Annotated in this window: 57 protein-coding genes; 43 read left to right on the forward strand and 14 right to left on the reverse strand. The window is 70.7% G+C overall.

What is annotated here, in order from left to right:
* From ALA01S_RS13905 to ALA01S_RS13925, 5 genes are all read left to right on the forward strand, one after another.
* Positions 1-3205: response regulator (locus tag ALA01S_RS13905; RefSeq protein ID WP_218011471.1), on the forward strand; the 3205-nt coding region annotated here is incomplete at its 5' end.
* A gap of 15 nt (positions 3206-3220) precedes the next feature.
* Positions 3221-4243, forward strand: a complete 1023-nt coding sequence (locus ALA01S_RS13910; protein WP_066337374.1) for a GGDEF domain-containing protein — start codon at positions 3221-3223, stop codon at positions 4241-4243.
* 366 nt (positions 4244-4609) lie between these two features.
* Positions 4610-6070, forward strand: a complete 1461-nt coding sequence (locus ALA01S_RS13915; protein WP_066337377.1) for an efflux transporter outer membrane subunit — start codon at positions 4610-4612, stop codon at positions 6068-6070.
* On the forward strand, positions 6067-7257 hold the full coding sequence (locus tag ALA01S_RS13920; protein WP_066337379.1) for an efflux RND transporter periplasmic adaptor subunit: 1191 nt from the start codon (positions 6067-6069) through the stop codon (positions 7255-7257). Before ALA01S_RS13915 ends, ALA01S_RS13920 begins: the two co-directional genes overlap by 4 nt.
* Entirely contained in the window at positions 7254-10358 is a 3105-nt protein-coding gene (locus ALA01S_RS13925) for an efflux RND transporter permease subunit (RefSeq protein ID WP_066337381.1), read from the forward strand. The genes ALA01S_RS13920 and ALA01S_RS13925 overlap by 4 nt, the downstream gene beginning before the upstream one ends.
* Before the next feature lie 26 nt (positions 10359-10384).
* On the opposite strand, the gene ALA01S_RS13930 is transcribed toward ALA01S_RS13925, so the two are convergent.
* Positions 10385-11035: a cysteine hydrolase family protein gene (locus tag ALA01S_RS13930; protein ID WP_066337382.1), complete on the reverse strand. Its 651-nt coding sequence runs from the start codon at positions 11033-11035 to the stop codon at positions 10385-10387.
* A 122-nt stretch (positions 11036-11157) separates the two neighbouring features.
* Here ALA01S_RS13930 and ALA01S_RS13935 point away from each other — a divergent pair, with 122 nt between their 5' ends.
* Positions 11158-12126, forward strand: coding sequence for a GlxA family transcriptional regulator (locus tag ALA01S_RS13935; RefSeq protein ID WP_066337385.1), 969 nt, complete (start codon positions 11158-11160; stop codon positions 12124-12126).
* 21 nt (positions 12127-12147) lie between these two features.
* Here ALA01S_RS13935 and ALA01S_RS13940 read toward each other — a convergent pair whose 3' ends face one another.
* Entirely contained in the window at positions 12148-13683 is a 1536-nt protein-coding gene (locus tag ALA01S_RS13940) for a cryptochrome/photolyase family protein (RefSeq protein WP_066337387.1), read from the reverse strand.
* Positions 13684-13718: 35 nt separating this feature from the next.
* Here ALA01S_RS13940 and ALA01S_RS13945 point away from each other — a divergent pair, with 35 nt between their 5' ends.
* From ALA01S_RS13945 to ALA01S_RS13975, 7 genes are all read left to right on the forward strand, one after another.
* On the forward strand, positions 13719-14297 hold the full coding sequence (locus ALA01S_RS13945; RefSeq protein ID WP_066337389.1) for a YqgE/AlgH family protein: 579 nt from the start codon (positions 13719-13721) through the stop codon (positions 14295-14297).
* A 76-nt stretch (positions 14298-14373) separates the two neighbouring features.
* A complete protein-coding gene (gene ruvX, locus ALA01S_RS13950) occupies positions 14374-14778 on the forward strand; it encodes a Holliday junction resolvase RuvX (RefSeq protein WP_066337390.1) in 405 nt (134 codons plus the stop codon).
* Positions 14775-15287, forward strand: a complete 513-nt coding sequence (gene pyrR, locus ALA01S_RS13955) for a bifunctional pyr operon transcriptional regulator/uracil phosphoribosyltransferase PyrR (protein WP_066337391.1) — start codon at positions 14775-14777, stop codon at positions 15285-15287. Before ruvX ends, pyrR begins: the two co-directional genes overlap by 4 nt.
* Positions 15287-16249: an aspartate carbamoyltransferase catalytic subunit gene (locus tag ALA01S_RS13960; RefSeq protein ID WP_066337392.1), complete on the forward strand. Its 963-nt coding sequence runs from the start codon at positions 15287-15289 to the stop codon at positions 16247-16249. The genes pyrR and ALA01S_RS13960 overlap by 1 nt, the downstream gene beginning before the upstream one ends.
* A 22-nt stretch (positions 16250-16271) precedes the next feature.
* Positions 16272-17579: a dihydroorotase gene (locus ALA01S_RS13965; protein WP_066337394.1), complete on the forward strand. Its 1308-nt coding sequence runs from the start codon at positions 16272-16274 to the stop codon at positions 17577-17579.
* Between the two features lie 25 nt (positions 17580-17604).
* Complete coding sequence (locus ALA01S_RS13970; RefSeq protein ID WP_174548625.1) at positions 17605-18408, forward strand: lysophospholipid acyltransferase family protein; 804 nt, start codon at positions 17605-17607, stop codon at positions 18406-18408.
* A gap of 63 nt (positions 18409-18471) precedes the next feature.
* Entirely contained in the window at positions 18472-19365 is an 894-nt protein-coding gene (locus tag ALA01S_RS13975; protein WP_066337395.1) for a ribose-phosphate diphosphokinase, read from the forward strand.
* A 96-nt stretch (positions 19366-19461) separates the two neighbouring features.
* Here ALA01S_RS13975 and gpmA read toward each other — a convergent pair whose 3' ends face one another.
* On the reverse strand, positions 19462-20205 hold the full coding sequence (gene gpmA, locus ALA01S_RS13980; protein WP_066337398.1) for a 2,3-diphosphoglycerate-dependent phosphoglycerate mutase: 744 nt from the start codon (positions 20203-20205) through the stop codon (positions 19462-19464).
* A gap of 133 nt (positions 20206-20338) precedes the next feature.
* On the opposite strand from gpmA, the gene ALA01S_RS13985 reads away from it, so the two are divergent.
* From ALA01S_RS13985 to ALA01S_RS14000, 4 genes are all read left to right on the forward strand, one after another.
* Positions 20339-20752 carry a rhodanese-like domain-containing protein gene (locus ALA01S_RS13985; RefSeq protein WP_066337463.1) on the forward strand — a complete coding sequence of 138 codons (414 nt, stop codon included), beginning with the start codon at positions 20339-20341 and terminating at the stop codon, positions 20750-20752.
* Between the two features lie 187 nt (positions 20753-20939).
* Entirely contained in the window at positions 20940-21197 is a 258-nt protein-coding gene (gene grxC, locus ALA01S_RS13990; RefSeq protein ID WP_066337400.1) for a glutaredoxin 3, read from the forward strand.
* 99 nt (positions 21198-21296) lie between these two features.
* Positions 21297-21752 (forward strand): protein-export chaperone SecB, encoded by a 456-nt coding sequence (gene secB, locus ALA01S_RS13995; protein WP_066337403.1) that lies wholly within the window; start codon positions 21297-21299, stop codon positions 21750-21752.
* 22 nt (positions 21753-21774) lie between these two features.
* The gene (locus ALA01S_RS14000) at positions 21775-22761 is read left to right on the forward strand and encodes an NAD(P)H-dependent glycerol-3-phosphate dehydrogenase (RefSeq protein ID WP_066337465.1); all 987 of its coding nucleotides are present in this window, start codon (positions 21775-21777) and stop codon (positions 22759-22761) included.
* 81 nt (positions 22762-22842) lie between these two features.
* Here the strand turns inward: ALA01S_RS14000 and trmL are convergent, their stop codons facing one another.
* Both trmL and ALA01S_RS14010 read right to left on the reverse strand, forming a co-directional pair.
* A complete protein-coding gene (gene trmL / locus ALA01S_RS14005) occupies positions 22843-23313 on the reverse strand; it encodes a tRNA (uridine(34)/cytosine(34)/5-carboxymethylaminomethyluridine(34)-2'-O)-methyltransferase TrmL (RefSeq protein WP_066337404.1) in 471 nt (156 codons plus the stop codon).
* Between the two features lie 40 nt (positions 23314-23353).
* Complete coding sequence (locus tag ALA01S_RS14010; RefSeq protein WP_066337405.1) at positions 23354-24091, reverse strand: ComF family protein; 738 nt, start codon at positions 24089-24091, stop codon at positions 23354-23356.
* 27 nt (positions 24092-24118) lie between these two features.
* Here ALA01S_RS14010 and ALA01S_RS14015 point away from each other — a divergent pair, with 27 nt between their 5' ends.
* The 8 genes from ALA01S_RS14015 (at position 24119) to ALA01S_RS14045 (ending at position 30550) form a co-directional block, all read left to right on the forward strand.
* Positions 24119-25027 carry a methyltransferase domain-containing protein gene (locus ALA01S_RS14015; protein ID WP_084267547.1) on the forward strand — a complete coding sequence of 303 codons (909 nt, stop codon included), beginning with the start codon at positions 24119-24121 and terminating at the stop codon, positions 25025-25027.
* Between the two features lie 189 nt (positions 25028-25216).
* A complete protein-coding gene (locus ALA01S_RS14020) occupies positions 25217-25786 on the forward strand; it encodes a DUF2244 domain-containing protein (RefSeq protein ID WP_066337406.1) in 570 nt (189 codons plus the stop codon).
* A gap of 5 nt (positions 25787-25791) precedes the next feature.
* The gene (gene coxB, locus ALA01S_RS14025) at positions 25792-26961 is read left to right on the forward strand and encodes a cytochrome c oxidase subunit II (RefSeq protein WP_066337407.1); all 1170 of its coding nucleotides are present in this window, start codon (positions 25792-25794) and stop codon (positions 26959-26961) included.
* Between the two features lie 29 nt (positions 26962-26990).
* On the forward strand, positions 26991-28607 hold the full coding sequence (ctaD, locus tag ALA01S_RS14030) for a cytochrome c oxidase subunit I (protein WP_066337408.1): 1617 nt from the start codon (positions 26991-26993) through the stop codon (positions 28605-28607).
* Positions 28608-28626: 19 nt separating this feature from the next.
* Positions 28627-28761, forward strand: a complete 135-nt coding sequence (locus tag ALA01S_RS34415) for a cytochrome oxidase small assembly protein (RefSeq protein ID WP_373862993.1) — start codon at positions 28627-28629, stop codon at positions 28759-28761.
* A 27-nt stretch (positions 28762-28788) separates the two neighbouring features.
* A complete protein-coding gene (locus ALA01S_RS14035; protein ID WP_066337410.1) occupies positions 28789-29385 on the forward strand; it encodes a cytochrome c oxidase assembly protein in 597 nt (198 codons plus the stop codon).
* Complete coding sequence (locus tag ALA01S_RS14040; protein WP_066337411.1) at positions 29382-29627, forward strand: DUF2970 domain-containing protein; 246 nt, start codon at positions 29382-29384, stop codon at positions 29625-29627. The genes ALA01S_RS14035 and ALA01S_RS14040 overlap by 4 nt, the downstream gene beginning before the upstream one ends.
* Before the next feature lie 38 nt (positions 29628-29665).
* Positions 29666-30550 (forward strand): cytochrome c oxidase subunit 3, encoded by an 885-nt coding sequence (locus ALA01S_RS14045; protein ID WP_066337412.1) that lies wholly within the window; start codon positions 29666-29668, stop codon positions 30548-30550.
* A 58-nt stretch (positions 30551-30608) separates the two neighbouring features.
* Here the strand turns inward: ALA01S_RS14045 and ALA01S_RS14050 are convergent, their stop codons facing one another.
* Positions 30609-30842, reverse strand: coding sequence for a twin transmembrane helix small protein (locus tag ALA01S_RS14050; protein WP_066337415.1), 234 nt, complete (start codon positions 30840-30842; stop codon positions 30609-30611).
* A 42-nt stretch (positions 30843-30884) separates the two neighbouring features.
* Between ALA01S_RS14050 and ALA01S_RS14055 the strand changes: the two genes are divergently transcribed.
* Genes ALA01S_RS14055 through ALA01S_RS14075 form a run of 5 tightly spaced genes read left to right on the forward strand, consistent with a single transcriptional unit; the run spans position 30885 to position 35085 of the window.
* Positions 30885-31625 (forward strand): SURF1 family protein, encoded by a 741-nt coding sequence (locus ALA01S_RS14055; protein WP_066337416.1) that lies wholly within the window; start codon positions 30885-30887, stop codon positions 31623-31625.
* Positions 31582-32280: an SCO family protein gene (locus ALA01S_RS14060; protein WP_066337418.1), complete on the forward strand. Its 699-nt coding sequence runs from the start codon at positions 31582-31584 to the stop codon at positions 32278-32280. The genes ALA01S_RS14055 and ALA01S_RS14060 overlap by 44 nt, the downstream gene beginning before the upstream one ends.
* A gap of 8 nt (positions 32281-32288) precedes the next feature.
* A complete protein-coding gene (locus ALA01S_RS14065) occupies positions 32289-33461 on the forward strand; it encodes a COX15/CtaA family protein (protein WP_066337421.1) in 1173 nt (390 codons plus the stop codon).
* Positions 33458-34420, forward strand: coding sequence for a heme o synthase (gene cyoE / locus ALA01S_RS14070; protein WP_084267548.1), 963 nt, complete (start codon positions 33458-33460; stop codon positions 34418-34420). Before ALA01S_RS14065 ends, cyoE begins: the two co-directional genes overlap by 4 nt.
* Complete coding sequence (locus ALA01S_RS14075; protein WP_238455797.1) at positions 34417-35085, forward strand: SCO family protein; 669 nt, start codon at positions 34417-34419, stop codon at positions 35083-35085. Before cyoE ends, ALA01S_RS14075 begins: the two co-directional genes overlap by 4 nt.
* A 99-nt stretch (positions 35086-35184) precedes the next feature.
* On the opposite strand, the gene rpoH is transcribed toward ALA01S_RS14075, so the two are convergent.
* The 6 genes from rpoH to ALA01S_RS14105 all read right to left on the reverse strand — a co-directional run bounded on the left by rpoH (position 35185) and on the right by ALA01S_RS14105 (position 40360).
* A complete protein-coding gene (gene rpoH, locus ALA01S_RS14080; protein WP_066337425.1) occupies positions 35185-36114 on the reverse strand; it encodes an RNA polymerase sigma factor RpoH in 930 nt (309 codons plus the stop codon).
* A gap of 82 nt (positions 36115-36196) precedes the next feature.
* Entirely contained in the window at positions 36197-37147 is a 951-nt protein-coding gene (gene lepB, locus ALA01S_RS35330; RefSeq protein WP_066337427.1) for a signal peptidase I, read from the reverse strand.
* 89 nt (positions 37148-37236) lie between these two features.
* Positions 37237-37503: a hypothetical protein gene (locus ALA01S_RS14090; RefSeq protein WP_066337428.1), complete on the reverse strand. Its 267-nt coding sequence runs from the start codon at positions 37501-37503 to the stop codon at positions 37237-37239.
* Positions 37500-38102 (reverse strand): RNA polymerase sigma factor, encoded by a 603-nt coding sequence (locus tag ALA01S_RS14095; protein ID WP_169805921.1) that lies wholly within the window; start codon positions 38100-38102, stop codon positions 37500-37502. The genes ALA01S_RS14090 and ALA01S_RS14095 overlap by 4 nt, the downstream gene beginning before the upstream one ends.
* Positions 38103-38277: 175 nt before the next feature.
* Positions 38278-39372 (reverse strand): redox-regulated ATPase YchF, encoded by a 1095-nt coding sequence (gene ychF / locus ALA01S_RS14100; protein ID WP_066337430.1) that lies wholly within the window; start codon positions 39370-39372, stop codon positions 38278-38280.
* 142 nt (positions 39373-39514) lie between these two features.
* A complete protein-coding gene (locus tag ALA01S_RS14105) occupies positions 39515-40360 on the reverse strand; it encodes an MOSC domain-containing protein (RefSeq protein ID WP_066337432.1) in 846 nt (281 codons plus the stop codon).
* A gap of 94 nt (positions 40361-40454) precedes the next feature.
* Here ALA01S_RS14105 and ALA01S_RS14110 point away from each other — a divergent pair, with 94 nt between their 5' ends.
* From ALA01S_RS14110 to ALA01S_RS14145, 8 genes are all read left to right on the forward strand, one after another.
* Positions 40455-41567: an FAD-dependent monooxygenase gene (locus tag ALA01S_RS14110; protein WP_066337434.1), complete on the forward strand. Its 1113-nt coding sequence runs from the start codon at positions 40455-40457 to the stop codon at positions 41565-41567.
* 9 nt (positions 41568-41576) lie between these two features.
* Positions 41577-42335, forward strand: coding sequence for a DsbC family protein (locus ALA01S_RS14115; protein WP_066337435.1), 759 nt, complete (start codon positions 41577-41579; stop codon positions 42333-42335).
* A gap of 101 nt (positions 42336-42436) precedes the next feature.
* Positions 42437-42889, forward strand: a complete 453-nt coding sequence (locus ALA01S_RS14120; RefSeq protein ID WP_066337436.1) for a DUF3429 domain-containing protein — start codon at positions 42437-42439, stop codon at positions 42887-42889.
* A 77-nt stretch (positions 42890-42966) separates the two neighbouring features.
* Positions 42967-44718, forward strand: coding sequence for a M61 family metallopeptidase (locus ALA01S_RS14125; RefSeq protein WP_066337442.1), 1752 nt, complete (start codon positions 42967-42969; stop codon positions 44716-44718).
* 53 nt (positions 44719-44771) lie between these two features.
* The gene (locus tag ALA01S_RS14130) at positions 44772-46046 is read left to right on the forward strand and encodes a DUF3108 domain-containing protein (RefSeq protein ID WP_066337444.1); all 1275 of its coding nucleotides are present in this window, start codon (positions 44772-44774) and stop codon (positions 46044-46046) included.
* Positions 46047-46179: 133 nt separating this feature from the next.
* On the forward strand, positions 46180-46956 hold the full coding sequence (locus ALA01S_RS14135) for an enoyl-CoA hydratase (protein ID WP_238455800.1): 777 nt from the start codon (positions 46180-46182) through the stop codon (positions 46954-46956).
* Positions 46957-46993: 37 nt separating this feature from the next.
* Positions 46994-47389 (forward strand): PilZ domain-containing protein, encoded by a 396-nt coding sequence (locus tag ALA01S_RS14140; protein ID WP_066337447.1) that lies wholly within the window; start codon positions 46994-46996, stop codon positions 47387-47389.
* A gap of 210 nt (positions 47390-47599) precedes the next feature.
* Complete coding sequence (locus ALA01S_RS14145; RefSeq protein WP_066337449.1) at positions 47600-47953, forward strand: PilZ domain-containing protein; 354 nt, start codon at positions 47600-47602, stop codon at positions 47951-47953.
* A 115-nt stretch (positions 47954-48068) separates the two neighbouring features.
* Here the strand turns inward: ALA01S_RS14145 and ALA01S_RS14150 are convergent, their stop codons facing one another.
* Together ALA01S_RS14150 and lysS are read right to left on the reverse strand one after the other, a co-directional pair.
* Positions 48069-48635, reverse strand: a complete 567-nt coding sequence (locus ALA01S_RS14150; RefSeq protein WP_066337451.1) for a pyridoxamine 5'-phosphate oxidase family protein — start codon at positions 48633-48635, stop codon at positions 48069-48071.
* A gap of 197 nt (positions 48636-48832) precedes the next feature.
* Entirely contained in the window at positions 48833-50371 is a 1539-nt protein-coding gene (gene lysS / locus ALA01S_RS14155; protein ID WP_066337452.1) for a lysine--tRNA ligase, read from the reverse strand.
* A gap of 99 nt (positions 50372-50470) precedes the next feature.
* Between lysS and ALA01S_RS14160 the strand changes: the two genes are divergently transcribed.
* The 5 genes from ALA01S_RS14160 (at position 50471) to ALA01S_RS14180 (ending at position 55141) form a co-directional block, all read left to right on the forward strand.
* A complete protein-coding gene (locus ALA01S_RS14160) occupies positions 50471-51031 on the forward strand; it encodes a Uma2 family endonuclease (RefSeq protein WP_066337454.1) in 561 nt (186 codons plus the stop codon).
* A 72-nt stretch (positions 51032-51103) separates the two neighbouring features.
* Positions 51104-52360 carry an MATE family efflux transporter gene (locus ALA01S_RS14165; RefSeq protein ID WP_066337457.1) on the forward strand — a complete coding sequence of 419 codons (1257 nt, stop codon included), beginning with the start codon at positions 51104-51106 and terminating at the stop codon, positions 52358-52360.
* A gap of 35 nt (positions 52361-52395) precedes the next feature.
* Entirely contained in the window at positions 52396-52971 is a 576-nt protein-coding gene (locus ALA01S_RS14170; protein ID WP_373862994.1) for an acyltransferase, read from the forward strand.
* Positions 52968-54116, forward strand: a complete 1149-nt coding sequence (locus ALA01S_RS14175; RefSeq protein WP_238455798.1) for a glycosyltransferase — start codon at positions 52968-52970, stop codon at positions 54114-54116. The genes ALA01S_RS14170 and ALA01S_RS14175 overlap by 4 nt, the downstream gene beginning before the upstream one ends.
* The gene (locus tag ALA01S_RS14180) at positions 54113-55141 is read left to right on the forward strand and encodes a glycosyltransferase family 2 protein (RefSeq protein ID WP_066337459.1); all 1029 of its coding nucleotides are present in this window, start codon (positions 54113-54115) and stop codon (positions 55139-55141) included. The genes ALA01S_RS14175 and ALA01S_RS14180 overlap by 4 nt, the downstream gene beginning before the upstream one ends.
* The last annotated feature ends 320 nt before the right edge of the window (positions 55142-55461 follow it).

Here is a 55461-nt window from a genome sequence, read left to right on the forward strand (position 1 = left end):
GGCGGCGAGCCTGGAAGACGCCTCAGCCGAGGCAGCGCCGTTGCTTGACCTGGCTGACGCGGCCGAGCCCGCCGAGGTGGCCGGGTCGATTGCCGATCCGGCGCTTGATGCGCTGGCTTGGCCAGAAGCCGAGCCGCAACCGGCGGCGAGCCTGGAAGATGCCTCCGCCGAGGCAGCGCCGTTGCTTGACCTGGCTGACGCGGCCGAGCCCGCCGAGGCGGATGGTTCGATTGCCAATGCGGCGCTCGATGTGCTGGACTGGCCTGAAGCCGAGCAGCCGCCGGCGGCGAGCCTGGAAGACGCCTCTGCCGAGGCAGCGCCGTCGCTTGACCTGGCTGACGCGGCTGAGCCCGCCGAGGCGGATGGGTCGCTTGCCGATCCGGTGCTCGATGCGCGGAAGTGGCCTGAAGCCGAGCCGCAGCCGGCGGCGAGTTTGGACGACGCCTCCGCCGATGCGGCGCCGTTGCTTGACTTGGCTGATGTGGCCGAGCCCGCCGAGGCGGACGGGTCGCTTGCTGATCCGGCGCTTGATGCGCTGGCTTGGCCGGAAGCCGAGCCGCAGCCGGCGGCGAGCCTGGACGACGCCTCAGCCGAAGCGGCGCCTTTGCTTGATTTGGCTGACGCAGCCGAGCCCGCCGAGGCGGACGGGGCAATTGCCGATCCGTCGCTCGATGCGCTGGACTGGCCTGAAGCCGAGCAGCCGCCGGTGGCGAGCCTGGAAGACGCCTCGGCCGAGGCAGCGCCGTCGCTTGACCTGGCTGACGCGGCTGAGCCCGCCGAGGCGGACGGGTCGATGGCCGATCCGGCGTTCGATGCACAAGTCGATGCGCTGGTCTGGAGCGAGGACGAAACGCCCGCCGCGGTGCCGGCCGGCGAAAGTGCCGCGGCGGACGGCGGCGCGGAGGACACGCCCTGGGAGGTCGGCGAGGACGACCTGCAGGCGCTGGACATGGCGCTGTTCCCCGTATTCGAGGAAGAGGCGCTGGAGCTGCTGCCGCAGTTGTCGCAGGCCCTGCAGGCCTGGGCCCAGGACTGCGGCGGCGAGGAGCACGCCGCCGCGGGCATGCGCGCGCTGCACACCCTCAAGGGCGGCGCACGGCTGGCCGGTGCCATGCGGCTGGGCGACGCGGCCCACGCGCTGGAATGCGCCCTGGAAGACCTGGTGAGCAGCTCTGGCCTGCCGGAGCGCTCCCGCATCGAGGCCATGCAGGCACGTGCCGGCGTGCTCGGTGCCGCCTTCGAGCGGCTGCGTGCGGCCTGCGCGCAGCCGCCCAGGGACGAGGCGGCCGAGGTCCCCGTCCCACCGCCGGCGCCGGACCTGGCGGAAATGGATTCGGCCGGCATGTCCGACTGGGTTGACCTGGGCGACCTGGGTGAAGCGGGCGATTCAGCCGGTTCAGCAGGCTTGGGCGATGTGCCCGCCTTGGAGCGCGCCGTCCCGGACCAGGCCGATGGGGCCCCCGCGCCGCAGCTTTCCGCGCACACGCAGCCGCCTCAACCGCGCATCGACTGGTCGCGCTTTGCGGCGCAGCCGCCGGCACCGCCGCCCGCCGCCTCGGCAGCGCCCGCGGCGCCGGTCAGCCTGCGCGCGGCGGCGCTGGATCGCCTGGTGTCGCAGGCCGGCGAAGTGGGCATCACCCGCGCGCGGTTGGGCGCGCAGGTGCGGCAGCTCGGCGCCTCGCTGGTGGACCTGGACGAAAACCTCGCCCGACTGCGCAGCCAACTGCGCGAGGTCGAGTCGCAGGCCGACGCGCCGGCAGGGCTGTCGGAGCAGGACAGCCGCACCCGGCTGCAGGAGCTGGCGCGCATGATGGCCGAGTCGCTGGACGACCTGTCCACCGTCCAGCACGGCCTGCGCCAGGGCTTGCGGGGCACGGAGGACGAGCTGGTCGGCCTGGGCCGCGCGGCTGCAGAGCTGCAGGACGACTTGTTGGACGCACGGCGCCAGCCCTTCAACACCCTGGCCGGCCGGCTGCGCGACGCCGTGGCCCAGGCCGCGCACGCAGCGCAGCGCCAGGCGCGGCTGGACATCGAGGGCGGCGAGGCCGAAATGGACCGTGGCGTGCTGGAGCGCATCGCCCCGGTGCTGGAGCAGTGGCTGCGCCACGCTGCGTCTCAGGGCGTGGCGCCGCCGGCCGAAAACCGCATGCGGCTGAAACTCGCCCGCGAAGGTTCGCAAGTCACGGTGGAATGCGACAGCGGCGGGCTCGCGCCGCCGCCGCAGGCCCTGCGCACCGAAGTCGAAACCCTGGGCGGCCACGTCGCCATGGACGACGCGCCCGCGCAGGGCAGCCGCTTCACGCTGCACCTGCCCCTGAGCACGGCGGTGATGCCCGTGCTGCTGCTGCGCTGCGGCGAGGCCACCGTGGCCGTGCCCGCGGCGCAGGTCGAGGAGGTGCGGCAACTGGCGGTGCCTGAGGCACAGCAGGCCGCGCAGGCGGGCCGCTTGGGCGACGCCGACGCCCCGGTTTTTCATGCCTTGGAAACGCTGCTGCTGCAGCCCCCGGCGCCGCCGGCAAGTGACGACCAGCAGGCCACCGTGCTGCTGCTGCGCGCCGCGCAGGACGGGGAAACCCTGGCGCTGCAGGTGCGCGAGATCGTGGGCCGGCAGGACGCCCTGCTGCAGCCCCTGGGCCCGCAACTCTCCACGCTGCCCGGGCTGGCCGGCATGGCGCTGCTGCCCACGGGCCTGCCGCTGCCCGTCTACCAACCCGCGGTGCTGGCGCAGCGCCACGCCGCGCAGGCGGCCGGTGCCGGGCCCAGCCCCGTGGCGCCCGCGCCGCTGTGGGACGGTGGCACGGGCGCGGCAGGCCTCGCCGCCGCCGCGCCGCTGGTGCTGGTGGTGGACGACTCGCTCACCGTGCGCCGCGCCACGCAGCGGCTGCTGCAGCGCGAGGGCTACCGCGTGGCGTTGGCCAAGGACGGGCTGCAGGCGCTGCAGCAACTGCAGCAGGAGGCGCCGGCACTGGTGCTCACCGATTTGGAGATGCCGCACATGGACGGTTTTGAATTGCTGGCGCGGCTGCGAGAGGACGCGCGGTGGGCGGCGCTGCCCGTCATCGTCATCACCTCGCGGCTGGCCGCACGCCACCGCGAGCGCGCCGCCGGGCTCGGTGCACGGCATTACCTGGGCAAGCCTTACGCCCAGGACGAGATGTTGACGCTGGTGGCACGTTACAGTGTTCGCCCCTCCCTGCCGCACTGAAGCCGCCGTTTGCCCATGTCGTCACTGGTCGATCACCTGGTCGAACTCACCCGTTTCCGCGATCGCGACCAGGCCGACGCGCTGCTGATGGAAACGCTGGCCGACTTGATTCGGCCGCTTGCGCTGGCACTGCACCGCTGTGTGGGTGAGCCGCCGCAGGCGCGCTGGCTGTCGCGGCCCTGGCAGGGCCGCACGGCGCGCCATCAGGGCGCCCGCCGCCCGGACTTCGAGCAACTGCCGCCGCTGGACAGCCGCGCCGAGTGGCTGGCCTGCGTGCGCAGCGGGCAGCCGCAAACCCTGGCCGGGGAGCCCGTGCGGGAGCTCTTCCCCGTGGCCGCCGGTGCGCAGCCGGGCGCGGCCGGCGTGCTGGAGCTGCAGGTGGCGCAGCCGCTGTCCACCGAGTCGCGCGACACGGTGCAGGCCATCGTCAAGCTCTACGGCAACTTCCTGGCGCTGCTGGACTACGGCCAGCGCGACGCGCTCACGGGGCTGCTCAACCGCAAGACCTTCGACGACGCCTTCATGAACACGCTGATGGGTCCCGAGGCGCAGGCCATGGCCCAGGACACGCGCGCCTCGCGCAGCGATTGCCGCCACTGGCTGGCGGTGCTGGACGTGGACCATTTCAAGCGCATCAACGACCGCTTCGGCCACCTCCTGGGCGACGAGGTGCTGCTGCTGCTGGCGCGGCTGATGCGCTCGGTGCTGCGCTTTGACGACCAGATCTTCCGCTTCGGTGGCGAGGAGTTCGTGGTGCTGCTGTCCGCGGCCCAGGAGTCCGACGTGGCCGCGGTGCTGGAGCGGCTGCGCGCGCAGGTGGAGCAGTTCGACTTTCCTCAGGTGGGCCGCGTCACGGTGAGCCTGGGCTTCAGCGACGTGCGTGCGGGCGACCTGCCCACGGCCGCCTTCGACCGCGCCGACAAGGCCCTGTATCTCGCCAAGACCAGTGGCCGCAACCGTGTGTCCGGGCCCACGGCGCTGGCCGCGGCCGGCATCGCCGAACCCGAGGTGAAGTCCGGCGGCGTCGACCTGTTCTGAGGCGCCGCGGCCGCGCTCGGCCCACGCCGGCCGTGCGTTGAAGCGGCTTTGCCCGCCTTTTTGCCCTGAAGGGCCAGCGGCTTCGTTGTGGCCGGCGCCGCGCGCATGCCAAGCTTCGCCCGGCAGGGCCGGACGCTTGCGCCAGAAGTTTTGAAGGCGCGTCGCAGCGGCCTTGCGCAAGAAATACGCCTTCCGGCGCCAGCCTCGTCTGCACGGGAGGCTCACCTGCCGCAGGGCAAAAAAACCGCCTTGCCGCCTGCCCGCTTTCCATGGGCCGCGCCGTGTGCGAGCGGCGACGGCGCCCGCGGCGGCCCCGTTGGCCTGCTTACACTGCCGCGCTCAAAGAATTTTGCAGTTTGTAACGTGATGCGACCTGCCTTTCCGCTGTGCCTGGCCTTGCTGGCCGGTTGTGCCTCCACCACGCCGCCTCCGCCGCCGCCCGCGCCGCCGTCCTGGCAGGCGCCGCGTCCGCATGAGGGCGAGCCGCAGGCGCTTGCGCGCTGGTGGGATCGTTTCGACGATCCGCAGCTCGCCGCCCTGGTGGCGCGGGCGCAGGCCGACAACCCCACGCTGGCGCAGGCCGTGGCGCGCATCGCCCAAGCCCGCGCGCAGCTCACGGTGGCCGGCGCGGCGCTGTCGCCCACGCTGGACGGCAACCTCGCCGCCTCGCGGACCAGCAACAACTTCCCGCCGCCCACGCTGACCTACACGGCCGTGACCTCGCGGGTGGACGCAGCCTGGGAGCTGGACCTCTTCGGCGGCCGCCGTGCCGGCATCGCCGCGGCGCAGGCGCAGGCCGACGCCGCCGCCGCGCAGTGGCACGACGCGCGCGTGAGCCTGGCCGCCGAGGTGGCGCTGAACTACCTGTCGCTGCGCGCCTGCGAGGCGCAGGTGGCGCTGGACGCGCAGAACGTGGCCGCGGCAGGGCAGATCGCCGACCTCACGCGGCGCAAGGTGGAGGTGGGCTTCGAGTCGCCGGCCAACGGCGCGCTGGCGCAGGCCACGCTCTCCGACACGCGCGCCCGCGCGCAGGCCCAGCAGGCCGAGTGCGAGGTCGTGGTCAAGGCGCTGGTGGCGCTCACCGGGCTGGAAGAGCCGGCGCTGCGCGCGCAACTGGCCGCGCGCGCGGCGCAGTTGCCGCAGCCCGCGGGTTTCAGCATCGCGGCGCTGCCGGCGCAGGTGCTGGCGCAGCGGCCGGACCTGGCCGTGGCCGAGCAGCAGTTGCGCGCCGCCGCCGCCAGCGTGGACGTGGCCCAGGCCCAGCGCTGGCCCAAGCTGCTGCTCACCGGCGCCATCACCTTGGGCGCGGTGCGCATAGGCGGCGTGCAGGACAGCGGCGCCAATTGGGCGCTGGGCCCGGCGCTGACGCTGCCGCTGCTGGACGGCGGTCGCCGCCGCGCCGAAGTCGATGCCGCGCGCGCCCGCCTGGACGAGGCCCTGGCCGCCTGGCAGCAGCGCAGCCGTGCCGCGGTGCGCGAGGTCGAGGAAGCCCTGGTGCGGCTGGACGCGGCGGCGCGGCGTGAAGAGGACGCCCGCCTTGCCGCCGAGAACTGGCAGCGCTTCGTTGAGGCCACGCAGGCGCGCTGGGAGCTGGGCAACGCCAACCTCATCGAGCTGCAGGACGCGCGGCGCCAGCGCATCGCCGCCGAGGCCGCGCTGCTGGCCGTGCGCCGCGAGCGCGTGGCGGCCTGGGTCCAGCTCTACAAGGCCAGCGGCGGCGGCTGGGACGGCTCGCTCGCCGTGGGCGAGGAGGCCGGCGCGTCCCGCAACCTGGCCGCCACCGCCGCCGCGACCACGGCCCCCGAATCCAACCTGTCGAAACCATGAAGCTCAGTTCCCTGAATTCCACCGCGCTGGCCGCTGCGCTGGCGCTGGCCGGCCTGCTGTTGTCGGTGCCTCTCGTGCAGGCCCAGGCCCCGGCCAAGGGTGATGCCAAGGCCTCCGCGCCGCGCGCGGCGCTCACCGTCACCGTGACGCAGCCGCAGCCCGCGCAGTGGGCGCAGACGCTTTCGGCCAACGGCAACGTGGCCGCGTGGCAGGAAACCATCGTCGGCGCCGAGCTCGGCGGCGTGGCGCTGTCGCAGGTGCTGGTCAACGTGGGCGACGTGGTCAAGCGTGGCCAGCCCCTGGCGCGCATGGTGGACGACACCATCCGCGCCGACGTGGCCCAGGCCCAGGCCGCGCTGGCCGAGGCGCAGGCCGCGCTGGCCGAGGCCCAGGCCAACGCCGAGCGCGCGCGCGCCCTGCAGCAAAGCGGCGCTTTGAGCGCGCAGCAGATTTCGCAATACCTCACCGGCGAGCAGACCGCCGCCGCGCGCGTGCAGTCCGCCCGCGCCCAGCTGCAGGCGCAGGAGCTGCGGCTGCGCAAGACGCAGGTGCTCGCGCCGGACGACGGCGTGGTCAGCGCGCGCAACGCCGCCGTGGGCAGCGTGGCGCAGCCGGGGCTGGAACTGTTCCGCCTCATTCGCCAGGGCCGCCTGGAGTGGCGCGCCGAGGTGCCGGCCACCGAGCTGCCGCAGGTCAAGGCCGGCCAGGCGGTGACGCTGGTGACGCCGGCGGGCACGCGCGTGCCGGGCAAGGTGCGCCAGATCGCCCCCACCATCGACCCGCAGACGCGCAACGCCCTGGTCTACGTGGACCTGCAAAGCGCGCCGGGCTCCGACGTGCGCGCGGGCATGTTCGCCCGCGGCGATCTCACGCTGGCGCGCCGCGCGGTGCTCACGCTGCCGGCCTCGGCCGTGCTGCTGCGCGAGGGTTTCAGCTCCGTCATGGTGGTCGGCCCGGATTCCAAGATCACCCAGCTCAAAGTGGAAGCGGGCCAGCGCCAGGGCGACCGCGTGGAAGTGCGCGGCGTGAAGGCCGATGCGCGCGTGGTGGACCGCGGCGCGGCCTTCCTGGCCGACGGCGACACGGTGCAGGTGGTGGACGCGCCGCCGGCGGCGGCCGCCCCCGGCGCCTCGCGCCAGGCCGCGGCCGGCGCGGCGCAACCCCTTGATGCGAAGGCGGCGCGATGAACGTCTCGGCCTGGTCCATACGCAACCCGATCCCGGCGCTGATGCTCTTCTTCCTGCTCACGGTGGCAGGGCTGATGAGCTTTCGCGCCATGAAGGTGCAGAACTTCCCGGACATCGAGCTGCCCACCGTCATCGTCTCGGCCTCGCTGCCCGGCGCCTCGCCCGCGCAGATGGAGACCGAGGTGGCGCGCAAGATGGAGAACTCCATCTCCACGGTGCAGGGCATCAAGCACATCTACACCGCGCTGCAGGACGGCGCGGCCACCATCACGGTGGAGTTCCGGCTGGAGAAGCCCGTGCAGGAGGCCGTGGACGACGTGCGCGACGCCGTCAACCGCGTGCGCTCGCAACTGCCCGCGGACCTGCGCGACCCGAGCATCACCAAGATGAACCTGTCGGGCGTGCCCATCCTCACCTACACCATCGCCAGCGGGCGCATGGACGACGAGGCGCTGTCCTGGTTCGTGGACAACACGGTAGCCAAGCGGCTGCTGAGCGTGCCGGGCGTGGGCTCGGTGTCGCGGGTGGGCGGCGTCACGCGCGAGCTGCGCGTGGAGCTGGACCCGGCGCGGCTGCTCTCGCTGGGCGCCACCGCCGCGGAGGTCTCGCGCGAGCTCAAGCGCGTGCAGCAGGAGTCCTCCGGCGGCCGCGTGGACTTGGGCGGCGGCGAGCAGGCCGTGCGCACGCTGGGCACGGTGGCCTCGGCCCAGGAGCTGGGCGCCGTGCAGCTCACGCTGTCCGACGGGCGCCGCATCCGGCTGGACCAGGTGGCCCGCGTCATCGACACCGTGGCCGAGGTGCGCAGCCAGGCGCTGCTGGACGGCCGCCCGGTGGTGGGCTTTGAGATCACCCGCGCCCGCGGCGCCGGCGAGATCGACGTGGACCAGGGCGTCACCAGGGCGCTGGCCCAACTGCGCCAGGAGCACCCGGACCTGCAGATCGCCCAGGCCTTCAACTTCGTGGACCCGGTGGCGGAGAACTACGAGGGCTCCATGCACCTGCTGTACGAGGGCGCGTTCCTGGCGGTGGTGGTGGTGTGGTTCTTCCTGCGCGACTGGCGCGCCACCTTCGTGGCCGCCACGGCGCTGCCGCTGTCGGTGATCCCGGCCTTCGTGGGCATGTACCTGCTGGGCTTCTCCGTCAACGTGGTGACGCTGCTGTCGCTGTCGCTGGTGGTGGGCATCCTGGTGGACGACGCCATCGTCGAGATCGAGAACATCGTGCGCCACCTGCGCATGGGCAAGACGCCCTACCAGGCGGCCATGGAGGCGGCCGACGAGATCGGCCTGGCCGTGATCGCCACCACCTTCGCGCTGATCGCGGTGTTCCTGCCCACGGCCTTCATGGCCGGCATCCCCGGCAAGTTCTTCAAGCAGTTCGGCTGGACGGCGTCGCTGGCGGTGTTCGCTTCGCTGGTGGTGGCGCGCATGCTCACGCCCATGATGGCGGCCTACCTGCTCAAGCCGCTGGTGCACACGCCGGCCGAAGGGCGCGTGATGCGCTGGTACATGCGCTTTGCCGCCAAGTGCCTGCGCCACCGCTGGCTCACCGCGGGCGGGGCGGCGCTGTTCTTCGTGGGCTCGGTGATGCTCATCCCGCTGCTGCCCACGGGCTTCATCCCGGCCGACGACTTCGGCCAGTCGCAGGTGCGGCTGGAGCTGCCCCCGGGCAGCACCTTCGAGGAAACGCGCGCCGTGGCCGAGCAGGCGCGCGCCATCCTGCAGAAGAACGAGCACGTCAAGCTGGTCTACACGACCATAGGCGGCGGCGCCACGGGCGCCGACCCCTTCATGCCCGGCGGCGTGGCCGAGGTGAACAAGGCCTCGCTCACGCTCAACCTCACGGCGCGCCAGGACCGCCCGGGGCTGCGCAAGCAGGCGATCGAGGCGCAGTTGCGCCAGGCGCTGCAGGTGCTGCCCGGCGTGCGCGTGGCCGTGGGCCTGAACGCCTCCGGCGAGAAGTACATGCTGGTGCTCGCCGGCGAGGACGGCAACGCGCTGCTGCAGGCCGCGCAGGACGTGGAGCGCGACCTGCGCACCATCCCCGGCATCGGCAACGTGCGCTCCACGGCCGCGCTGGTGCGCCCGGAGCTGGTGGTGCGGCCGGACTTCGCCCGCGCCGCCGAGGCCGGCGTGAGCTCGGCCGTGATCGCCGACACGCTGCGCATCGCCACCACCGGCGACTACGACGCGGCGCTGCCCAAGCTCAACCTGGCGCAGCGCCAGGTGCCCATCGTCGTGCGGCTGCCGGAAAGCGCCCGCGAGGACCTGGCGCTGCTGTCGCAGCTCTCGGTGCCCGGCCACAACGGCCGCCCGGTGCAACTGGCCAACGTGGCCACGCTGCAGCTCGAAAGCGGCCCGGCGCTGATCAACCGGTACGACCGGCTGCGCAACGTCAACTTCGAGATCGAGCTCAACGGCGTGCCCCTGGGCGACGTGGCCGCCGCGGTGCAGCAGCTCCCCAGCCTGCAGCGCCTGCCCCCGGGCGTGAGCCAGCAGGCGCTGGGCGACGCGGAGGTGATGGGCGAGCTCTTCGCCAGCTTCGGCCTGGCCATGCTCACCGGCGTGCTGTGCATCTACGTGGTGCTGGTGCTGCTGTTCAAGAACTTCATGCAGCCGGTGACCATCCTGGCGGCGCTGCCGCTGTCGCTGGGCGGGGCCTTCGTGGCGCTGCTGGTGACGCGCAGCGCCTTCTCCATGCCTTCGCTCATCGGCCTGATCATGCTCATGGGCATCGCCACCAAGAACTCCATCCTGCTGGTGGACTACGCCATCCTGGCGCGGCGCGAGGGCATGAACCGCTGGGACGCGCTGCTGGACGCCTGCCACAAGCGCGCGCGGCCCATCGTGATGACCACCATCGCCATGGGCGCGGGCATGCTGCCCATCGCCATGGGCTGGGGCGCCGACCCGAGCTTCCGCGCGCCCATGGCGGTTTCCGTCATCGGCGGCCTCATCACCAGCACCTTCCTGAGCCTGCTGGTGATCCCGGTGGTGTTCACCTTCGTGGACGACGCGGTGGAGTTCACGCTGCGCCATCTGCGGCGGCTGCGCACGCACCACCACCATCCGGCGGCGCAGGAGAAGACGGGCCCGGCCTGAGCCGCGCCGCGGCGCACCGCGGGCCTTCAGGCCGCCTCGGCGGCCTGGTCCCGCGCCCGCCGGTAGGACGCGTACAGGTTGTCGCGCGGCGCGCGCTCGCCGCTGCGCAGCAACTGCAGCCATTGGGCCGTGCCCAGGACCGCCGCGAAGCGCGACTGCAGCACGATGCACGAGGCCTCGTGCATTTGCCGCGCCGGCAAATGGCCCAGGTCGTTGCTGTAGGACATGGCGCCGGCGGCGTCGTGAAGGTATTCCACCGCCCAACCCTCGTGGGCTGCCTGGCGGATGGTGGATTCATTGCAGTTCTGCGACATATAACCCGCCACCACCAGGGTATCCACGCCGCGCTGGCGCAGCCAGGGGCCCAGGCCGGTGCCCGCGAGAGCAGAAGGCAGCGTCTTTTGCACCAGCAGGTCCGGCGCGACGCCGCGCACGCTGTCGTGCAATTCCCAGCCGTGCGAGCCCTCGGCGAAGACCGGCGCCCCGGGCGCTTCCGTGTGCTGCACCAGCACGACGGGCAGGCCCGCCTCGCGGGCGGCCGCCAGGGCGCGGGAAATATTGGGCAGTGATGTTTCCAGTGGCGGATATTCGATGGGTAAATTGCCGCTGACATATTCGTTTTGCACGTCAATCAAGATCAGTGCACGCTTGGGGGTGCTTTCGTTGAATGGGGTCATGGCCGGCTCCGTAATTGAATGGACGAGGCCTTATTTTGAAAACTTGCCTTTTGCATCGCGAGTGGCCTTGGGGAAATTTAAGATTAATATCGGGCCAACTTGAATTTCGAGGGATTGCCGCCATGCCCCGACGCATCGCCATGCTGGCTTTCGACGGCATCAGCGCTTTTCACTTGGCCGTGCCGCACGCGGTGTTCGGCGACGACTGGAGCACGCTGGGCCTGCCGCCGTGCGAGCTGGTCGTCTGCGCCGAGCAGCGCGGGCGCGTGCGCAGCTCCATGGGCTTTGAGCTGGCGGCGGCGCAGGACTTGTCGGCCTTGCCGGAGGCGGACTGGGTGCTCATCCCGTCCTGGCCTGACGTGCAGCGGCCGGCTTCGGCGGCGCTGGTCGAGGCGCTGCAGGAGGCGCACCGGCGCGGCCGCACGCTCATTGGGCTGTGCCTGGGGGCTTTCGGCCTGGCCGACGCCGGCTTGCTGGACGGGCGGCGCGCCACCACGCACTGGGCCTGGGCGGAGGTGTTCGCGCGGCGCTTTCCGCGCGTGGAGCTGGATCCGCAGGTGCTCTACGTGGACCACGGCGACGTCGTGACCTCCGCCGGTACCGCCGCCGGGCTGGACTGCTGCCTGCACCTGCTGCGCCGCGAGCTGGGTGCGGAGTTGGCCAACCGGGTGGCGCGGCGGCTGGTGACGCCGCCGCACCGCCAGGGCAGCCAGGCGCAGTACGTGGAGCAGCCGGCGCCGGCCAACAGCGGCAGCGACCGCATTGCGCGCACCATGCAGTGGTGCTTGGGGCGGCTCGACGAGAAGCTGGGCCTGGACCGGCTGGCCGAGCACGCGGCCATGAGCCGGCGCACCTTCACCCGGCGCTTCCAGCGCGCCACGGGGCTGAGCGTGGTGCAGTGGCTGACGGCGCAGCGCCTGCACCTGGCGCGGCGGCTGCTGGAAACGGGCGAGGCGACGACGGAGCAGGTCGCCGCCCAAGCGGGCTTCGGCACGGCACTGTCGCTGCGGCTGGCCTTTGCCAAGGAGCTGGGCACGACGCCGGGGCAGTACCGGCGGGAGTTCGGACTGCGGGGGGCGCAGCGGGGCTGAGCGGCGGGCAGGGCCGGGCGCTCAATCCACCCCGGCGGCCTGCGCCTTCCTGGCCGCGGTGGCCGCGGCCTTGGCGGCCTTGGCCTGCTTCACCACGTCAAAGCGCGCCATCGTCTTCTGCCGCGCCGCCTCGTGGTCCACGATGGGCTGCGGGTAGTCCACGCCCAGCGCTATGCCGGCGGCCTGCAGGTCCAGCGGCTTGGCCAGCCAGGGCGCGTGGATCATGTCGTCCGGCAACTTCGCCAGTTGCGGCAGGTAGCGGCGTATGAAGCGGCCTTGCGGGTCGAATCGCTTGCTCTGGCTCACCGGGTTGAAGATGCGGAACCAGGGCTGCGGGTCGCAGCCCGTGCCCGCCGCCCACTGCCAGTTGCCGTTGTTGGAGGCCAGCTCGTAGTCGTTGAGCTTCAAGGCGAACCAGCGCTCGCCGCGCTTCCAGTCCAGCCCCAAGTCCTTGACCAGGAAGCTGGCCGTGACCATGCGCAGCCGGTTGTGCTGGTAGCCGCTTTGGGCGAGCTGCAGCATGGCGGCGTCCACCAGCGGATAGCCGGTGCGGCCCTCGCACCAGGCGGCGAAGAGGGCGTCGGCGTGCTTGCCCTTTTCCCACTTCACGTGGTCGAACTCGGCGCGGTAGGCGTGCTCCACCACGCGCGGGTGGTGGAAGAGGACCTGCTGGAAGAAGTCGCGCCAGGCCAGCTCCGACAGCCACACCCGCGCGCCGCTGGAGCCCGCCTGCACGCGGTGCCAGGCCTCGCGCGCGAGCTGGCGCACCGACACCGTGCCGAAGCGCAGGTGCGTGCCCAGGTAGCTTGGGCCTTTCACCGCGGGGAAGTCGCGCGTGGCGTCGTAACGGTCCACGCGCTCGGCCAGGAATTCCTCCAGCAGCGCCTGCGCGCCGGCCGGGCCTGTGGGCAACTTCAACTGGTGCAGGTTGGTGGGCTCGAAGCCCAGGGCTTCCAGGGACGGGATGCCTTGGCGGAACTCCTGCGGCACCGGCGCCAGCGACGCGGCGTGGCGCGAGACGGGGTAGGGCGAGAGATAAAAATCGTCGAGCTTCTTCAGCCAGGCGTTGAAGTAGGGCGTGAACACGCTGTAGGGCGTGCCACCGCCGCTGAGCACCTCGTTGCGCTCGAAGATGAGGTGGTCCTTGCTGGCGTGCAGGGCGATGCCGTCGCCGGCCAGGGTGCCGCGCACGCGGGCGTCGCGCTCCAGCGCGGCGGGCTCGTCGTCGTGGTTGAGGTAGACGGCCTGCACGTGGAGCTGGCGGGCCAGGCGCACGATCTCCTCGGCGCCGTGGCCGTGGCGCACGATCAGCCCGCAGTGCTCGTGGCCGTGCGCGGCGCCCAGGGCGCGCAGCTGCGCGTCCAGGCCGATGAGGCTGTCGCGTATGAACTCCACGCGCCGGTCCTGGCGCGGCAGGCCGGCGAGGATGTCGGTGTCGAAGACGAAGGCGCACCACACGCGCCGGGCATGGCGCAGGGCGTGGTAGAGGGCGGCCTGGTCGTCGGCGCGCAGGTCGCGCCGGAACCAGACCAGAGCGGTGTCAAGGTCCTTGTTCACGGGTGGCAGTGTGGCCCGGGGAATAGAATTGGAGCATGGCTGAGCGTGGCATCGACCTGACAAACCAGTTCCTGATTGCCATGCCTGGCATGGCGGACGACAACTTCGCCGGTGCGGTGGTGTACCTGTGCGAGCACAGCGACAAGGGCGCCCTTGGGCTGATGATCAACAAGCCCACCGACATCTCGCTGAAGAACCTGTTCGAGAAGGTGGACCTGCGGCTGGACCGCGACGACCTGATGGACGAGCCGGTGTACTTCGGCGGCCCGGTGCAGACCGAGCGCGGTTTCGTGCTGCACGAGGCGCACGGCAGCGGCAGCGGGCAGTACAGCTCCACGCTCGTCGTCCCGGGCGGCCTGGGCATGACCACCAGCAAGGACGTGCTCGAAGCCCTCTCCCAGGGCGCGGGCCCGCGCAAGGTGCTGGTGACGCTGGGCTACAGCGGCTGGGGCGCCGGGCAGCTGGAGAGCGAGATCGCGCGCAACGGCTGGCTCAACGTGGCGGCCGACCCGCAAATCATCTTCGACACTCCGGTGGAACAGCGCTACGAGCGCGCGCTGGCGCTGCTGGGCATAGACCCGCGCATGCTCAGCGGCGAGGCGGGGCACGCATGAGCGCCCCCGCCCGGCCGCTCCGAAGGGGGCGCTCCGTCCCGCTTGGCGGGACCGCGCGCAGCGCGAGGGTGCCCCAATGAGCGCGGGTCCCGCAGGCCGCGCGCAAAGCTTTCTCGCCTTCGACTTCGGTGCCAAGCGCACCGGCGTGGCCAGCGGCAACACCGTCACGCGCAGCGCCACGCCGCTCAAGACCATCGCCACCGAGAAGGCTGACGAGCGCTTCGCCGCCATAGAGAAATTCATACGCGACTACCAGCCTGACGCGCTGGTGGTGGGCGTGCCGCGCCACCCCGACGGGGCGCCGCACGACAATACGCGCCGCGCGCAGCGCTTTGCCCGCCAGTTGCACGGCCGCTTCAGGCTGCCGGTGCACGAGGTGGACGAGCGCTACACCAGCACCGAGGCCGAGGCCGGCGGTGCGCGCGACCTGGACGCGGCCTCGGCCGCGTTGATCCTGGAGCAATTCCTCCGACAAGCATGAGCACCCTTTCCCTGGACGCCGAGGCGCTGTACGGCGAGCTGCTGCGCGGCGTTTCGCGCCTGTTGCGCCCCGCCCAAACCGAACAAGCCGCGCTGGTGGGCATCTGGAGCGGCGGCGCCTGGCTGGCCGAGCGGCTGCAGGCCGACCTGCGCCTTGCCGGCACGCACGGCGTCATCTCCAGCGCGCTGCACCGCGACGACTTCAGCGAGCGCGGCATGCACGCCTCCGACGCCACCAAGCTGCCCTTCAGCATCGACGGGCGCCACGTCATCCTCATCGACGACGTGCTCTACACCGGGCGCACCACGCGCGCGGTGATCAACGAGCTCTTCGACTTCGGCCGCCCCGCCAGCGTCACGCTGGCCGTGCTGGTGGACCGCGGCGGACGCGAGCTGCCCATAGAGCCCGCCTACGCCGCGGCCAAGCTCACGCTGCCGGCCGAACAACGCCTGTCGCTCGCGCGTGACGCCGCGGGCCGCTTCACCTTCGCACTGGAGGCCGCCGCCTGATGCTCTCGCGCCGCAATCCCCAGCTCAACAGCCACGGCGAGCTGATCCACCTGCTGTCCACCGAGGGCCTGCCGCGCGCGGTGCTCACGCAGATCCTGGACACCGCTTCCACCTTCCTCGCCGTGGGCGAGCGCGACATCAAGAAGGTGCCGCTGCTGCGCGGCAAGAGCGTGTTCAACCTGTTCTTCGAGAACTCCACGCGCACGCGCACCACGTTCGAGATCGCGGCCAAGCGGCTGTCGGCCGACGTGATCAACCTGGACATCGCGCGCTCTTCCACCGCCAAGGGCGAGAGCCTGCTCGACACCATCGCCAACCTCTCGGCCATGCAGGCCGACATGTTCGTGGTGCGGCACAGCGAGTCCGGCGCGCCCTACCTGATCGCCCAGCACTGCGCGCCGCACGTGCACGTGGTCAACGCCGGCGACGGGCGCCATGCGCACCCGACGCAGGGGCTGCTGGACATGTACACGATCCGGCACTTCAAGAAGGACTTCACCAACCTCACGGTGGCCATCGTGGGCGACATCGTCCACTCGCGCGTGGCGCGCTCGGACATCCATGCGCTGTCCACGTTGGGCGTGCCGGAGATCCGCGCGGTGGGCCCCAAGACGCTGGTGCCGGACAACCTGCGCGACATGGGCGTGCGCGTGTGCCGCGACATGGCCGAAGGCATCCGCGACGCCGACGTGATCATCATGCTGCGGCTGCAGAACGAGCGCATGGGCGGCGCGCTGCTGCCCTCGGCCGGCGAGTTCTTCAAGCACTACGGCCTGACCGAGGAAAAGCTCGCGCTGGCGCGGCCTGACGCCATCGTCATGCACCCGGGCCCCATCAACCGCGGCGTGGAGATCGACTCCAGCGTGGCCGACGGGCGCCACAGCGTGATCCTGCCGCAGGTCACTTTCGGCATCGCCGTGCGCATGGCGGTGATGAGCATCCTGGCCGGCAACGACGCCTGACAACGAACGCGTTCTCCAGTTCATGAAGATCCTGATCAAGAACGGCCGCGTCGTGGACCCGGCCTCCGGCCGCGACGAAGTGGCCGACGTGGCCATCGCCGCGGGCCGCATCCTCACCGTGGGCAACGTCAACCCGGACTTCGAGGCCGAGCGCGTCATCGACGCCGCGGGCCTGGTGGTCGCCCCGGGCCTGGTGGACCTCTCCGCGCGGCTGCGCGAGCCCGGCCACGAGCACGAGGGCATGCTGGAAAGCGAGCTGGCCGCCGCGGCGGCCGGCGGCGTCACCAGCCTGGTCTGCCCGCCCGACACCGACCCCGCGCTGGACGAGCCGGGCCTGGTGGACATGCTCAAGTTCCGCGCCCGCAAGCTCAGCCGCTGCCGCCTCTTCCCGCTGGGGGCGCTCACCCGCGGGCTGGAGGGCAAGGCGCTCACGGAGATGGCCGAGCTCACCGAGTCCGGCTGCGTGGGCTTCGCGCAGGCCGAGGCGCCGGTGCGCGACACCCAGGTGCTGCTGCGCGCCATGCAGTACGCCTCCACCTACGGCTACACCGTGTGGCTGCGCCCGCAGGACCCGTGGCTGGGCGCGGGCGTGGCGGCCAGCGGCGCGGTGGCCACGCGGCTGGGCCTGGCCGGCGTGCCGGTGGCGGCCGAGACGGTGGCGCTGCACACCATCTTCGAGCTGGTGCGGGCCACCGGCGCGCGCGTGCACCTGTGCCGCCTCTCCAGCGCCGAAGGCGTGGAACTGCTGCGCCAGGCCAAGGCCCAGGGCCTGCCGGTGACGGCGGACGTGAGCATCAACTCGCTGCACCTCACCGACGTGGACATCGGCTACTTCAACGCCGCCATGCGCCTCACGCCGCCGCTGCGCCAGCAGCGCGACCGCGATGCGCTGCGCGCCGCGCTGGCCGACGGGACGGTAGACGCGCTGGTGTCGGACCACACGCCGGTGGACGAGGACGCCAAGAACCTGCCCTTCGCCGAGGCCGAGCCCGGCGCCACGGGCCTGGAGCTGCTGCTGAGCCTGGCGCTCAAGTGGGGCCAGGAGCAGCAGCTGTCCATGGCCGAGTCGCTGGCGCGCGTGACCTGCGGCCCGGTGGCCGTGTTGGGCGAGGCGCTGGGCTCGCTGGCCTCCAGCGCGGGCCGCGTGGTGGAGGGCGGCGTGGCCGACATCTGCCTGTTCGACCCGCAGGCGCAGTGGGGCCTGGACGCCGCGCAACTGCGCAGCCAGGGCAAGCACACGCCCTTTGCCTTCGAGCTCACCGGCAGCCTGCTGCCCGGGCGCGTGGTGGCCACGCTGGTGGCCGGCACGGTGGCGCACGAGGCTTTCTAACCGCTCACCCCGGCGCACCGGCCCCATGCAAGGACCGTCCGACTCGACTTCGTTGCGGGCGGTGCCCGCGCTGGGTACGGTGCCGCCGCTGCGGCGGCTGCGCGCCCTCTGGCGCCTGGCGCGCACGGTGCTGCACGGGGTGCGCGGGCTCTTGATCGTCCTGCTGCTGTTCCCCGGCTGGACGCCGGCGCGGCGGCAGGCGCGCATCGCCTCGTGGTCGCGCCAGCTGCTGGCCGGGCTTGGGCTGGAGCTGCATGCGCACGGCGGCTTCCATGCCGGGGCCAAGCTCATCGTGGCCAACCACGTGTCGTGGCTGGACATCGCCGCCATTCACGCGCTGTGCCCAAGCGCACGCTTCGTCTCCAAGGCCGAGGTGCGGCAGTGGCCGCTGGTTGGGCGGCTGGTGGACGGTGCGGGCACGCTGTACCTGCAGCGCGAGCGCGCGCGCGACGCCATGCGCGTGCTGCACACCATCACGCAGGCGCTGCAGGAGGGCGACACGGTGGCCGTCTTCCCCGAGGGCACCACGGGCACGGGCCATGAGCCGCTGCCCTTTCACGCCAACTTGCTGCAGGCCGTGATCGCCAGCGGCGCCCCGGTGCAGCCCGTGGCGCTGCGCTACAGCGAGCCGGGGCATGCGGTGAGCCCCTCGGCCGCCTTCGTGGGCGACATGTCGCTGGGCCAGAGCCTGTGGCGGCTGGCCTGCGCGCAGGATTTGTCGGTGTCGGTACAGGTGCTGGCACCGCAGGCGGTGGCGCACGCCGACCGCCGTGCGCTGGCCGCGCAGTTGCGCGAGACCATCGCGCAGGCGCTGCGGGACGGGCGCTGAAGCCACGCAGGAAGCTGCAGCCGTGCCGCCGCTTCCCCTTATCGCAATGAGTCTGGAGATGGCATGAGCGAGCACATGCTGCTGGCTTTCGACGACGAGGCGCCGCTGGCGCAGGCCCTGGCCTACGCGCTGGACGTGCCGCTGGGCTGGGTGCGGTGCCACCGTTTCCCGGACGGCGAGTTGCGGCTGCGGTTGCCCGACAACTTGCCGCCGCGCGTGCTGCTGCTGCGGGGGCTGCAGCAGCCCAACGAGAAGCTGGTGGAGCTGCTGCTGTGTGCGCCGGCGGCGCGCGAGCTGGGGGCGAATGAGATCGTGCTGCTGTCGCCCTACCTGGCCTACATGCGCCAGGACATGGCCTTCACGCCGGGCGAGGTGGTGAGCCAGCGCCACGTGGCGGCGCTGTTGGGCGGCCTGTTCGACGCGGTGCTGACGGTGGACCCGCACCTGCACCGCGTGCGTTCCATGGAGGAGCTGTTCCCGGGCCGGCGCGGCGTGGCGCTGTCGGCGGCGCCGCTGTTGGGCCAGTGGGTGGCGCAGCAGTTGGGCGAGCCGGTGCTGATCGGTCCGGACGAGGAGGCGGCGCAATGGGTGAGCGTTGCGGCGCAGGAGCGCGGCCTGACGCACGGCGTGGGGCACAAGCGCCGCCTGGGCGACCACGAGGTCGTCCTGGAGCTGCCGCCGCTGGCGTTGCAGGGCCGCGCCGTCGTGCTGCTGGACGACGTGGCCAGCACGGGGCAGACGCTCATCGCCGCGGCGCAGCAGGCGCTGGCGCGCGGTGCGGCCTCGGTGGACGTGGCGGTGACGCACGCGCTCTTCGTGGGCGATGCGCTGCAGCGGCTGCACGAGGCCGGCGTGCGCCACGTCTGGAGCACGGACGCCGTGCCGCATGCCTCCAACGCCGTGAGCGTGGCGCCGCTGCTGGCGCAGGCGGTACGGGAGCTGTGGGGCTGTGAATAGGGCAGCGGGGCGGGCCTCCCGCTGAAGGCGTCGCGTCAAATGAAAAGGGGCCTTGCGGCCCCTTTGCTTTTGCGCGGATGAGCGCGCTTTGGCGCGTCAGGCCTTGCCCTGGCTGGCCACGGCGGCGGCGGCCTTGGCGGCGGCTTCGGCGTCACCCAAGTAGTAGCGGCGGATGGGCTTCAGCTCGGCGTCGAGCTCGTAGACCATGGGGATGCCGTTGGGGATGTTCAGGCCCACGATGTCGGCGTCGCTGATGCCGTCGAGGTACTTCACCAGGGCGCGGATGCTGTTGCCGTGGGCGGCGATGACGATGCGCTGGCCGGACTTGATGGCGGGGGCGAGCACTTCGTTCCAGGCCGGCAGCACGCGGGCGACGGTGTCCTTGAGGCACTCGGTCAGCGGGATCTGCTCGGCCGCGAGCTGGCTGTAGCGCAGGTCCTGGCGCTGGCCGCGGGGATCGTCGGACTCCAGGGCGGGCGGCGGGGTGTCGTAGCTGCGGCGCCACACCAGCACCTGCTCGTCGCCGTACTGCTTGGCCATGTCGGCCTTGTTGAGGCCTTGCAGCGCGCCGTAGTGGCGCTCGTTGAGGCGCCAGTCCTTGACCACGGGCAGCCAGGTGCGGTCCATCTCGTCCAGGCAGTGCCACAGCGTCCAGATGGCGCGCTTGAGCACGGAGGTGTAGGCGACGTCGAATTCCCAGCCGCCTTCCTTGAGCAGCTTGCCGGCCTGGCGGGCCTGGGCCACGCCGGTGTCGGTCAGCGGCACGTCGGTCCAGCCGGTGAAGCGGTTTTCGAGGTTCCAGGTCGATTCGCCGTGGCGGATCAGGACAAGCTTGTACATGGGCGGGCTGCTCAAAAGTGGACGAAAGGCGCTGCGTCGCGGCCGGCGCTCATCCCGGACGGCACAGGTGGCGCGGGCGGCGGCAAAGCTGCAAATTCTATAATCCGCCGCTTTGGCCACCCTACTGAACGCCGTGAGATTCCTGCTCGACAACTGGTACCTGATCCTCACCGCGCTCGTCTCCGGCGGGCTGTTGCTGTGGCCCGTCATTCGCGGCGGTGCCGGCGGTGGTGGTGGCGTGAGCACCGCGGAAGCGGTGCGGCTGATCAACCGCGAAAAAGGCGTGCTCATAGACGTGCGCGAGCCTGCCGAATTTGCCGCCGGGCATGCGGTGGGTGCGCGCAACGTGCCGCTGTCGCAGATCGAGGCCGCCACCAACCTGCCCGCCAACAAGGCGCTGCCGCTGCTGGTGCTGTGCGCCACCGGCGCGCGCGCCGGCCGTGCCGTGGCCCTGCTTAAGAAGCGCGGCTATGAAAACACCCAGGTCGTGGCCGGTGGCCTGGCGGCCTGGCGCGAAGCCAACCTGCCCACCGAAACCGCGGCCTGAAGCCCCGTGCGCTGCATCCGCCGCAAGCCTCGCGCAGGCGGTTGCCTGCGCAACGGCATGGGATGCTGTGCTGCGCCTTGAGCCGGCCGGTGGCAGGGGCAAGTCGCCCGCCGCCGGCAAGGGTTGAAGGCGCTGCGGACAATTCACTCCGTTTTCACCAACCGCCGCGCGAGCCGCGTTTCCCGTGATGAATGCCGTCAAGATGTACACCACGCTGGTCTGTCCCTACTGCCAGCGAGCCAAGCAGTTGCTCAAGCAGCGCGGTGTCGAGCACATCGAGGAAGTGCGCATCGACCAGGACCCCTCGCAGCGCGAGACCATGATGAAGATCACCGGGCGCCGCACGGTGCCGCAGATCTTCATCGGCGATACGCATGTCGGCGGCTGCGATGACCTCATCGCGCTGGACCAGCGCGGTGGCCTCATGCCGCTGCTCAACGCCTGAGCCGGCGCGCCCCCGGCGGGTGCAAAGGAGCGCTCCGGCGCTGCGTAATAATCGGCCACGCCCGCATGTCGCGGGCCTTCTTTTCTCAGAGACAGAACCATGGCCGACCAAGAGCAGACCCCGGTGTTCCAGATCCAGCGCATGTACCTCAAGGACCTGTCGCTGGAGCAGCCGAACTCGCCCCAGATCCTCACCGAGCAGCAGCAGCCGCAGGTCGAGATCAACCTGGGCCTGTCTGCCGAGACCATCAGCGAAGAGGGCATCTACGAAGTCTGCGTGACCGCCACCGTCACCACCAAGATCGACGAAAAGACGCTGTTCCTGGTCGAGGCCAAGCAGGCCGGCATCTTCGAGATCCGCAACATTCCGCAGGACCAGCTGCAGGCCATCATCGGCATTGCCTGCCCGGGCATGGTCTACCCGTACCTGCGCGCCATCGTCTCCGACATCTGCACCCGCGCCGGCTTCCCGCCGGTGATGCTGGCCGAGGTGAACTTCCAGGCCATGTTCGAAGCGCAGCAGCAGCAGCTGGCCGCGCAGGGCGCCGTCGCCTGACGACGCCTTGTCCGGCCGCGGCATGAAGATCAGCGTGCTGGGCGCGGGCGCCTGGGGCACCGCACTGGGGGTGCAGGCGGCCGTGCGCCACGAGGTGCTGCTGTGGGCGCGCGATGCGCAGCAGGCGCAGGCCCTGCACGCGCAGCGCCGCAACACCCGCTACCTGCCGGAAGTGGAGCTGCCCGCGGCGCTGGCCGTGGGCAGCGATTTCGATGCGGCGCTGGCGCATGTGCGCGAGGGCCTGCTCGTCATCGCCACGCCCATGGCGGGACTGCGCGGCATGCTGCAGGCGCTGCCCGCGGGCTCGCGCGCCTTATGGCTGTGCAAGGGTTTCGAAGCCGGTACGGGCCTGTTGGGCCACGAGATCGCGCGCGAAGCCTGCCCACAAGCCGTCACCGGCGTGCTCTCCGGGCCCAGCTTCGCCGCCGAGGTGGCGCGGCTTCAGCCCACGGCACTGGTGGCCGCCAGCGCCGACGCAGCGCTGTGCGAGTTGGCGGTGCAGGCTTTCCACGGTGAGGCGCTGCGCATCTACACCTGCGACGACCCGGTCGGCGTGGAGGTGGGCGGCGCGGTGAAAAACGTGTTGGCCATCGCCACCGGGATGTGTGACGGGCTGGAACTGGGCCTCAACGCCCGCGCCGCCGTCATCACGCGCGGCCTGGCCGAGATGACGCGGCTGGGCCTGGCGCTGGGCGCGAAGGTCGAGACCTTCATGGGCCTCTCCGGCTTGGGCGATCTGGTGCTCACCGCCACGGGTGACCTCTCGCGCAACCGCCGCGTGGGCCTGCAATTGGCTGCCGGCAAGACGCTGGCGCAAGTGCTGGCCGAGTTGGGCCACGTGGCCGAGGGCGTCTACAGCGCCGCTACCGTGGCCCGTCGCGCGCGTGACAAGGGCGTGGAGATGCCCATCACCGAGGCCGTGGTGGCCGTGCTCGAAGGGCGCCTCACGCCGCAGCAGGCCGTGGGCCAGCTCATGCAGCGTGCGCCCAACACGGAGCGCTGCGGGTAAGCCGTCCGCACGCTCGAATGAATCTGGGGCCGGCTTGACCGGCCCCGTTGCTTTTCGCGGTCTGTGACGACGCGCGGAACCTTACACGGCGCCGGCGTAGCCGTTTTGCCGCCACGCCTCGAACACCGACACCGCCACCGCGTTGCTCAGGTTGAGGCTGCGCTGGCCGGGCAGCATGGGCAGGCGCAGCCGTTGTTCGGGGGCGAAGCGCTCGCGCAGCTCAGGCGGCAAGCCGGCCGTCTCGCTGCCGAAGACCAGCCAGTCCCCCGGCTGCCAGGCCACGTCGCCCAAGTGGCGTGTGCCGCGGGTGGTGAAGGCAAAGATTCGTGCCGGGTCCGGCCGCGCGGTGGCGAGGAAGGCCTCCCAGTCAGCGTGGCGCTGCACGCTGGCGTACTCGTGGTAGTCCAGGCCGGCGCGCTGCAGCAGCTTGTCCTCCATCGAAAAACCCAGCGGCTCCACCAGGTGCAGCGAGCAGCCGGTGTTGGCGGCCAGCCGTATGACGTTGCCCGTGTTGGGCGGGATCTGCGGATGCACGAGGACGATGTGAAACATCGCGCGATTGTGCGGGAGGGTGCGGGAGGGCCGCCGGGGCTCAGGTGGCCGACGGCCGTGGCGTGCGCGCCAGCACCCACAGCTGCACCGACGCGGCCCCGGCGTCCAGCAGCGTGCGCGCGGCCTCGGCGGCGGTGGCGCCGGTGGTCATGACGTCGTCCAGCAACGCGACGCGGCACCCGCGCAGTGCACTGGCGCGGCCCGGGGCGATCCCGAAGGCGCCTCGGACGTTGGCGCTGCGCTCGGCCTGCGCGAGGCCACTTTGGCGCGGTGTCTCGAAAAGGCGCAGCAGCAGCTTCGCATCGGCGGCCAAGTCCAGCGGCGGCGCCACGCGCCGTACCAGCTCCCACGACTGGTTGTAGCCGCGCTCGCGCAGCCGCTGCGGGCCCAGGGGCAGCGGCAGCAGTACATCGGCCGGCGGCGTGGCCTCGCGGCGCAGCGCCTGTAGCAGCAGCGCGGACAGCGCGCCCGTCAGATCCAGCCCGCCGCGGAACTTGAGCTGGCCGATGATGCTGCTCCAGGGCCAGGCGTAGTCCAGGGCGGCGACGCAGCGCTCGAAGGGCAGGGGATGGCGCAGGCAATCGGCGCAAGGAGCGTGTGCGCGCACCAGCGGCAGCGCGCAGCCCGGGCAACGGGGGAGCAGAGGAATGAAACGTTCGCGGCAGCGGCGGCACAGCCGGCCGGCGTCCCAGGAGCGGCACACGGCGCACTGGCTGGGCATCGCCGCCGCCAGCGCGGCCAAGGCCGATAAACCCCGTTCAACGCGGCTGGCGGGCATCGCCTCAATATACTGCGCGGCCCCGCCATGAACGCCTCCACCGACTCCACCCCGTCCCGCGCCTTCGACACGCGCGCCGCGCAGCGCGCCGTGCGGCGCATGGCAGCCGCCGAACAGCCGCCGTGGCTGCACGCCGAGGCGGCGCGCCGCATGGCCGAGCGGCTGCCCATGATCCGACGCACGCCGCAGACGGTGCTGCAGTGGTCGTCCTTTCTGGGTGCGAGCGAGGCGGTGCTGCGGGAGGCCTATCCGCAGGCGCGACTGCTGGCTGTCGAACCGGCCGAGATGCTGGAGGCCCGCTCTGTCCCGGTGCCGGCACCCTGGTGGTCGCCCAAGCGCTGGGCGGGCCCCGCCGCCGTCACGCTGCTGGACGAGCAGGCCGTGGCGCCGGGCAGTGCCGAGTTGCTGTGGTCCAACATGGCGCTGCACGGCGAGGCCGATCCCACGGCGCTGCTTGCCCGATGGCACGCAGCGCTGGCGGTGGACGGCTTTCTGATGTTCTCCACCTTTGGCGCGGGCACCCTGGCCGAGCTGCGCGGCCTCTACCGCGAGCGTGGCTGGGGCTCGCCCATGGCCGACTTCGTGGACATGCACGATTTGGGCGACATGCTGGTGCACGCCGGCTTCGCCGATCCGGTGATGGACCAGGAAACCGTGCGTCTGACTTGGGCCGACGCTGCCGCGTTGCTGGCCGAGCTGCGCGGGTTGGGCGCCAACGCCGATCCGCGCCGTGTTCCAGGATTGCGCACGCCGCGCTGGCAGGCCCGGCTGGGCGAGGCGCTGCAGGCCCTGGCCGGCGCGCACGGGCGCCCGGTGCTGTCCTTCGAGCTGGTCTATGGCCACGCCTTCAAGACCGCACCGCGTCCGCGCGTGGCCGAACGCACCGAAGTGGGCCTTGAAGAAATGCGGCAAATGGTGAGATCGCGGCGCACCTGAGGTTTTCCCAAGGTTGCACGGGGTGTCGGAATCAGGCAAAGATGCTTCGACGCAGCGCAAACTCTGCCTAGAATCCATCGGTTCCGGAGCAGGATTTGCGTTTAGTCAACGACAAAACCTGCAAAACCTGCTTCAGCGGCAACGGCGCGTCGGCGTCACTGTGGCAGGCCCAGTCCCTTGACTCCCAACATGACTGCGACCGTTGCTCCGAGCCCCTGGTCCACACCGGCTGCACGTGGTGCCTGGCGGTTTGGTTGCGAAATCGACGGTGGCCACGGCCTGCGCTGGGTGCTCGGCCGCAACGGCGCACTGGGCCCACGCCGGCACGTGGGCCTGTGGTGCGCGCTGGCCGGCGTGGCGCTGGGGGTGACGCTCATCTTCTGGTGGCAGGGCGTGGCCGTTGCGGCAGCGCTGGTCGCTGGTGAGCTGGCCTTGCTGGGCACGGTGCTGCTGTTGTGCGCCCGCCATGCCGCCGACCGCGAAATGCTCACCCTGGTCGACGGCGCGCTGGTGGTTGAGCACCGCTGCGGCACGCGCACGGAGCGGGCGCGCTTTCGCGCTGAGCGTGTGCGCGTGGAGCCCGCGCGCGCGCAGGGCTCGCTGGTCGAGCTGTCGGGCGAGGGACGACAGATGCGCGTAGGCCGCTACCTGCGCCCGGAACTGCGCTGGCAACTGGCACAGGAGCTGCGGCAAGCCCTGCGCATCACCATGAGCCTGCAACCGGCCCAACGCCAGAACACGGCAATGCAACACAAGTGAGGACCATGCAGAACATCAGGACGCTCACGCACCGTTTCGCCCACGCCGCGCTGGCCATGGGTGCACTGCTGGCCACCCATGCGGCCCTGGCGGTCAACGACCTGCCCGGTGGCCCGGCGGTCAACCAGACCAACCTGCACCCGCCGGCCACCCGCGTGGCGGCCGAGCTGATGTGGCTGCACAACTTCATGCTGGTCATCTGCTCGGTCATCTTCGTGGCCGTGTTTGGCGTGATGTTCTATTCCATCCTCAAGCACCGCCGTTCGCGCGGTGCCAAGGCCGCCAACTTCCATGAAAGCACGGCGGTGGAGGTGGCCTGGACCATAGTGCCTTTCCTCATCGTCATCGGCATGGCGCTGCCTGCCACGAAGGCCGTGGTGGCCATGAAGGACACCACCAACGCCGACCTCACCATCAAGGCCACGGGCTACCAGTGGAAGTGGGGTTACGACTACATCAACGGCGAAGGGCAGGGCATCAACTTCCTCTCCACGCTGGACGTGGGCCAGCGCCAGATGTCTGACGCAGGCAAGCCCCAAGGCGACGACTACCTGCTCAAAGTCGACAACCCGCTGGTGGTGCCGGTGGACAAGAAGATCCGCATCGTCACCACCGCCAGCGACGTGATTCATGCCTGGATGATCCCGGCCTTCGGCGTCAAGCAGGACGCCATTCCGGGCTTTGTCCGCGACACGTGGTTTCGCGCCGACAAGACAGGCGACTTCTACGGTCAGTGCGCCGAACTCTGCGGCAAGGAGCACGCGTACATGCCCATACACGTGAAGGTGCTGTCGCAGGCCGACTACAGCGCCTGGGTGGCGGCGCAGCAGAAGAAGATGGCCGCAGCGGCTGACGATCCGGCCAAGGTCTGGACGCAGGCCGACTTGGTGGCGCGTGGCGAGAAGGTCTATGCCGCCAACTGCGCCGTGTGCCACCGCCCTGACGGGCAGGGCGCAGGCCCCATCAAGCGGCTCGACGGCTCGCCCGTGGTCAACGACGCCGACAAGGGCAAGCAGATCACCGTGCTGCTCAACGGACTGCCCAACGGCATGCCTTCGTGGAAGCAGCTCTCCGACACCGAGATCGCCGCCGTCATCACCTATACCAAGAACTCGTGGTCCAACCACACCGGCCAGATCGTGCAGCCCGCCGAGATCGTGGCGGCCCGCAAGTGACCCGCGTCGCCTGAAAGGAAAAAGCCTCCATGAGCGCAGTTCTGCCCCATCACGGCGCCGCCCACGACGAGCATCACGACCATCCGCACGGCTGGCGGCGCTGGCTCTTTGCCACCAACCACAAGGACATAGGCACGCTGTACCTGCTGTTCAGCTTCACCATGCTCATGGTGGGCGGGATCCTGGCGCTGCTGATACGGCTGGAGCTGTTCCAGCCCGGGCTGCAGTTCGTCAACCCGCAGCTGTTCAACCAGTTCACCACCATGCATGGCCTCATCATGGTGTTCGGCGCCATCATGCCGGCGTTCGTGGGCTTCGCGAACTGGATGGTGCCGCTGCAGATCGGTGCACCTGACATGGCGTTTGCGCGCATGAACAACTTCAGCTTCTGGCTGATGGTGCCCGCAGCGGTGATGCTGGTGTCGTCCTTCTTCATGCCCGGCGGTGCGCCGGCAGCCGGCTGGACGCTCTACGCGCCGCTGACGCTGCAGATGGGCCCCTCGATGGACGCCGGCATCTTCGCCATGCACATCCTGGGCGCGAGCTCCATCATGGGCTCCATCAACATCATCGTCACCATCCTGAACATGCGCGCGCCGGGCATGACGCTGATGAAGATGCCGCTGTTCTGCTGGACCTGGCTGATCACGGCCTATCTGCTGATCGCCGTGATGCCCGTGCTCGCCGGCGCCATCACCATGACGCTCACGGACCGCCACTTCGGCACCGCCTTCTTCCAGCCCGGCGGCGGCGGCGACCCGGTGATGTACCAGCACATCTTCTGGTTCTTTGGCCACCCCGAGGTCTACATCATGATCTTGCCGGCCTTCGGCATCATCAGCCAGATCGTTCCGGCCTTCGCCCGCAAGAAGCTCTTCGGCTACACCTCCATGGTGTACGCCACCGCGTCCATCGCCATCCTGTCCTTCATCGTGTGGGCGCACCACATGTTCACCACCGGCATGCCAGTGACGGGACAGCTCTTCTTCATGTACGCGACCATGCTCATCGCCATCCCCACGGGGGTGAAGGTGTTCAACTGGGTTGCCACCATGTGGCGCGGCTCCATGACCTTCGAGACCCCCATGCTGTTTGCCGTGGGCTTCATCTTCGTGTTCTCCATGGGCGGCTTCACGGGGCTGATCCTGTCCATGGCGCCGGTGGACATACAGCTGCAGGACACCTACTACGTCGTGGCCCACTTCCACTATGTGCTGGTGGCAGGATCGCTGTTCGCGCTCTTCGCCGGCGTGTACTACTGGGGTCCGAAGTGGACCGGGACGATGTACTCCGAGACCCGCGGCAAGCTGCACTTCTGGGGCTCGCTGATCTTCTTCAACGTTACCTTTTTCCCCATGCACTTCCTCGGCCTGGCCGGCATGCCGCGCCGCTACGCCGACTACCCCATGCAGTTCGCCGACTTCAACGCGCTGGCCTCCGTCGGCGCTTTCGGCTTCGGCTTGATGCAGGTGTACTTCTTCGTTTTTGTGGTGCTGCCCATGATGCGCGGCCGTGGACAGCCTGCGCCGCAGCGTCCCTGGGACGGCGCCGAGGGGCTGGAGTGGGAGGTGCCGTCACCCGCGCCCTTCCATACCTTCGAGAAGCCGCCGCAACTCGACGCCACGGCCACGCGCGTGGTGGGCTGAACGCGGCATGGAGCACGTCGTGACCACGCCGAGCGACGATGAGCTGCACGCGCAGCGCCGCCGCGGCAACGTGCGGCTGGCGCTGATCCTGGCCTCTGTTGCCGCGGCTTTTGCCGCGGGCTACGTCGCCAAGATCGTGCTGCTGGGCCCCTGAGCCGGCAACCTCAGGAAAGCACAGCGCATGGACACCCGCCGCCACGCCCGCCTGCGCCGCGACAACCTGCGCATGGTGGGCAAGCTCACGCTGGTGGCGGTGCTGATGTTCGGCTTTGGTTACGCGTTGGTGCCGCTGTACAAGCACATCTGCGAGGCGCTGGGCATCAACGTGCTGTCGCTGTCGGAGCGCCAGGCCGCCGGATTTGGCCGCCCAAGCGCGCAGCTGGCCAACAGCCAGGTTGATCGCAGCCGCACCATTACCGTGGAATTCGATGCCAATGCGCGTGGACCCTGGGACTTCAAACCCGCGCTGGCCACACTCAAGGTGCATCCGGGTGAGCTTGCCACCGTGATGTACGAATTCCGCAACCGCCAGCCGCGCGTCATGACGGCGCAGGCCATTCCCAGCTATGCGCCCAAGCAGGCCACGGCCTACTTCAACAAGGTCGAGTGTTTCTGCTTCAACGAGTACACGCTTGCGCCGGGCGAATCGCGGCAGTGGCCGGTGGCTTTCGTGATCGACCCCAAGTTGCCTCGCGACGTCACGACCATCACGCTGTCCTACACCTTCTTTGAAGTGGTGGGCAAGAGCGCGGCGGCCCGCGCGGAGCCACGGCTGTGAACGGCCGCCCCGACCATGGCGATGCGGGGCGGGCGCTGCGCCGCCGGGGCTCGTGGTTGCGCAGTTTCAAGGCCGTGGCGTGGTCTTTTTTCGGCGTGCGCCGCGCCAGCGACTATGAACAGGATGTCAGCCAGCTCAAGCCGCAACACGTCATCGTCGCCGGCCTCGTGGCCGCGGCGCTGTTCGTGGCGCTGCTGGTGCTGCTGGTGAGATGGGTGGTGGGCAGCGGCGTGGCCGGCTGACCCGCGACACAACAGCAACCGTCGAGGAGAGAGCAAGCATGTCCGCAGTGACGCACCAAGGCAGCGTGCCCAACTACTTCGTACCCAGTCCGTCACGGCATCCGCTGATGACGGCCATTGGCCTGTTCTTCGTGATCCTGGGCGCGGCCCAATGGATCAACGGCCATGGCTGGGGCGCCTACTCGCTGCTGTTCGGCCTGCTGTGGTGGGCCGTGGTCATGTTCCAGTGGTTCAGCGACGCGGTGCGCGAGAGCGAAGGCGGCCTCTACGGCCGCAACATCGACATCTCCTACCGCTGGAGCATGAGCTGGTTCATCTTCTCGGAGGTGATGTTCTTTGGTGCCTTCTTCGGCGCGCTGTTCTGGTCGCGCTTCTACACCGTGCCCACCTTGGGTAGCCTGGAAAACAGCCTGCTGTGGCCGGACTTCAAGGCCGCCTGGCCCACCGACCAGCCCGGCAATACTGCCTCGCCGGCCGGCATCGTCGAGCCCTTCAGCACCATAGGCCCGTGGCCGCTGCCCACCATCAATACCGCGCTGCTGCTGACCTCCGGCGTGACGCTGACCATCGCCCACCATGCCCTCATCGCTGGCCGCCGCGCCAAGGCCATTGCCTGGATGTGGCTCACGGTGCTGCTGGGTGCGACCTTCCTGTGCGTGCAGGCCTTCGAATACCACCACGCCTATCAGGAACTCAACCTCAAGCTCAGCTCCGGCATCTTCGGCTCCACCTTCTTCATGCTCACCGGCTTCCACGGCTTCCACGTCTTCGTGGGCATGCTGATGCTGCTGTTCATCACGCTGCGGCTGATGAAGGGCCACTTCACCCCCGAACGCCACTTCGGGTTCGAGGGCGCGGCCTGGTACTGGCACTTCGTGGACGTGGTCTGGCTGGGCCTGTACCTGCTGGTCTACTGGCTCTGAAGCCGCAGGGCGCGCAATTGCGCGCCCGTCAACGCCATCCAGGCGCGGCGCCAGGCCCTCAGCGCGCCACGGGGAGGCCGGTGGGCTGTATCCAGCCCATCCAGTAGCTGAAAAGAATGAACAGGAACAGCGCCACCGACAGCCCAACCCGCAGCGCCAACGCGCGCGCCATGCGTTTATCGGGCTGTCCGGCCGTTCCCGCTTCCGGCGGCCGCTTGCGCAGCATCAGCACGCCGGCGCTGGCCAGTGCGCCCAAGATGCCCAGCAGCACCAGCACGATGATGAACTTCATGGGCGGCCATTCTGGCACCGCCCCGCTCGCGGGCCGGTGTCCATGTTGAGCCTGCGTGCGCGGCGGACGGTGGTGGCGCTGGCGGCCGTGCTGGGCACCTCGCTGACCGCTCGGCTGGGCTGGTGGCAACTGGACCGTGCGGCGCAAAAGGAATCGTTGCAGCAGGCCGTCGATGCCCATGCCGCACTGCCCCCGTTGCCCGCGTCCGGCCTGGCTCGCACGCCACAGCAAGCCGAACAGCAACTGCACAGGCGTGTCATCGTGCAGGGCCGCTGGCTGGCGGAACGCACGGTCTTTCTCGACAACCGACAGATGGACGCGCGTCCCGGCTTCTTCGTCCTCACGCCGCTGCAATTGGACGACGGTAGCGCGGTGCTGGTGCAGCGCGGCTGGGTGCCGCGCGACATGCAGGAGCGTACCCGGCTGCCGGCCATTCCCACGCCGGCGCAGCCCGTGGCCATTACGGCGCGCATAGAGGGCTCGCCGGCCCGCCTCTACGAATTCACCCCGCAGGGCAGTGAGACAGGCCCCATCCGTCAAAATCTCGCCCTGGACGCCTTTGCGCACGAGACCCACCTCTCGCTGCGTCCCCTCACACTGCTGCAGCTCGATGATGCGGCGGCGCCTGTTGCCGATGACGGGCTGCGCCGCCACTGGCCCTTGCCGGCGGTGGACGTGCACAAGCACTACGGCTATGCCGTCCAGTGGTTCTCACTGGCGGCGCTGATCACGGGTCTTTATGTCTGGTTCCAACTCCTCCGCCCCCGCCGGCGTGCCGCCTGAGCCGCTGGGCCTGACGGTGCATTCCATGCCCCGGCCTGAGCTCGACGCGCAGGCGCGGCGCACGCGCAGCGGGCGTTTGAAGATGCTGTTGGTGCTGCTGGTGTGCGCTTCGCCCGTGGTCGCCTCCTACTTCACCTATTTCGTCGTCCGCCCCGAGGGCCGCAGCAACTACGCCGCGCTGATTGAGCCGCCGCACCCCATGCCCGCGCTCACGCTGAGCACGCTGGAGGGCCAGAGCGTGCCGGCCGATTCGCTCAAGGGCCAGTGGCTGCTGGTCGTGGCCGGCAGCGGCGACTGCGACAGCGACTGCGAAAAGCTGCTCTACCTGCAGCGCCAGCTTCGCGAGATGACCGGCCGCGAGCGCGAGCGCATCGACAAGGTCTGGCTGGTCACCGACACGCAGATGCCCCCGGCGGCGCTGCAAAAGGCAGTGCAGGACACCGGCGCCGCGCACATCCTGCGTGCCGACGCCATGCAGGTGGCGCAGTGGCTGCAGCCTGCGCCGGGCGAGTCGCTGGCCTCGCACATCTACATCGTCGATCCCATGGGGCAGTGGATGATGCGCGCCCCCCTGCGCCCCGACCCCGCCAAGCTCAAGCGTGACCTGGAGCGGCTGCTGCGCGCCTCGGCCAGTTGGGATCGCGAAGGACGCTGAGGTCGCCCATGACGACCGTTGCCGCCTGGGACCTCTCGCCGCTGCTGCGCATGGCCCTCTTGGGGGCCGTGCTGGCGTTGGTGCCGCTGGCCTGGATCGCCCTGCGCCACCGCGGCTCCGCGGCGCGGCTGCGCGCACTCACCGCGCTCACGCTGTTCCTGTGCTTCGACCTCGTGCTCTTTGGCGCCTTCACCCGGCTCACCGACTCCGGCCTGGGCTGTCCCGACTGGCCCGGCTGCTACGGCAATGCAAGTCCCTTGGGTGCGCAGCACCACATCGCCGCCGCACAGTCGCTGCTGCCGGACGGACCGGTGACGCACGCCAAGGCGTGGATAGAGATGCTGCACCGCTACTTCGCCACCGCCGTCGGGGTGCTGATCACGGTGCTGGCCGCCATGAGCTGGCGGCTGCACCGCCGCGGTACGCCGGGCGTGATTTCGCCCTGGTGGGCCGGCGCGACGCTGCTGTGGGTGTGCATGCAGGGCGCCTTCGGCGCGCTGACGGTGACCATGAAGCTCTACCCGGCCATCGTCACCGCGCACCTGCTCGGCGGCCTGGGGCTGCTGGGGCTGCTGGCCGCGCAATCCCAGGCCTTCGACGGGCCGGACAGCCGCCCGCTGGCGTTGCCCGCCGGCCTGCGCCGTGGCCTGTGGGCGCTGGCCGCCCTGGCCGTGGCGCAAATGGCTCTGGGCGGCTGGGTCAGCACCAACTACGCGGTGCTGGCCTGCGGCGATTTCCCGACCTGCCAGGGTCGCTGGTGGCCGGACATGGACTTCCAGCACGGTTTCACTTTGCAGCGTGCACTGGGTAATACCGGCGACGGTGATTACTTGCCGTTTGCCGCACTCACCGCCATCCACTTCACGCACCGGCTGATGGCCTTGGCGGTGCTCGCCGCGCTGGTCTTGATGGCCTGGCGGCTGTGGCGCCTGGATGAGGCACAGGCGCGGCGCTGGGCATGCGCGCTGCTCGCGGTGGGCGGGTGGCAGCTTGCCAGCGGCGTGTCCAACGTGGTGCTGGGCTGGCCGCTGCTGGCCGCCGTGGGCCACACCGGCGGCGCCGCCGCCCTGATCGTGATCCTGAGCATGATGCTCATGCGTGCCCACCGCGGCGCGCGCCAAGTTTTACCCGCTCGCCGCGGTACGCAGCCCGCACTGGCTCCCGGAGTGAGATACCCATGACCCAAAGCGCAACCCATTCCTCCGTGACCTCTCCACCCGTGGCCGGCACCGCCGCTGCCGTGCGCAACGCCTCGCAGGTACACATCCCGCTGTGGCGCCAGTTCTATGCGCTGACCAAGCCGCGCGTGGTGCAGCTCATCGTGTTCTGTGCCCTCATAGGCATGCTGCTGGCCGCGCCGGGGCTGCCGCCGGCCGTCACGGTGCTGGCGGCCACGGCCGGCATCTGGCTGGTGGCCGCAGCCGCGGCTGCCTTCAACTGTGTCGTGGAGCAGCACATAGACGCCCGCATGTCGCGTACGGCCTGGCGGCCCACCGCGCGCGGGCAACTCGGCAACCGGCAGACGCTGCTCTTTTCCGCGCTGCTGTGCGCCGCGGGCAGTGCGCTGCTGTGGGCCTTCGTGAACCCGCTGACCATGGTGCTGACCTTCGCCACCTTCGTCGGCTACGCCGTGATCTACACGGTGGTGCTCAAGCCCATGACGCCGCAGAACATCGTCATCGGCGGCGCCTCCGGCGCCATGCCGCCGGTGCTGGGCTGGGCCGCCGTGCGCGGCGACGTGGGCCCGGAGGCGCTGATGCTGTGCCTCATCATCTTCCTGTGGACGCCGCCGCACTTCTGGGCCCTGGCCCTGTACCGCACCGAGGACTACCGCCGCGCCGGGCTGCCCATGCTGCCCGTCACCCACGGCTCGGAGTTCACGCGGCTGCAGGTGCTGCTCTACAGCCTGGTGCTGCTGGCCGCCACGCTGCTGCCCTGGCTTTATGGCATGAGCGGCCTGACCTATCTCGTGTCCGCGCTGGTGCTGGGCGGCCTCTTCATCGCTTACGCCTGGAAACTGTGGCGTGACTACAGCGACGCCCAAGCGCGCAAGACCTTCCGCTTCTCCATCCTGTACCTGTCGCTGCTGTTCGCGGCGCTGCTGCTGGACCACTACCTGAGCCCATGGATAGCCCTGTGACCTCACGCTGCATCACCCATCGCGCCTCACGCCGCAGCTTCACCCTGGCCGGTGTCTCCTCCCTGCTGCTGGCCCTGTCCGGTTGCGATCGCGGCGGCAGCGGCGGCGAGGCCGCTCAGCCCAAGGCCACCGTCGCCACGTTCAACGCCGTGGACATCACCGGCGCCGACTACGCCGGCAAGCTGGAGATGCCGGACGCCCAGGGCAAGGTGCGCACGCTTTCCGAGTTCAAGGGCAAGGTGGTCGTGGTCTTCTTCGGCTACACGCATTGCCCGGACGTGTGTCCCACCACGCTGGCCGAGCTGGCCGAGGTCAAGCGTTCGCTGGGTGCCGACGGCGACAAGGTGCAAGGCATCTTCGTGACGCTGGACCCCGAGCGCGACACACCGGAGCTGCTGAGCGCCTACGTGAAAAACTTCGACGCCGGCTTCATCGCCCTGCGCCCCGAGCCCACGCAGCTCAAGGCGCTGGCGCGCGAGTTCAAGGTTTTCTACATGAAGGTGCCGGGCAAGACCGACGACGCCTACACCCTGGACCACACCGCCGGCAGCTACATCTATGACCCGCAAGGCCGCGTGCGCCTGTTCAGCCGCTACGGTGCCGGTGGTCCGCAGGCACTGGCCGACGACATCAAGAAGCTGCTGTCCAACACCGCCCCGGCCTGAACGGCGGCGGATAGGCGCCACAAAAGCAGACGGCCCCCGCGGGGGCCGTCGTCGTTTGGGCAGACTTGAAGAAGCAGGGTGCCTGCGCGGCGCCGCCGTTCAGGCCGTCGTGGCCTCCATGGCCTTGCGCATCTTCTTCATGGCCGCGACCTCGATCTGGCGGATTCGCTCGGCGCTGACGCCGTACTCCTCGGCCAGCTCGTGCAGTGTCTTGCCGCCGGAGTTGTCGTCATTCACCTGCAACCAGCGCTGCTCGACGATGCGGCGGCTGCGCGCGTCCAGCGCGTCCAGCGCGCGCAGGATGCCGTCGCTGGCCATCACGTCGCGGCGGCGCGCCTCCAGCACGCGGGTGGGCTCGCTTGCCTCGTCGGCCAGGTAGGCGATGGGGGCGAAGGTCATTTCCTCGCTGTCGTCGCCCTGGGGTTCCAGCGCGACGTCGCCGCCGGACAGGCGCGTTTCCATCTCGCGCACTTCCTCGGCCTTCACGTTGAGCTGCTCGGCCACCGTGCGCACCTCGTCGCCGCTGAGCGAATTGCGCCAGCTGCGGCCGGATTCGGCCTCGTTCTTGAAACCCTGCTTGAGCGAGCGCAGGTTGAAGAACAGCTTGCGCTGCGCCTTGGTCGTGGCCAGCTTGACCATGCGCCAGTTGCGCAGGATGTACTCGTGGATCTCGGCCTTGATCCAGTGCAGCGCGTAGCTGACCAAGCGCACGCCCTGGTCGGGGTCGAAGCGCTTGACGGCCTTCATCAGGCCCACGTTGCCTTCCTGGATCAGGTCGCCGTGCGGCAGCCCATAGCCCAGGTATTGGCGCGAGACCGACACCACCAGGCGCAGGTGCGACAGCACCAGGCGGCCGGCGGCCTGCACGTCGCCATGGTCGCGCAGCCGGGTGGCGCAGTCCTTCTCTTCTTCAGCCGTCAGCAGCGGGATCCGGTTGACGGCGGTGATGTAGGCGTCCAGGTTGCCGAGCGACGGCACCAGGGCCCACGGATCACGCAGAGCAACAGCATTCGCAGAGGACATGTTCATGGAGTGCTCAGACACGGGGGGTGTGCGTTTGGTTCCCAAAATATTAGCACTCGTGGTGTAGGAGTGCTAAGCGGGAGACTACTCAGTCCACCACGCGCCCAAGCCGCTGCCAGCGCACGCCGTCCGCGCCCCAGGAGAACCAGATCTGCCGCACGCGGCCGACCACGTCGTGCATGGGCACGGTGCCGAAGTCGCGCGAGTCCACACTGGCCACGCGGTTGTCGCCCAGGACGAACACCTGCCCCGGCGGGACGACCATGTCCCACTGCGCCGGCCGCTTGTCAGTCGACAGGCTGCCCGGCGGCACGCGCGCCGCCTGCAGTTCGGCGGCCCGCGGCTGCGGCGCGTCCGGCACGGGCGAGGGCTCGCCGTTGACCAGCAGCTCGGTACCGCGCATCTGCACCTTGTCGCCCGGCAGCGCCACCACGCGCTTGACGTAGAGCATGGTGCGGTCGTTGGGGTAGGTAAAGATGGCCACGTCGCCGCGCCGCACCGGTGCGCCGAAGTTGCGGGCATAGCGCTTGTCGGCAAAGACGAAGTCGCCCGGCCACAGCGCCGGCGCCATGCTGCCGGACGGGATGCGGAAGGGCTCCACCACGTAGGCGCGCACGGTGATGATGAGCAGCGGCAGTGCCACCACGTCGAACAGGACGACGAGCAGCAGCGTCACCCCCGCCATGCGCCACACCGGCGTGCCGGCGGTGGCGAGGCCGGGCAGCGGGTCGGCCGCGGGCAGATCGCCGCGCCGCGCCGTGCGCCAGGCGTCCACCACCGAGCCCGCCCACACGCCCAGCGTCAGCAGCAGCCCCAGCGCCAGCGCCGGCGCCGTCCAGGAGGGCGGCAGCCACAGCGCCACCACGGCCATGGCCGGCACGCACAGGAAGGCGAAGGCCAGGAAGAACCAGGCCGCGCGGTCTATCTGCCCGTTGTGCCACTGCCCCAGCCCGGGCAGGACCAGCGATTTCAAAGCAGCCCGTGCCGGCTGCGGGCGCACGGCAGCGGCGGTGCGCAGGTTCAGGTCCAGCGGATTCATGACGGTTCCGTCCTCTCCTCGATGTGTCTTGGCGGGCCCGGTGCGGTGCGCGTCCCGGGCTGGTGGAATGGCGGTGATGCGCAGCGCCTTCAGCCCGCGCCCAGGGTCGTGGCCGTCCACAGGCCCCAGGCGAAGGACAGCGCCTGCGCCAGCCCCGCGGTGCCGCCGGCGGCCAGCGCCAGCGCCTTGAGCCAGCGCGCGGCGCGCTGCCGTGCTTGGGCGACGGGCGAGGGCGGCACGGCCGGTGGCGGCAGCGCGGCCATCACGCGCTCGGTGAAATCGGCGGGCGGTGGCAGCAGCGGCGCGTCCAGGGCCTCGTCCAGCCAGTGCTCGTCGTCCTCAGGCAGGTGATTCATGCTTGCTCCCGTGCGGGAAGGTGTGATGCGTCGGCCAGCGCCTGGCGCAGCCGTTCGCGGGCGCGGTGCAGCCGGGCCTTGGCGGCGGCGGGCGTGCAGTCCTCGATGCGGGCCACGTCGGCCAGCGACAGCTCGTGCACGTAGGCCAGCGCCAGCACGCTGCGGTCGTGCGGGGGCAGGCGGCGCAGCGCGGCCTGCAGCGCGGCGCCGTCCTGGCGCGCCTGCAGGGCCTGCGCCGGGCCAGGGGCGTCGCACGCGGGCGCCGCGGCGCCGTCGTCGGCGGATAAGTCCAGCCCGCCCTGCAGCCGCTGGTGCTCGGCGCGGTCCAGCGCGTTGAGCGCCAGGCGGCGGGCGATGGTGAAGAGCCAGGTGGAGAAGGCGCCCTGCGCCGCGTCGTAGCGGGGCAGGTGCTGCCAGGCGCGAATGAAGGTGTCCTGCGCCAGTTCCTCGGCCTCGGCCTGGCGCAGCCCCATGCGGCCCAGGAAGGCGAACAGCGGACGCTGGAACTGCCGCACCAGCGCCGCGTAGGCCGCGCGATCGCCCGCGGCGGCTTGCGCCACGGTGCGCGCCAACGGCGGTTCGGCTCCCTCTGCGTCCACGTCGACCCCCTGTTTTTGTCTTGTCAGGGGCTTATACCGGCGAGGCGTGGAGTGGTTACAGGCGGCGCAGCGCCCAACGAAAAGCCCCGCCATCGCGAGGATGGGCGGGGCTGTAGCAGCTTGGCGAGGCGGCGCGGCAGGGCGCGCTTTCAGCGCCCAAGCGGCCGGCGCGGGATCAGACGTTGAACAGGAAGTTCATCACGTCGCCATCCTTGACCACGTATTCCTTGCCCTCGGCACGCATCTTCCCGGCGTCTTTGGCGCCTTGCTCGCCCTTGTAGGCGATGAAGTCGTCAAACGCGATGGTCTGCGCGCGGATGAAGCCGCGCTCGAAGTCGGTGTGGATCACGCCCGCGGCCTGCGGGGCGGTGTCGCCGATGTGGATGGTCCAGGCGCGCACTTCCTTCACGCCGGCGGTGAAGTAGGTCTGCAGGCCCAGCAGCTTGAAGGCGGCGCGGATCAGGCGGTTCAAGCCCGGCTCGTCCTGCCCCATCTCGGCCAGGAACATGGCGCGGTCTTCGTCTTCCATGTCGGCCAGCTCGGACTCGGTCTTGGCGCAGATGGCCACCACCGGGGCGTTCTGGCTGGCGGCGTACTCCTGCAGGCGGTCCAGGAAGGGGTTGTTCTCGAAGCCGTCCTCGGCCACGTTGCCCACGAACATCGCCGGCTTGGCCGTGATCAGGCACAGCGGCTTGAGAATGACCAGCTCTTCCTTGCTGAAGTCAATCGTGCGCACCGGCTTGGCCTGGTCCAGCGCGGCCTGGCACTTCTCCAGCACCTTGACCAGCGCGGCGGCTTCCTTGTCGTTGCCCGACCGCGCGGCCTTGACGTAGCGGTGCAGGCTTTTCTCGACCGTGCCCAGGTCGGCCAGGCACAGCTCGGTCTGGATCACCTCGATGTCGGCAATCGGGTCCACCTTGCCGGCCACGTGGATGACGTTCTCGTCCTCGAAGCAGCGCACCACGTTGACGATGGCGTCCGTCTCGCGGATGTGCGAGAGGAACTGGTTGCCCAGGCCTTCGCCCTTGGACGCGCCCGCCACCAGGCCGGCGATGTCCACGAATTCCACGATGGCCGGCACCACGCGCTCCGGCTTCACGATTTCCGACAGCTTGTCCAGCCGCGGGTCGGGCAGCTCCACCACGCCCACGTTGGGCTCGATGGTGCAGAAGGGGTAGTTCTCGGCAGCGATGCCCGCCTTGGTCAGCGCATTGAAGAGGGTGGACTTGCCCACGTTGGGCAGGCCCACGATGCCGCACTTGAGGCTCATGGGGAGATTCCGGGTAAGAAGGCTGAAAAGCGGAAGGCGGCGCAAGAGGCCGGAGAGGGGCGAAATTCTAGTCGCCCGGCCCCTTGACCAGCCCCGCACGGGGCTTGCTCGGCGGCGCCGGCGCGGCGTTTCTCACGCGGCTTCAGACGGCCAGCTCCGCTTCCACCGCCTCGCCCACGCGCAGCCCGGCGCCCACGCCGGCCGTGATCACGGCGTTCATGGCGAAGGTGATGCGCCCCTTCATGCGCGCATCGGCGCGGTAGGTGGCCAGCGTGTCGCCCGGCTCGTGGCCGCGCTCGGCGGTGGCCGGATCGACGTTGGGAATCGAGCAGCGCACGCACGGCTTCACGAGTTTCAACTGCACGCCGCCTTCGAAATCCAGCGTGTCGATGAAGTCTTCGCCGTTGGCGTCTTCCAGCCCGTCCAGCACCACGTTGGGCCGGAAGCGCTCCAGGGTCACCGGCGGCTGGCCGCGCGACGCCAGCCGCGCGTTCAGCTCAGCCAGCGACGCCGTCGAAGCCACCAGGATGGGAAACCCGTCGCTGAAGGCGTTCTCCGCCTCCACGCCGGCGCTCCACTTCGCTTGCGACAGCCGGCGCTGCGCCGGGTCGAAGCGCACCAGCCGCAGCGGCGTGCCCACGGCGGCCTCGAACCAGTTCGCGGCGGCGTCGCCCTGGTCCAGCGCCGTCACCTCGTCGTCCCAGACCTTCACTTGGCGCGGCGTGCCCTGGACTTCCAGCGGCAGCGCCAGCGGCAGCATGTCCGGCGCGTGCAGCAGCAGCGTGTCGCCCTCGAAGCTGGGCCGGATGAGCTGCATGCGCGGCCACTGGCGCTGGCTGGCGAAATCGCCGTCCGCGTCCACCAGCATCCAGGCACGGTCGTATTCCAGCCCGGTGGCCGTGAGGTGGGCCTGCTGCAGCGCGATGCCGGCGCAGGACTTCACCGGATACGTAAACAGCGAGTGCAGGCGCAGGGAGAGGTCGCTCACGGATAAAGCCTCGGAGGGGACGGGGGAGGGCCGGCATCCTACCCGCGCATCCCCCTGAAAGGATGGGTTGGCGGCGCTGCCTACAATTCCTGGCATGAGTTCCTACGACATCGCCGTGCGCGGCGCCGGTGCGGTGGGCCGCAGCCTGGCGCTGGCGCTCTCCCGCCAAGGTTTGAGCGTCGCGCTGCTGGCCTCGCCGCCCCGCGGCGCCGGCCCGGACGTGCGCGCCTACGCGCTCAACGCGCAGGCGGTGAACCTGCTGCGCAACCTGAAGGTCTGGGACGCGATGCCGGCCGACGCCGCCACCGCCGTCTCCGAAATGCTGGTGCACGGCGACGCCCACGGCAGCCGCCTGGAGTTCTCGGCCTGGGGCCAGTGCGTGGACGCGCTGTGCTGGATCGTGGACGCGCAGGCGCTGGACGAAGCCCTGGCCACCGCCATCCGCTTCGCCCCCCACGTCACCGAGCTGCCGGCCGACGCCCAAGTGCAGGCCACGCTCACGGCGCTGTGCGAAGGCAAGCACTCCGCCACCCGCGAGGCGCTCGGCGTGAATTTCCAGGTGAAGCCCTATGGCCACACCGCCGTGGCCGCGCGCCTGGTGGCCGACCGGCCGCACGAGGGCGTGGCGCGGCAGTGGTTCCGCAGCCCCGACATCCTGGCCCTGCTGCCCTTCGACCGGCCGCAGCCGCGGTGCTCCTACGGGCTGGTGTGGTCCATGCCCGCCGAGCGCGCGCAGGCCCTGCAGGCCCTGTCCGACGCCGACTTCGACGCCGCCTTGAATGAAGCCACGGGCGGCGCTGCCGGCACCTTGAAGCTGGACGGCCCCCGCGTCGGCTGGCCTTTGCAGCTCTCGCGTGCTGAAGCCCTGTGCGGCCCCGGCTGGGTGCTGCTGGGCGACTCGGCCCACACCGTGCACCCGCTCTCCGGCCAGGGCCTGAACCTGGGCCTGGGCGACGTGCAGGCGCTGGCGCTGGTCATCGCGCAGCGCGAGCCGTGGCGGCCCCTTTCCGACGAAAAGCTGCTGCGCCGCTACGTGCGCGAGCGCGCCGTGCCGACGATGGCCATGCAGCAGCTCACCGACGGCCTGCTGCACCTCTTCGAACAGGACGCCCCCGTGCTGCGCGAGCTGCGCAACCGCGGCCTCGACCTGGTCAATCAACTCACGCCGCTCAAGCGCTGGCTCGCCGGCCGCGCCCTGGGCACCTAAGGAGCCGCCATGAAGCGCACCGAATCCCCCGCCGCCGCCCCCCGGGGCCTGCAACGCCTGGCCCTCTCGGCGCTGCTGGCCGCGGCCGCCTTCGGCGCCGTGGCGCAGGAGGCGCAGATCCGCAAGAACCTCGCCGAGCGGCTGCCCAACCTGCCCAAGATCGACGAGGTCAGCCGCACCACCGTGCCGGGCCTGTGGGAGGTGCGCATCGGCACCGACGTCATGTACACCGACGACAAGGGCGACCACCTCATCCAGGGCCAGATCGTCGACACCCGCACCAAGACCAACCTCACCGAGGCGCGGCTCAACAAGCTCACCGCCATCGAGTTCGCCAGCCTGCCGCTCAAGGACGCCGTGGTCATCAAGCAGGGCAACGGCTCGCGCAAGCTCGCCGTGTTCGTGGACCCCAACTGCGGCTACTGCAAGCGCTTCGAGAAGGACCTGGCCACCATCAAGGACGTCACGGTCTACACCTTCCTCTATCCCATCCTTGGGCCGGACTCGGACGTGAAGTCCAAGGCCATCTGGTGCGCCAAGGACCAGGGCAAGACCTGGCGCGACTGGATGTTGGGCGGCGTCACCCCGCCGCGCAGCATGGGCGGCGACTGCGACACCGCCGCGCTGGAGCGCAACGTGGCCTTCGGCAAGAAGCACCGCGTGCAGGGCACGCCGGCGCTGATATTCGAGGACGGCACCCGTGTGCCCGGCGCCGTCTCCGCCGCCGAGGTCGAGAAGCAGCTTGCCGAGAGCGCCCGCAAGTCCTGATCGGCCCTGCGGCCGCCGTCCCGGCCAGGACACCGGCCGGTGTCGCGCCGGGCCCACCGGGTCAGCCGGCCGCAAGGGGGTGCGGCGGCACAATGTTGCACATGCATACGCCCGTCACCGTCGCCCCATCCGGCCCCTACCTGCCCGTGCAGCCCGCGCTGCGCCTGGGCTATGCCGGACTGATTCCCTTCGTCCTCGGTGCGTTGCTGGTGTGGTTCGTCCGTCCGGATGCGCACCCCTACGTCGTGGACGTGCTGGCCGCCTACGCGGCGCTCATCGTCTCCTTCCTCGGCGGCATCCACTGGGGGCTGGGTTTCATACACGGCCAGCCGCGCCTCTTCACCTGGGGCGTGGTGCCCTCGCTGCTGGCCTGGGTGGCGCTCCTGATGCCGCCCTACGCCGGCCTGGTGCTGCAGGGCGTGCTGCTGGTGGCCTGCTACCTGGTGGACCGCCGCGTCTACCCCTCGCTGGGCCTGCAGGCCTGGCTGACCTTGCGCTTTCGCCTCACCGCCGTGGGCGCGCTGAGCTGCTTCCTGGGCGCGGCGGGCACCTGAGCTGCCCGACACGCCCCATTCCTCGGGGCGCCGGCGCGGCGGCCCTGCCGTTCAACGCCTGACCATTGCCCGCAGCCATGATCCAGTACCGCATTGACGTCGAGGACGCCGCCTCTCACCTCTGGCGCGTCACGCTCACCGTGCCGCAACCCGCCGCCGAGCAGCGGCTGAGCCTGCCGGTGTGGATACCGGGCAGCTACATGGTGCGCGAGTTCGGCCGCCACCTCTCGGGGCTGCACGCCCGCCAGGGCGGCCGCGACGTGCCGCTGCAGCAGCTGGACAAGACCACCTGGGTGGCGCGCTGCGACGCCGCCGCCGGCAACGGCGCACCGCTGGAAGTGAGCTGCCTGGCCTACGCCTTCGACACCTCGGTGCGCACCGCCTTCCTGGACGCCGACCGCGGCTTCTTCAACGGCACCAGCCTGTGCCTGCGCGTCGAAGGCCGCGAGCACGAGCCCCACGGCATCAGCTTCGGCCCGCTGCCCGAAGGCTGGGACGTCGCCACCGCCATGTCCGCCGCGCCTGGCGCCGGGGCCCACGCCTACGCCGCCGCCGACTACAACGAGCTGGTCGACCACCCCTTCGAGCTGGGCCGCTTCTGGCGCGGCAGCTTCGAAGCGGCCGGCGTGCCGCATGAATTCATCGTGGCCGGCGCCTGGCCCGGCTTCGACGGCGAGCGGCTGCTGAACGACGCGCGGCGCATCTGCCAGGCGCAGATCGCCTTCTGGCACCCGCAGGACGAGGCTGCGCCCTTTGAGCGCTACGTCTTCCTGCTCAACGTGGTGGAAGACGGCTACGGCGGCCTGGAGCACCGCGCCAGCACGGCGCTGATCGCCTCGCGCCGCGACCTGCCGCGCCGCGGCACGCCCGCCGCCGCGCTCACCGACGGCTACGTCACCCTGCTGGGCCTCATCAGCCACGAGTACTTCCACAGCTGGAACGTCAAGCGCATGAAGCCGCGCGAGTTCCACGCCCTGGACTACACGCAGGAGAACTACACCCAGCTCCTGTGGTTCTTCGAAGGCTTCACCTCCTACTACGACGACCTGCTGCTGGTGCGCGCGGGCCTCATCGACGAGGCGCGCTATCTGAAGCTGGTGGCCAAGAACCTGAACGGCGTGCTGGCCACGCCGGGGCGCTTCGTGCAGAGCGTGGCGCAGTCCAGCTTCGACGCCTGGGTCAAGTACTACCGGGCCGACGAGAACACGCCCAACGCCACGGTGAGCTACTACGCCAAGGGCGCGCTGGTGGCGCTGGCGCTGGACCTGACGCTGCGCGGCAGCGGCGGCGGCTCGCTGGACGAGGTGATGCGCACCCTCTGGCGCGACAGCGGCGGCGGCCCCATCGGCGAGGACGACATCGCGCTGGCCGTGCAGCAGGTGGCCGGGCGCTCGCTGGCCGAGGAGCTGCGCCGCTGGGTGCACGGCACGCAGGACGTGGACGTGCGCCCGCTGCTGGAGCGCATGGGCGTGGCCTGGAAGGCCGAGCCCCAGGGCTTTGCCGCCGCGCTGGGCCTGCGCCTGAGCGAAGGGCCGGTGACGGGCGTGCAGGTGCGCGCGGTGCTGCGCGGCAGCGCCGCGGAGCGCGCGGGCGTGTCGGCCGGGGACGAGCTGCTGGCCGTGGACCGCTGGCGCGTGCGCCGGCTGGACGATGCGCAGCAATGGCTCACCGTGGGCGCCCCGTTCGAGCTGCTGCTGGTGCGCAACCAGCGCGTGCTGACCTGCCACGTCGCGCCGCCCGCCGACCACCCGGGCACCGTCGCCCTGGCGGTGGACGAGGGCGCAGCCGAGGAGGCCAAGGCGCGGCGCAAGGCGTGGCTGCTGGGGTGAGGGCGGGCGGTGCGTCGTCGCCGCAAGTACTGAAGCAGCCGGCCTGACGCGCCATGCCCTCGAACTTCAGGCCTCGGCTTCGCCCGCGCCGCCGCCTGCTCGTCCTGGCCCTGCTGGCCCTGGCCGTGCTGCTGGCGCACGTGCGGCTGCTGGACGAGGTCGCGCTGTCGCTGCCGCAGGCCGACGCCCCGCCGCCGCCGATCGAGGTCGCCTTCGTCCGCGAGCTCGCACCCACCGTGCCGCCGCCGCCGCCCGCCGCACCGCCCAAGCCACCACCGCCGCCCCCCGTGGCCAAGGCGCCGCCCAAGCCGGCCGAGGCCGCCTCGGCGCCCAAGCCGCGCGAGGAACCACCGCGAGAGGAACCGCCGCAAGAGCCGCCGAAAGAGGCCGCCCAGGAGGCCTCCCAGGCGACCGCCCAGGAGCCTTCCGCCCAGGACGCGGCTGCCGCCGAAGCCGCCGCCTCGGCGCCGCAGGCGGCGGCCTCCGCCCCGGCCGAGGCCGCTTCCACCGTGGCCGAGGCCGCCTCCCCCCCGGCGCCCGCGGTGTCCGCGCCTGCCGCCGTCGCGGCCGCTTCCGCCCCGCTGCCGCCGGCCCCGGCCGCTTCCGCCGCCCCCGTCGCGCCCGTGGACCCGGCCGCCACCGCCGCCGCCGACCCGCTGCGCGACTGGCCGCCCTCCACCCAGCTCGAATACGAGCTCGGCGGCTGGTACCGCGGTGAGGTGCACGGCAGCGCCCGCGTGCTGTGGCTGCGCCAGGACAGGCGCTACCAGGTGCGGCTGGAAGTGGTGGTGGGCCCCGGCTTCGCGCCGCTGATGACGCGGCGCATGACCAGCGACGGCGAGGTCAACAGCCGCGGCCTGTCCCCGCGCCGCTACGACGAGGAAACCCAACTGGGCTTTCTCTCCCCGCGCCGCGCCACCGTGCGCTTCGAGGACGACGCCATCGTCCTGGCCAACGGCTCGCGCCGCGTGCCCATGGCCGGCGTGCAGGACTCGGCCAGCCAGTTCGTCCAGCTCACCTGGCTTTTCACGCTGCAGCCCTCGCTGCTGCGCCGCGGCAACGCGGTGGAGCTGCCCCTGGCGCTGCCGCGCCGGCTGGACCCGTGGACCTACGACGTGTTGGGCGAGGAGGAGATCGAAACCCCCTTGGGCCGCCTCAGCGCCGTGCACGTGAAGCCCAGGCGCGAGCCCGTGGCGGGCGAGGTCATGACGGCCGAGGCCTGGTTTGCGCCGTCGCTGCAATACCTGCCCGTGCGGCTGCTCATACGCCAGTCCGCCGACGTGTGGGCCGACCTGCGGCTCAAGCGGCTGCCGCTGCAGTCGCGCTGAAGGCGGCCGCCGCCGGGGGCCGCGGGGGAAGCCTCCCCCGTCAATTCCCCGGGTCCCGGGGTGTGGCGCTTATAGTCATCGCCGCACCTGAACTCCCCGACAGAGAAGACACCCCATGGAATTCGAAAACCTGATGACGGCGCTGCACGGCGGCGAGGACGGCGCGCTCAAGACGGCGGTGATCACGCTGCACCGGCCCAAGGCGCTCAATGCCCTGAACGACCCGCTCATGGACGAGCTGGGCCAGGCGCTCCTGGCCTTCGACGCCGACGACGCGGTGGGCTGCATCGTGATCACCGGCAGCGAAAAAGCCTTTGCCGCCGGCGCCGACATCGCCGCCATGGCCAAGCGCGACTTCATGGACGTGTTCAAGACCCGGTTCATCACCCGCAACTGGGAAACCATCCGCCAGGTGCGCAAGCCCGTGATCGCCGCCGTCTCCGGCTTCGCCCTGGGCGGCGGCTGCGAGCTGGCCATGATGTGCGACTTCATCATCGCCGCCGACACGGCCAAGTTCGGCCAGCCGGAAATCAAGATCGGCATCATGCCCGGCGCCGGCGGCACGCAGCGGCTGCCCCGCGCCATCGGCAAGAGCAAGGCCATGGACCTCATCCTCACCGGCCGCATGATGGACGCGCAGGAAGCCGAGCGCGCCGGGCTGGTGTCGCGCGTGGTACCCGCCGGCCAGTTGATGCAGGAGGCGCTGGCCGCCGCCGCCGCCATCTGCGGCTGGGGGCTGCCGGCGGTGATGATGGCCAAGGACTGCGTCAACCGCGCTTTTGAAACCACGCTCACTGAAGGCATCGCCTACGAGCGCGGCCTCTTCCACTCCATGTTCGCCACGGAGGACCAGAAGGAGGGCATGGACGCTTTCCTGACCAAGCGCAAGCCCAGCTTCAAGCATCGCTGAGCACACTGGCCGAGCCGCCGTCGTCAAGGGAGTCGTCATGTCCGCACCAGAAGAAGCCGTTACCTGGGTCAACCTGAACGAGGACAGGCGGCTTTACCCGCGCAAATTCCTCTCCGGCACCGGTTATGTGGTGGTGCCGGGGCGTCCGGCCTTCGAAGTGCACACGCAGGACATCAGCTTGGGCGGCATGGGCGTGGTGTCACCGCTGAATTTGCCTTATGAGCTGCTGTGCGAAATGCATTTCACGCTGCCGCGCGAGCCGGCCGGCATGGACGTTCTGGCCGTGTCGGTGCGGGTGGTTCACAGCATATTGAGCGGCCGGCAGCGTGGGTTTCTGGTGGGCCTGCAATTCGTCAATTTGCCGCCCAACACCATGGCCACCATCAGCCGCTTCATGGCGGCCACTTCCTTGATGATGGGCTCCGGCAGTTGAACCGGCCCAGATTGCAGAATCCATGAAAACGTCCGGCCAATGGTGGCTGGACTGTGATATGTGGGGCTCGCGGGCGCAGCCGCCGTATGGGCCGGCGAAGGGATGCCGCAATACTGGCGACCTCGTTCCACTTGTGATCCCGTCATATTCCAGCGGGAACCCGCGCCTATGTTTCCAGAAACTGAAGACGCCAGTTGGCCCGCAGCCGGCATGGACCGGCGCCGCTTTCCACGCAAGTTCATCTCCGGTACGGGGCATCTGCTGGTTCCCGGTCAGCCGCCCATTGAAGTGCACACGCAGGACATCAGCCTGGGCGGCGTGGGCGTGATCGCGCCGCGACCCTTTCCCCATGAAACCCCCTGCCGCCTCCGCTTTGCCCTGTCCCGGGAAAGCTACGGCATGGATTTCATCACGGTCCCCGTGCGCGTGGTGCATTGCGTGCTCAGCGGCCGGGAATATGGATATATATTGGGTCTGGAATATCACAATATGACCGGCAGTGTGGAAGAGGTGGTAAAAAAATACATGTCCGCAAAGGGCGGAGCGCTGGTCATAGGGGATTGATCTTGGGTTTCTGTATTTGAATGCGGTTGAATTTGGCGTTTGAATGGCGGAACTGTTCTTCTGCGGGATTCAAATGGCCGGGCTGCGCTGATCATGTTGCGCACACCATGAGTTTTCAGGGTTGCAGCCATTTGCCGCCCAGGGCGTCGAAACAGGCGCGGCGCTGGCCCGCGGGTTGGAGCTCCAGCCAGTCCAGGGCGCGCACGTGGGCGTGCACCAGGGCGAAGTGCCCGCGCGAGGCGCGCTCAGGCGAGGGCGGGCACAGCGGGGTGCCGGGGGCGGCGGGCGAGAGGTAGTCCTGCGCCGCCGGCGTGAGCTTCAATTGCGCCCAGCGCGAGGAGACGGCCAGGCCCGCGGTCTCCACCTCCAGCGTCACGCGCAGCCGCAACTGCCAGCCCAGTTGCGCCGACCACAGCAGCAGCGTGCCGCGCGGGTGCTCGGCGATGTGGCGCACCTTGGTGCTGCGCGAGTCGGTGAAGAAGAGCAGCTCGCGCGCCTCGGCGTCCACCTCGCGCAGGATCACGCTGCGCGCGAAGGCCTCGCGCCCGTCCGTGGTGGCCAGCGTCATGGTGCGCCAGGCGTGGCCGCGCGAGGCGGCGGCGTTGGCCATCTCGGCCCAACAGGCGGCCTCCACGGCGTGCAGCGATTGCAGGGCGTCCAGCGGTTCCTGGGGGCGGTCCATGCGCGGTCTCCTCGGCTTTGGTTTTCTCCTGCCCCCGACTTCTTTTGCTGCGCAGCGTAGGCGCGGCAGGCAGTGCGAAGGTTCACCTGGATCAAAAGCGCAGCGCCGGCGCGGGTTCGTCCCGGGCCGGCGCCGTGTGGAGTGCGTGGCGTCCCCGCGGCGGCGCTTGGGCGCCGCCGGCGGTTGCGTCAGGGGCTTCAGTGCCCGTTGTTGACCTGGCCCTCGCGGCGCAGCGCGGGGAAGAGGATCACGTCGCGGATGCTGGCGCTGTCGGTGATGAGCATGACCAGGCGGTCGATGCCGATGCCGCAGCCGCCGGCCGGGGGCATGCCGTATTCCAGCGCGCGGATGAAGTCGGCGTCGAAGTACATGGCCTCCTCGTCGCCGGCGTCCTTGTTCTTCACCTGGGAGAGGAAGCGCTCGGCCTGGTCCTCGGCGTCGTTGAGCTCGGAGAAGCCGTTGGCGATCTCGCGCCCGGTGATGTAGAGCTCGAAGCGCTCGGTGCGGGTGGGGTCGGCGTCCGCGGCGCGGGCCAGGGGGCTGACTTCCACCGGGTGGTCCACGATGAAGGTCGGGGCCCACAGGTGGTGCTCCACGTACTCCTCGAACACGCCGAACTGCAGTTGCGCCAGGTTCCAGTGCGCGGGGGCCTCGTGGCCGCCGTGCTTGAGCTGCGCGCGCAGCGCAGCCTCGTCGTCAATGCGCTCGGCGCCGACTTCGGGCACGTACTTCACGATGGCGTCGCGGATGGACAGCCGCTCGAAGGGCTGCTCCAGGTCCACCTCGCGGCCCTGATAGCTCACCTTGGCGCTGCCCGTGGCCTGGCGCGCGGCGTGGCGGATGACCTGCTCGGTGTAGCCCATCACGTCGTGGTAGTTCCAGTAGGCCGCGTAGAACTCCATCATCGTGAATTCCGGGTTGTGCCGGACCGAGATGCCTTCGTTGCGGAAGTTGCGGTTGATCTCGAACACGCGCTCGAAGCCGCCCACCAGCAGCCGCTTGAGATAGAGCTCCGGCGCGATGCGCAGGAACATTTCCTGGTCCAGCGCGTTGTGGTGCGTCACGAAGGGCTTGGCGTTGGCGCCGCCGGGGATGGGGTGGAGCATGGGCGTTTCGACTTCCAGGAAGCCGTGCTCGACCATGTAGTGGCGGATGGAGCTCACGGCCTTGCTGCGGGCCACGAAGCGCGAGCGGGCGTGCTCGTCGGTGATGAGGTCCACGTAGCGCTGGCGGTACTTCTGCTCCTGGTCGGCCATGCCGTGGAACTTGTCCGGCAGCGGGCGCAGGCTCTTGGTGAGCAGGCGAAGCTGCGTGACCTTGATGGAGAGCTCGCCGGAGCGGGTGCGGAACAGGGTGCCCTGGGCGCCCAGGATGTCGCCCAGGTCGTTGTGCTTGAAGGCGTCGTAGGCCTCGTCGCCCACGTCGGCCTTGGAGACGTAGAGCTGGACGCGGCCGTGGGTTGGGCCGAAGGAGGCGTCCTGCAGCGTGCCGAAGCTGGCCTTGCCCATGACGCGCTTGAGCATCAGCCGCCCGGCCACGGCCACCGCGATGGCTTGCGGCTCCAGCTCCTCGTTGGGCGTTTGGCCGAAGCGCTGCTGCAGGTCGGCCGCGTCGTGGGTGGGCTTGAAGTCGTTGGGGAAGACCACGCCGCCACGGCCGCGCAGCGCGGCCAGTTTTTCGCGCCGCTCGGCGATGAGCTTGTTGTCGTCAGTCTGGGGAAGGTCGTGGCTGCTCATGGCTGAAGAGGGCTTCGCGGCGGGAAAAAGGGCGGATTGTAGAAGCGCACAATACTGGGCCGTATTCAACGCAACGCTTTACGGACTGGATGCACGCTCATGGCCGTCCCGCAGCACAAGTTGTCGCTGGCTGAGTTCCTGGAGTGGGAGAACGCTCACTCCGACCGCCACGAATTCCACCGCGGTGAGGTCTTTGCGATGGTGGGCGGCCGGCGCAGCCACGGCCGCGTGGTGGCCAACCTGGTGCGGCATCTGGGCAATGTGCTCGACGGCTCGCCTTGCCAAATCTTCAGCGAATCCATGAAGGTGCAGGTGGCGGACGACACCCTCCTGTACCCGGACGTGTTCGTCACCTGCGACAAGGCCGACCTCGCCACGGAAATGATCTTTCGCGCACCGGCGCTGGTCATTGAAGTGCTTTCACCCAGCACGCAGGCTTACGACCGCAGCCAGAAATTCGCCCTCTACCGCCGGATTCCCGCACTGCGCGAGTACGTGCTGCTCGATCCCGACACGCGCCGCGCCGAGGCTTTCCGGCGCACCGCCGACGGCGGCTGGACTTTCCACGACATGAGCGAGGACGCCGTGCTCTCGCTGCCGGTGATTGAAGCCGGCGTGCCGCTGGCAGACGTTTTCCAGGGCGTGGACGCCTCGCCCTGATCCGCTGCGGCGGGCCGCCACCCCCGCCCGGCGACAATGCGGCCCCCTCGCAGCCGCCCAAATCGAATCCCCATGTCCCTTGCCGGCCTGGCCCGTGGCGCCAGCCTGAACCTGATCGCGCGCGCCGCCACCGTGGCGCTGGGCCTGGCCCTCATGGTCCACGTCGCGCGGCTTGGGCCGGCGGTGCAGGGCGCCTTCGCGCTCTTCGTCGCCGTGGAGTCGCTGCTGCTCACTCTGGGCTCCGGCTTCGGCCTGGCGCTGGCGCGGCGCATCTCGCACCACCGCGAGCCGCCCGCGGCGGGACTGCGGCGCTGGCTGGCGGTGTGCGTCGCCTTCGGCGCCGCGGCCTCGCTGGTGCTGCTGGCCGGGTCCCTCGCCGCGGACCGCCCGCCCTACGACCGCCTGGGCCTCATGGCGCTGGTGGCGCCGCTGCTGCTGCTGGTGCCCACCGCCACCGGGCTGTGGCTGGGCCAGGGCCGCATGGCGCCCTTGAACCTCCCGCAGGTCGCCTCGCCCGCGCTCGTCCTGCTGGCGCTGCTGCTGCTGCCCGGCGGCGGCTCGACAGACCTGCTCGGCCCGGTGCTCGTGGCCTGGGTCGCGGCCAAGGCGCTCGTGGGCCTGGCCACCGCGGGCGCGGCGCTGCGCGAGACCCGCGCCGATGCCGCCGCCGACGCCCCCTGGGGCGGGCTCCGGCGCGACGCGCGCTTCGTGATCGAAATCGGCATCACCAACGTCGTGAGCCTGCTGAACTACCGCGTCACGCTCTTCCTGGTCGAGCGCAACGAGGGCCTGGCGGCCGCGGGCGTGTACTCGGTGGCCGTGCAGGTGGCCGAGCTGCTGTGGCTGCTGTCCTCGGCGCTGACCATCTCGGCCTACCACCGCATTGGGCAGCCCGACAGCCGGGCGGCCGCCCGCACCGCGCTGCACGCCGCGCGCATGAACGTGGCGCTGGCCGCGGGCGCCGCGCCGCTGCTGTGGGGCGCCGCGGCCCTGGCGCTGCCGCGCGTGCTGGGCGAGGCCTATGCCGGCGCGCTCCTGCCGCTGGCGGCGCTGCTGCCGGGCATCGCGGCCTACGCGGCGGCCTCCAGCCTCTCGGCCTTCTTCACCAACCACCTTGGGCGGCCCCACCTGTCGGGGCTGATCGCCGCGCTCTCGCTGGCCCTCAACACCCTGGGCTGCCTGCTGGTGGTGCCGCGCTTTGGCGCCTTCGGCGCCGCGGCCAGCACCAGCGCGGCCTACCTGGGCGCCATTGGCGTGGCCTTGTGGCTGTTCAGGCGCGCCGCGCGCGAGGCCCAGGCGCAGGAGGCGCCGGGCGAGCCGCGACAATAGAAGTCTTTGCCAATCGCCCCTGCCGACAGCCCGCCGTGTCCATCAAGAGAGCCCTGCTGCACCTGTTCAGCCGCGTGGTCGCTCCACGCATGGTCTACGGCTGGCGCACGGCCGACGGCCGGCTGCTGCGCCACACCCGCATCAGCACCCACGCCTTCGTGGAACACCGCGACAGCCTGCAAGTCGGCGACCACGTCTTCATAGGCCACTTCAACTTCCTGGACGCCTCCGGCGGCCTGTCCGTGGGCGAGGGCTGCCAGATCACCAACCACGTCTCCATCCTCACCCACAGCTCGCACCACGCGCTGCGCGTGTGCGGCCGCGGCTACTTCGGCCACCCGCGCCCGCCCGGCTACCGCCAGGCCTCCACCGAGATCGGCCCCTACTGCTTCATCGGCCCGCACGCCGTCATCGCCCCGGGCAGCCGGCTTGGGCGCGGCGTGCTGGTGACGGCCTACAGCTACGTCTCCGGCAACGTGCCGGACTTCGCCATCGTCCAGGGCCAGCCCGCCCGCGTGGTGGGCGACGTGCGCGACGTGGACCGCACCCTGCTGCAGCTCCACCCGGAGATGCGCGAGCACTACCGCGCCTGGGCCGGAGAGCTGCCATGAGCATGCCCATCAGCACGCCCACCAGTACCGCCATGAACGGCCGTCCCCTGCGCATCCTCTTCACCGGCGACGCCGACAGCGTGCACCTGCAGCGCTGGGTGCTGGAGATGCACCGCCGCGGCGCCGAGTGCCACGTGCTCACGCGCCGCCCGGCCGTGGTGCCGGGCGCCGCGGCCGTGCATGCGATCCGCCCCGGCGGCGACGCGGCCGGCTGGTTCCTGGCCCTGCCGCAGGTGCGCCGCCACGCCGCGCGCATCGCGCCGGACCTGGTGCACGGCCACTACGTCAGCTCCAACGGCCTGTGGGCCGCGGCCTGCGGGCGCCGCCCCGTGGTGCTGACCGCCTGGGGCACGGACTTGTTGGTCACGCCCAAACGCAGCCGCCTCATGCACGCCATCACCGGCTGGACGCTGCGCCGCGCCGCGCTGCTCACCGGCGACTCGCGCGACCTCATCGAGGCCATGGACGGCTATGGCGCCACCGCCCCGCGCGAGGAGCTGCTCTGGGGCGTGGACACCGCCCATTTCGAGCTGCCGCCGGCCGGCGTGCGCGCGGGGGAGGGCGGCGCGCTGGAGCTGCTGAGCCTGCGCTCCTGGGAGCCCAACTACCGCATCGACGTCATCCTGCAGGCGCTGGCCCTGCTCAGGCAGCGCGACCCGGCCGCCCAAGTGCGCCTGGCGCTGTTGGGCGGCGGCTCGCTGGAGGCCGGCTTGCGCGAGCAGGCCCGCGCCCTGGGCCTGCAGGACGTGGTGCGCTTCGTCGGCCGCCAGAACGACGCCGGCATGCTGCAGTGGATGCAGCGCTGCCACGTCTCGCTGAGCGTGCCGGAGAGCGACGCGACCTCGGTGTCGGTGCTGGAGTCCATGGCCTGCGGGCTGGCGCTGGTGGCCTCGGACCTGCCCGCCAACCGGCAATGGATCACCCCGCAGGGCGGCCGGCTCGTCCCCGCCGGCGACGCCGCCGCGCTGGCCGCTGCGATAGGCGAGCTGCGCGCCTTGCCGCGCGCCACGCTGGACGCCATGGGCCGCCACAACCGCGCCATCGTCCTGCAGCGTGCCGCGCGCAAGGACCACATGGACCGCATGTACGCCCTGTACCTGCAACTGCTGGGCCGCGCGCCGCTGGCCTCGGGAGCCGCGGCATGAGCGGGCAGGGCGTGAGGATCGTCAGCGTCATCGTCCCCTGCCGCAACGAGCGGCTGCACATCGCCGCCTTCTGCGCCTCGGCGCGCGCGCAGCAGTTGCCGCCGGGCTGGGTGCTGGAGCTGCTGATCGCCGACGGCGACAGCGACGACGGCACGCGCGGCGAGCTGCAGCGCCTGGCCGCGGCGGACCCCCGCATCCGCCAGCTGGACAACCCGGGGCGCATCGTCTCCTGCGGGCTGAACCGCGCTCTGGCGGCGGCGCAAGGCGAGGTCATCGTCCGCATGGACGTGCACACCCGCTACGCGCCGGACTACGTGGCGCAGTGCATCGCCGCGCTGGAGCGCAGCGGCGCCGCCGTGGTGGGCGGGCCCTGGCGGGCCGAGGGGCGCGCGCCGTGGCAGCGCGCCATCGCCGCGGCCTTTCAGTCGCGCTGGGTGGCCGGCGGCGCGCGCTCGCGCCAGCTCGACTACGAGGGCGAGGCCGACACCGTGTACCTGGGCGCCTGGCGGCGCGACACCTTCGAGCGCTTCGGCGGCTTCGACGAGCAGCTCGTCCGCAACCAGGACGACGAGCACAACCTGCGCATCACGCGCGGCGGCGGCCGGGTGTGGCAGAGCGCGCGCATACGCTCGCTGTACGAGCCGCGCGGCTCGGTCAAGGCGCTGTTCCGCCAGTGGCTGCAGTACGGCTACTGGAAGCCCTTCGTGATGCGCAAGCATGGCCAGCCCGCGGCGCTGCGCCAGCTCGTCCCCGGCATCTTCGTGGGCGGGCAGTTGCTGCTCACCGCGCTGGCGCTGCTGGGCGCGCCCTGGGCGCTGCCGCTGGCATGGCTCGCGGCCTACGCGGGTGCCGTGGGTGCGCTGTCGCTGCTGGTGGCGGCCGACGGGCATTGGGCGCTGCTGCCGCGGCTGCCGGTGGTGATCGCTGCGCACCACGTGGGCTATGGCATCGGCACGCTGCTGGGCTGGTGGGACGTGCTGCGCCACGGGCGCGGGCGCGAGTGGTTTTCCAAGCTCACGCGCTGAGGGCGTGGACACCTGCCGGAGCCGTGCGCTGATGTCATTCCTTGCCTGTTTTGCCGAACCCCTGCGAGCGCTGGCCGGAGCGGGGCGGGGTGTGGACGCGGATGTGGGCACAGGCGCAGGCGGCAGCCGAAAGCTGATCGGTCACGCTCTCTACTTCGTCATCCCCGCGCAGGCGGGGACCCAGGCGGTCCCACGCCGGCGCGTGAGCAGAAAAGCCGGCGCCGGAACCCGCGGCATCCGAAGTTCCAGCAAGGCAGCTTGCGGCCGGCTTGGGGTCCGCCTGGGTTTCCGCCTTCGCGCACGGCTGTCTGGGGGAAACA

Source organism: Azohydromonas lata NBRC 102462, from assembly GCF_001571085.1.
Classification (GTDB): Bacteria; Pseudomonadota; Gammaproteobacteria; order Burkholderiales; family Burkholderiaceae_C; genus Azohydromonas; species Azohydromonas lata.

Coding starts and splice junctions, on each gene's coding strand:
- ALA01S_RS13970 (WP_174548625.1), top strand. CDS start 17,605: ATGCAAGGACCGTCCGACTCGACTTCGTTGCGGGCGGTGCCCGCGCTG.
- ALA01S_RS14115 (WP_066337435.1), top strand. CDS start 41,577: ATGAAGCGCACCGAATCCCCCGCCGCCGCCCCCCGGGGCCTGCAACGC.
- ALA01S_RS13945 (WP_066337389.1), top strand. CDS start 13,719: ATGGCTGAGCGTGGCATCGACCTGACAAACCAGTTCCTGATTGCCATG.
- ALA01S_RS13925 (WP_066337381.1), top strand. CDS start 7,254: ATGAACGTCTCGGCCTGGTCCATACGCAACCCGATCCCGGCGCTGATG.
- ALA01S_RS13920 (WP_066337379.1), top strand. CDS start 6,067: ATGAAGCTCAGTTCCCTGAATTCCACCGCGCTGGCCGCTGCGCTGGCG.
- ALA01S_RS14110 (WP_066337434.1), top strand. CDS start 40,455: ATGAGTTCCTACGACATCGCCGTGCGCGGCGCCGGTGCGGTGGGCCGC.
- ALA01S_RS14060 (WP_066337418.1), top strand. CDS start 31,582: ATGTCTGGTTCCAACTCCTCCGCCCCCGCCGGCGTGCCGCCTGAGCCG.
- lysS (WP_066337452.1), bottom strand. CDS start 50,371: ATGAGCAGCCACGACCTTCCCCAGACTGACGACAACAAGCTCATCGCC.
- ALA01S_RS14035 (WP_066337410.1), top strand. CDS start 28,789: ATGGACACCCGCCGCCACGCCCGCCTGCGCCGCGACAACCTGCGCATG.
- ALA01S_RS13930 (WP_066337382.1), bottom strand. CDS start 11,035: ATGACCCCATTCAACGAAAGCACCCCCAAGCGTGCACTGATCTTGATT.
- ALA01S_RS14160 (WP_066337454.1), top strand. CDS start 50,471: ATGGCCGTCCCGCAGCACAAGTTGTCGCTGGCTGAGTTCCTGGAGTGG.
- ALA01S_RS13910 (WP_066337374.1), top strand. CDS start 3,221: ATGTCGTCACTGGTCGATCACCTGGTCGAACTCACCCGTTTCCGCGAT.
- ALA01S_RS14090 (WP_066337428.1), bottom strand. CDS start 37,503: ATGAATCACCTGCCTGAGGACGACGAGCACTGGCTGGACGAGGCCCTG.
- ALA01S_RS13960 (WP_066337392.1), top strand. CDS start 15,287: ATGCTCTCGCGCCGCAATCCCCAGCTCAACAGCCACGGCGAGCTGATC.
- cyoE (WP_084267548.1), top strand. CDS start 33,458: ATGACCCAAAGCGCAACCCATTCCTCCGTGACCTCTCCACCCGTGGCC.
- ALA01S_RS14145 (WP_066337449.1), top strand. CDS start 47,600: ATGGACCGGCGCCGCTTTCCACGCAAGTTCATCTCCGGTACGGGGCAT.
- trmL (WP_066337404.1), bottom strand. CDS start 23,313: ATGTTTCACATCGTCCTCGTGCATCCGCAGATCCCGCCCAACACGGGC.
- gpmA (WP_066337398.1), bottom strand. CDS start 20,205: ATGTACAAGCTTGTCCTGATCCGCCACGGCGAATCGACCTGGAACCTC.
- secB (WP_066337403.1), top strand. CDS start 21,297: ATGGCCGACCAAGAGCAGACCCCGGTGTTCCAGATCCAGCGCATGTAC.
- ALA01S_RS14165 (WP_066337457.1), top strand. CDS start 51,104: ATGTCCCTTGCCGGCCTGGCCCGTGGCGCCAGCCTGAACCTGATCGCG.
- ALA01S_RS14125 (WP_066337442.1), top strand. CDS start 42,967: ATGATCCAGTACCGCATTGACGTCGAGGACGCCGCCTCTCACCTCTGG.
- ALA01S_RS14015 (WP_084267547.1), top strand. CDS start 24,119: ATGAACGCCTCCACCGACTCCACCCCGTCCCGCGCCTTCGACACGCGC.
- ALA01S_RS13965 (WP_066337394.1), top strand. CDS start 16,272: ATGAAGATCCTGATCAAGAACGGCCGCGTCGTGGACCCGGCCTCCGGC.
- ALA01S_RS13935 (WP_066337385.1), top strand. CDS start 11,158: ATGCCCCGACGCATCGCCATGCTGGCTTTCGACGGCATCAGCGCTTTT.
- ALA01S_RS14055 (WP_066337416.1), top strand. CDS start 30,885: ATGTTGAGCCTGCGTGCGCGGCGGACGGTGGTGGCGCTGGCGGCCGTG.
- ychF (WP_066337430.1), bottom strand. CDS start 39,372: ATGAGCCTCAAGTGCGGCATCGTGGGCCTGCCCAACGTGGGCAAGTCC.
- ALA01S_RS14065 (WP_066337421.1), top strand. CDS start 32,289: ATGACGACCGTTGCCGCCTGGGACCTCTCGCCGCTGCTGCGCATGGCC.
- ALA01S_RS14010 (WP_066337405.1), bottom strand. CDS start 24,091: ATGCCCGCCAGCCGCGTTGAACGGGGTTTATCGGCCTTGGCCGCGCTG.
- ALA01S_RS14150 (WP_066337451.1), bottom strand. CDS start 48,635: ATGGACCGCCCCCAGGAACCGCTGGACGCCCTGCAATCGCTGCACGCC.
- ALA01S_RS14175 (WP_238455798.1), top strand. CDS start 52,968: ATGAGCATGCCCATCAGCACGCCCACCAGTACCGCCATGAACGGCCGT.
- rpoH (WP_066337425.1), bottom strand. CDS start 36,114: ATGAACATGTCCTCTGCGAATGCTGTTGCTCTGCGTGATCCGTGGGCC.
- ctaD (WP_066337408.1), top strand. CDS start 26,991: ATGAGCGCAGTTCTGCCCCATCACGGCGCCGCCCACGACGAGCATCAC.
- pyrR (WP_066337391.1), top strand. CDS start 14,775: ATGAGCACCCTTTCCCTGGACGCCGAGGCGCTGTACGGCGAGCTGCTG.
- ALA01S_RS14045 (WP_066337412.1), top strand. CDS start 29,666: ATGTCCGCAGTGACGCACCAAGGCAGCGTGCCCAACTACTTCGTACCC.
- coxB (WP_066337407.1), top strand. CDS start 25,792: ATGCAGAACATCAGGACGCTCACGCACCGTTTCGCCCACGCCGCGCTG.
- ALA01S_RS13915 (WP_066337377.1), top strand. CDS start 4,610: ATGCGACCTGCCTTTCCGCTGTGCCTGGCCTTGCTGGCCGGTTGTGCC.
- ALA01S_RS14130 (WP_066337444.1), top strand. CDS start 44,772: ATGCCCTCGAACTTCAGGCCTCGGCTTCGCCCGCGCCGCCGCCTGCTC.
- ruvX (WP_066337390.1), top strand. CDS start 14,374: ATGAGCGCGGGTCCCGCAGGCCGCGCGCAAAGCTTTCTCGCCTTCGAC.
- lepB (WP_066337427.1), bottom strand. CDS start 37,147: ATGAATCCGCTGGACCTGAACCTGCGCACCGCCGCTGCCGTGCGCCCG.
- ALA01S_RS14135 (WP_238455800.1), top strand. CDS start 46,180: ATGACGGCGCTGCACGGCGGCGAGGACGGCGCGCTCAAGACGGCGGTG.
- ALA01S_RS13975 (WP_066337395.1), top strand. CDS start 18,472: ATGAGCGAGCACATGCTGCTGGCTTTCGACGACGAGGCGCCGCTGGCG.
- ALA01S_RS14140 (WP_066337447.1), top strand. CDS start 46,994: ATGTCCGCACCAGAAGAAGCCGTTACCTGGGTCAACCTGAACGAGGAC.
- grxC (WP_066337400.1), top strand. CDS start 20,940: ATGAATGCCGTCAAGATGTACACCACGCTGGTCTGTCCCTACTGCCAG.
- ALA01S_RS14120 (WP_066337436.1), top strand. CDS start 42,437: ATGCATACGCCCGTCACCGTCGCCCCATCCGGCCCCTACCTGCCCGTG.
- ALA01S_RS14180 (WP_066337459.1), top strand. CDS start 54,113: ATGAGCGGGCAGGGCGTGAGGATCGTCAGCGTCATCGTCCCCTGCCGC.
- ALA01S_RS14000 (WP_066337465.1), top strand. CDS start 21,775: ATGAAGATCAGCGTGCTGGGCGCGGGCGCCTGGGGCACCGCACTGGGG.
- ALA01S_RS14020 (WP_066337406.1), top strand. CDS start 25,217: ATGACTGCGACCGTTGCTCCGAGCCCCTGGTCCACACCGGCTGCACGT.
- ALA01S_RS14050 (WP_066337415.1), bottom strand. CDS start 30,842: ATGAAGTTCATCATCGTGCTGGTGCTGCTGGGCATCTTGGGCGCACTG.